This is a genomic window from Burkholderia sp. BDU5 (assembly GCF_001522845.1).
Classification (GTDB): Bacteria; Pseudomonadota; Gammaproteobacteria; order Burkholderiales; family Burkholderiaceae; genus Burkholderia; species Burkholderia mayonis.
This window is the reverse complement of sequence record NZ_LOWC01000031.1, coordinates 1-52,128: the sequence shown is the minus strand read 5'-3', so window position 1 is coordinate 52,128 and position 52,128 is coordinate 1. Positions and strand designations below refer to the sequence as shown.

Here is a 52,128-nt window from a genome sequence, read left to right as displayed (position 1 = left end):
GAATCCGTCTGCCGCATGAAACATGCAGGTCGCGCCCCCGCCCCTTGTGAACATACTCCGCTAACGTGACAGCGCCCTTTCGAACGTCGATATCGACGAAGTGGCGTAGGCAAAAAAATGGGCCTCCGATCGGAGGCCCGAATGACGCGCGTTGCATCGTGTGCTGCTGTTTCGCGGTTTCCGCCGCCGCGCGATGCACGGCGACGGATGACGCAGGCAACGACGTTCGAGAACGGCTTATTGCGTCCGTTGTTCGCGCGGCGTGAACTTGCCTTGGTAACGCAGCGCCGGACGTTCCTTCACCGTCTCGAAGATCGACGGCACTTGACGCAGCTTCATCGCGGCCGGCGAGTTGATCGACGAGATGCTCGTCTCGCGCGAAGGCGGCGCGAGGTTCGAGCTGACGAGCAGCGAAGCCTCGTTCTTCAGGTTCGAGAGCAGTACCGGGTCGGTCGACGCGTTGACCTGCGTGAGGAGCGCGCTCCATGCGGCATCGCCGTAGTTCGTCACGTAGTAGTCGAACCCGCTCGGATTGGCGACGACGGCCGAGCAGCCGTCGAGGCGGATCTGCGTCTGCGTATCCTTCAGCGCGAGCGTCTTGCGGTTGACGAGGCCGTCGCCGTAAGCAAGCGTCACCGGAATCGTCCATTGCGAGCCCGGATACTTGTTCTTGTTCGGGAACGGCGACTGCTTGAGCGTGACGACGTTCTGGTTCTTCGTCAGGTCGCACTGCGTGTCGAGCGACAGGAGCGGTACGCCCGTCTGGCGCACGAAGCTGTCGCCGATCGGCCCGATCTGCTGGCCGCTCGCGGCGGAGAGCGCATCCCACAGACGCTTCGGCGTGCCGTTGCCGAACGCGTAGTCGGTCAGGTACTGCCGCAGGCCCTTGCGCAGCGTCTCTTCGCCAAGATAGCCCTCGAGCATCTTCAGTACGTGTCCGCCCTTGTTATAGGTGAATGCGCTCGCGCTCAGCACGAAGTCGTTCGACGCCCAGCCGTTGAAGTTCGGCTGCACCGGGAACGCATCCGGGCCGATGTCCTTGTTGATCACGCGATACTTGGACTTGATGTGGTCGAGCCAGTTGAATTCGTCCGGGAAGAACAGGATCGTCGTCTTCGTCTCGAAGAACCGCGCGAACGATTCGTTCAGCCAAACGTCGTCCCACCAGTCGGTCGTCACGAGATCGCCGAACCATTGATGCGCGACTTCGTGCGTGAGCACCTGGTTGCCGTAGCGCGACATCGGCTGGCCCGGTTCGGGCAGGATGTCGTCGGCAAACTCGAGAATCGAGCCCCAGTTCTCCATGCCGCCGAAGTTCAGGCCTTTCTGATCCTTGAACGCATCGTTCGCGGCAACCGTGTCGAACTTGGTGAGCGGCAGCGTGATGCCGGTGTAGCGATAGTAGTAATCGAGCGCCTGCTTCGTGCGCTGCATGGCGGGCTTCGCCCAGTCGCGCATGCCGGGCGGCGTGAACACGCGCAGATGCAGGCCGCGACCGTCGGGCAGCGGGCTCGTGAAATCGTCTTCGAGCACGTCGAACAGGCCGCCGCCGAAGAAGAGCAGATACGACGGCATCGGCGGCGTCTTGTCGAACGACACCAGCTTGTAGCCGCCGCCGACGTTTACGGCAGGCTTCTCGGCCGCGTTCGACACGACGCGCCATGCCTGCGGCACTTCGGCCGTCACTTCATAGGTCGGGCGGAACGCGGGCTCGTCCCAGCCCGGGAACCACTGGCGCGACAGGTTCGTTTCGCCCTGCGTGAGGATCGCGCCGCTCGTCGTGCCGTCGGTGCTCTTCAGGTCCACGCGGAAGATCCCTTCGGCCGCCGAGCAGCCCGGATATGGATCATTGCCGCAACTGCCGCCCGTGCGATTGACGGGATCGTCGTACGACTTGAAGTTGATGATCCCTTGCCACTCCATGTGCAGCGAGTAGCTGCCCGGGGCGATCTGGCCGCTTGCGGGGCGCAGCTGATAGAAGTCGCCCTTGTCCTGCGGCGTGGCGATCAGTTGCACGTTGCCCGGCTGCAGCGTGATCTTGCCGTTCGCGAACTGGATCCGGTGGCCCGCGACGACGATCGCGTTGACGGGCTCGAGCACTTTGATCTCGACGTCCGCGCGGCCGTTGAACTGGTTGAGGGCCGCGTTCGGGCGGAACCAGAGCTTATAGTTGACGGGGACGACGGTGTCGGGCATTTCGACGGGCTTCGTGCTTTTGTCGACGGCGGCTGCGGGCGCGGTCGCATTGCCGTTTGCGCTGTTGGCGCCGTTCGACGGGCTATGTGCGGCGCCGAGCGATACGGCCGAGCTGTTGCCGCCGTCGTCGCCGCCGCAGGCGGCGAGCGTGAGCGCGCCTAGGAGGGACAGATATCGCAATCTACGATTGTTTATCCACATACTGAACCTCGAATTGATAAGAAAATTGTCCGGTCCTGCATGAATTCGACGGGCGATAGTTCACCTTCACTGTCAATCGACAGTGAAATGAATTACCCGGTTATATTCGAAGGGATTGCTGGCTGCTTACGTGAAGATAATCATGGTTGGGTGCCCCCTTTTGATTCTGGTTTGTGGATGATGGCCGGGGCGCGGTGCGAAGCGCGCGCCGGCGGCTTTCGTTGCCCGTACGCTCTGGTGCGGCCCGGCGAAGCCCTTCCGTTCGCCTCCAGGGAAAACGTCAGATTCGTCAAGCAGCGTTAAGGAATGTCAGGTAATTCGAAAGATGACTCAATATACTTGATGGATTAACGTAAAGGAATCAAAAAAAATTTGATGAGATATCACTTCCCGATTCCTTCTTATAATTTCATTTCCGGAATGATTAATCCGGGAATGGTGCTAATTTAATATTCGTAGTGAGTGGCCGTAGAGAGCGGGAAGTCGACTTGCGAACTACGAAAGGCGGGCGTTGTGCGACAGACGCGGCGCGGGCGGTCCGATTCGGCGGCCGTCGCATTGGTGCTGGTTACAATGGCCGCTTCCATGTCTCGCTCGTGAGGGTCGTCGCCGATGCATGCCATGCACCATTCCCGTTTCTTCGTTGGTCAATTGCTCGTCGCGCTCGCCGTGCTGCTCGCGCTCGGCGGGTGCGCGGCGTTGACGGCGCGCGATCCGGTGCGCGTGAGTGTCGTCGGCATCGAGCCGCTCGTCGGGCAGGGGCTCGAAATGCGCTTCGACGTGAAACTGCGGCTGCAGAATCCGAACGACGCGCCGATCGACTACGATGGCGTCGCGCTCGATCTCGAACTGAACGGCAGGCCGTTCGCGAGCGGCGTGAGCGACGCGCGGGGCACGGTGCCGCGCTTCGGCGAACAGGTGCTGAGCGTGCCCGTCACGGTGTCCGCGTTCTCGGCTGCGCGGCAGGCGTTCGGACTCGCGGACGTGACGGAATCGGGCAAGCTGCCTTACGTGCTGCGCGGCAAGCTTGCCGGCGGGATGTTCGGCAGCGTGCGCTTCACCGATTCCGGCACGCTCAGCTTGCCGGCGTCGCCGGGCGGTTATGGCGGCGGTTATTGAGTATGGGATGGGCGATTCGCGGGTGATCGGGCGCCCGTTATGCGCCGGGCGGGCGTGACGCCTTCTGTCGCTTGACGTCGCCATGTCGCCGATGTCGCGGCAGGCGGCGCTCGCGCATCGTCCCGACGGCGTTGCCCCGATTGATCGGCGTACGCTGCGCACCCGCGCGCGCCCTTTCGCGCAGGGCGCTTGCGTCTTCGGCCGCGCACCGCGCACCGTGCCGCTCGCAGATCGATCGCACCGGCCGGGCCGCTGCGTGCGGTGCCGCACGGAAAGCGCGCGCGCGGCGCGCTACGGTAGCGTGACGAGGCGGCGATGCCGCTCGACGCGCTTGCGCGTCGAGTTCGCGCGCGTCGCCGTTTCGCGCGCAGCGCCAGCCGTACGATCGATTCAGCCATGTCCGATTCCACCAGCCCGAGCCGTTTCGCGCACGTCGATGCGATGCGCGCCGTTGCCGTGCTGTTCGTCATGTGGACTCACTACGCGGAGTTGTTCGACAATCTCGCGGGCTCGCAGCATGTGCTCGATGCGCTGCAGCGCTCGGTGAATTTCGGTCGCATCGGCGTCGTCATTTTCTTTTGCATCAGCGGAATGCTGATTCCGACGAGCCTGCGCGGCGCGCCGTCGGAGGGCACGCGCCGCTTCGTCGTGCGTCGTTTTTTTCGGCTCTACCCGGCGTTCTGGCTGTCGCTGCCGCTCGGTTATCTCGTGTATTGGCTGTTGTTCGGGCTGCGAATGGATGCGACCGGCCTGCTCTCGAACCTGACGATGATCCCGACTGTGTTCGGTCGAGATCCGGTGATGGGGCACTATTGGACGCTCGAAACCGAGCTGTACTTCTACGTGCTGTGCGTACTGCTGTTCAACATCGACGCGCTGCATCGGATGCGCGCTCTGTGCGCGGTCTGCGCGGGACTGTGCGTGCTCTTCGTCGTGACGTCGGCGTTGCGGATCGTTCCGGCGGACGCGCTCGGCCAGTACAAGGGGATGCTCTATCACCTCGCGATCATGTTCTGGGGCGCGTGCTTCCGGCAGGCATACGAGGCGCCGCTGAAGACGTTCGCGACGATGCGCGGCCGCATTCCGCTCACGTATCGCGCGGCGACGATCGCGCTCGGCGTGCTCATCGTCGCGATCTCGCTGCTGATGGCGGCCGCAAACTGGCGGCATCGCGATTTCGTGCATGTTTCCGCGTCGCTCGGCTACGTATTCGGCGTCGCGATTTTCGTTGCGCTCGCAACGGTATTGAAGATTCGTCTGCGGCTCTTCGCGTGGCTCGGCGAGATCAGTTACTCGATCTATCTGCTGCACGGCATTCCGCTGTATCTGTTGCTGTGGATGTGCGAGCGACACGGAATCACGGATCTGCCGCTCGGCGTCTACATGGCTCTGCCGGTTCTGCCGGCGATCGCGCTGTCGTGGGTGAGCTATCGGTTCTGCGAGGCGCCGTTCGTGCGCTTCGCGCACGCGTTGACGCCGAAGCGTCGCGTCGACGCAGCGACGGCGAAAGTCTGAAGCGCGGGGGGCGCTTGCGGCGGCGCACGGCGAGCGCTGAGCCTTGCGCGCCGGTCGTCGAGTGCCGCGTCGATCGGTTGGGGCGCGATGATGTTCCGCATTCTGCGTACGACAGCCGACGTCCGATGTTCGACGGCAGCGTGTCGCACATGTGGCGCATGTAGCGCATGTGGCACATGACGCACCGTGCGAGATTCGACTTACGGCGCGTGACCTTCGACGATCGACATTCGATACGCGCCGCCGCACGCGCAGCGCTGCTGCAGACCACATCGACCATCGGCACACAAAACCGCATGCGCCATCGTCGTGCGCCAAGCGCTTTTTTGCCGGCCGAGTGCAAAGCGCGGTACTGTGTCGTCCGCGGCGCGTCGCGCCGCCTGTCGACTCAACGATTCCCGATTCCTTGTGACTGCCTTTCCCGAATTCCATTGGACCGACGCCGACGGCGTCGAGCACGCCGTTCGCTGGCGCTCCGAAGCCGGCTCGCCGCCGCCGCGCCGCGCGGTCGTGGCCGACGACCGCACGACGGCCGACGCTGCGTACCGCCTCGCCTGCGAAGGGACAGCGCTCGTCTGGCAGGGCGACTTCCAGAATGCGCGCCAGCTGCTGCAGGCGCTCGCGCGCCGGATCGAGCGCAAGCCGAAGAAGACGAAGCCGGCCGCGACGCCCGTCGACGCGTTCAATCTCCACCGGATGGCGCAGGCGCAACGCGCACGCACGCTCGGGATGCTGCTGATTCCGCTCGAAGCCGACTATTCGATCGCGCTGCGCCGCGCGCCGGATCTGCGGGCTGCATGCGAAGAGGCGTACGGCGCGGGCGGCGAGCGTTCGATCGCGTCGCTGCGCGAGCTGCTCGGCATCGTCGGCGCGCACGAATGGCGCAAGAAGGGCGTGCCGCTCGCCGCGCTCGGCGGCGAGCGGATTCATCCGCACTACGGCGTGTTCTCGCCTGTGCGCGGCGAGTACGTGGATCTCGTCGCGCGTGCGCCGCTGCCGTCGACGTCGCTCGCGTTCGACATCGGCGTCGGCACCGGCGTGCTCGCCGTGGTGCTCGCGTCGCGCGGCGTCGAACGCATCGTCGCGACCGATCAGGACCCGCGTGCGCTCGCGTGCGCGGCGGAGAACGTCGCGCGGCTCGGCTACGCGTCGCAGGTCGAGATCGTCGAAGCCGATCTGTTTCCCGAAGGGCGCGCGCCGCTCATCGTCTGCAATCCGCCTTGGGTGCCCGCGCGGCCGAGCTCGCCGCTCGAATACGCGGTCTACGATCCGGACAGCCGGATGCTGAAGGGCTTTCTCGCGGGGCTCGCCGCGCATCTCGCGCCGGGCGGCGAGGGCTGGCTGATCCTGTCGGACTTCGCGGAGCATCTCGGCCTGCGCACGCGCGACGAATTGCGCGGCTGGATCGATGCGGCGGGCTTGACTGTCGTTGGCCGCGACGACGTGAAGCCCGTTCATCCGAAGGCGTCGGACCCCGCCGATCCGCTGCATCGCGCGCGGGCGGCCGAGACGACGTCGCTCTGGCGTCTCGCCGTACGCCGCTGAGCCGGCTCGCGTGACGCGGACCGGGGCGGCGCGCGCCGTTTTAGGTAAACTGTGACGCTTCCACGCACGCTTTGATGCCGCCCACCGCCGCCCGACGCTTGCTTCGAGCGGCCGCCGGCCTGCCTCCTCCCGATGTCGACCAAGACTTACGAAATCCGCCCGAACCAGTCGATCGAACTGCTGAAGGAACTGCACATCCTGACGCGCGACGGCAAGCTGAACCAGGACAGCCGCCGCAAGCTGAAGCAGGTGTATCACCTGTTCCAGTTCATCGAGCCGCTGCTCGCCGACGTCGCGGGGGACAAGGGGGGCGTGACGCTCGTCGATCACGGCGCGGGCAAGTCGTATCTCGGCTTCATTCTGTACGACCTGTTCTTCAAGGCGCGCCCGCTCGCCGGTTCGCACATCTACGGCATCGAAACGCGCGAGGAGCTCGTCGCGCGCTCGACCGGGCTTGCCGAGCGGCTCGGCTTCGGCGGGATGTCGTTCCTGAATCTGTCGGTTGCCGATTCGATCGCGTCGCCGCGACTGCCGGATACGGTCGACGTCGTCACCGCGCTGCACGCGTGCGACACCGCGACCGACGACGCGATCCGCTTCGCGCTCGCGAAGCGCGCGCGGTACATCGTGCTCGTGCCATGCTGCCAGGCGGAGGTCGCGGGCGTGCTGCGCAAGAACAAGGGGAAGTCGCTCGCGAATGCGCTGACCGAAGTGTGGCGGCATCCGCTGCACACGCGTGAGTTCGGCAGTCAGATCACCAACGTGCTGCGCTGCCTGCAGCTCGAGGCGCACGGCTATCAGGTGAACGTGACGGAGCTCGTCGGATGGGAGCATTCGATGAAGAACGAGCTCATCATCGCCCAATACAAGAACCTGCCGCGGCGCAAGCCGAGCGAGCGGCTCAACGAGATCCTCGACATGTTCGGGCTCGCGGAGCTGCACGAACGCTTCTTCGCGCCTGCCGCGCAACCGGCCGATGCCGCGCAGGCCGAATCGGCCGCCGCCGAGTTTGAGCCGCGGGCATGACTTGCGGCGCGCGACGCGCCGCATGCGGTGTTCGGTGCGAAATCGCTTCGCGCGTCGCGCCGCTTCGCGCTATTTCGCGTCTTCTTCGTCCTCGCCGCGCTGCGCGATCCAGTCGCGCCAGCCCGCATGGCCGAGGCGCCGCAGCGTCGCTTGATTGCGTTCGTAGATGTCGGCCGCGTCCGGGAACGCGTCGACGGCCCGCTCGATGCTCGCTTCGCGCAGCAAGTGCAGGATCGGATACGGCGCGCGGTTCGTGTAGTTTTCGATGTCGTCGGGCTCGGTGCCGTCGAACTGATAGTGCGGATGGAAGCTCGCGATCTGCAACGTGCCTTCGAGCCCCAGTTGCTGCAAGAGGCGATCGGCGAACCAGAGCGCGTCGTTGTAGTCGAGGAAATCGCCGAACGTGTTCGGGAAGATCAGCAGCGTCGTGTCGATTTCGTCCGGATCGGCGGCTTCGAGGCGCCGCAGCTCGCGCTCGAGATCGGTCAGCGCCGCTTCCAGCGACGTCGCGCGGCTGATCGCGTAGCGGATCTGACGCTTCACGTGGACGCTCTTCGCGAACGGGCACAGGTTGAGCCCGATCACCGCACGCGTCAGCCAGTGGCGCGTGGCGGCGAGGATCTCTGCATCGGACGGAAAGACTTCGGTCATGGCGGCAACGGCGTGGCGGTCAAGCCGCGATTGTAGCGGGCGGGGGCGGGGCGGCATGCGTCGGCGCGTCGCGCTTCGGATGCGGCGCTTGGTCGGCGTGGTCACGGCTGGCTTGCGCCGATGTGTGCCCGACGCTGGCGAGCGCGCGGCGATATGGCGGGGCAATGTTGCGGCGTGCGGCTTTTTTGCGACCCCGGCGGCAAGCGCATGACGCGGCGATTTCCGCCGTTACGGCGGTCGGCCAATCAGCTGATCCGGGAATCCGGGAATCGGCAATTCGACCAATCAGCGTATCGACCATTCGGCAATTCGACCAATCGACCAATCGACCAATCGGCGAATCGGCGAATCGGCGAATCGGCGAATCGGCGAATCGGCGAATCCACCGTCACACCTCGCGCCGCTTTGGCAGTCGCGCATTTGCCGGCATCGCATCACGCGCACGCCGCGTCGATCAATTGCCGCGCGACGCGCGGCGCGCAGCCGATCGGGGACGCGCCCGGCCGATATGTCTGACTCGCCGCGTAAATTCCTTCGATCAGCAGGGCGAGCGCGTCGGCGAGCGCCTGCGGCTCGCGCGCGCCCGCCGCTTCCGATAGCGCGACGAGCCGCGTCATCAGCCGATCCTTGTTGTCGGCGACCGCGAGCCGCACCGGATGGTCGAGTTCCGAAAACTCGGTCGCGACGTTGACGAACGGACAGCCGCGATAGCCGGGTTGCGTCGCGCGCTGCGCGAGGTCGTCGAAATACTGGACGAGTTGCGCCTTCGGATCGCCCGGATGCTTGGCGGCGCTCGTGTCGAAGCGCTCGAAGAAGCACGCGTCCATTCGGTCGAGGTACGCGAGCACGAGCTCGTCCTTCGACGCGAACTGCCGGTACAGGCTCATCTTGTTGACGCCCGCGCGTTCGACGACCGCGTCGACGCCCACCGCGCGAATCCCCTCCTGATAGAAGAGCTCTTCCGCCGCGCGCAGCAGATGCTGCTGCGCTTCAGCGCCCGCGATCTGAGTGCTGCGCGGCCGGCGGCCGGCCGGCTTGGCGGCTTTGGCGACGGTGGTGACCATGCTCGATCCCGACTACGAAAAATTGACTGCTTGACATGTTACCGATCGGTCACTAGGATCGCAAGCAAATTGTGACTGATCGGTAACAAAGGTCGGCGCATCTTCCCTCAAGCTCCGGTGTGTCGACGCGATCGGCGCGGCCGGTGTCAGGAGTGATCCGAATGAATTGGGCGGCAAAGAGGATAGGCGGGCGTTTCCATTACGGCTGGCTCGCGGCGGCGGTGGTGTTTCTGATTCTTCTCGCGGCGGCGGGCACGCGCGCGACGCCGAGCGTGCTGATGGTGCCGCTCGAGCACGAATTCGGCTGGAGCCGCGCGGCGATCTCGCTCGCGATTTCGGTGAACATCGCTTTGTACGGGCTCACCGGGCCGTTCGCGGCGGCGGCCATGCAGCGCTTCGGCGTACGTCCGACGATCCTCGCCGCGCTCGGCGTGATGGGCGCGGGCGTCGCGCTGTCGTCGATGATGACGGCGACGTGGCAGATGGTGCTGATCTGGGGCGTGATGGTCGGCGGCGCGACGGGCGTCGCGGCGCTCACGCTGTCGGCGACGTTCGTGACCCGCTGGTTCGTCGCGCGGCGCGGCCTCGTGATGGGGCTCTTGACGGCGAGCTCCGCGACGGGCCAGCTCGTGTTCCTGCCGATGCTCGCGGCGATCGCACAGCGCCACGGCTGGCGGCCCGTCGTGCTGACGGTCGCGGTGGCGGTGGCGATCGCCGTGCCGCTCGTCGCGCTACTGCTGCCGGAGCGGCCGTCCGACGTCGGGCTGCGCCCGTACGGCGAGCCCGCCGACGCGCCGCGCACGGACGATGGCGCGAGGCGCAACCCGATCGCGGTCGCGTTCGGTACGCTCGCGATGGCGTCGAAGACGCGCGATTTCTGGCTATTGTTCATGAGCTTCTTCATCTGCGGCGCGAGCACGAACGGCTACGTCGGCACGCACCTGATTGCGATGTGCAGCGATTACGGGATGACGGAAGTGCAGGGTGCGTCGCTGCTCGCCGCGATGGGCGTGTTCGACCTGATCGGCACGACGATGTCCGGCTGGCTGTCCGACCGCTACGACAGCCGCGTGCTGCTGTTTTGGTATTACGGGCTGCGCGGGTTGTCGCTGATCTATCTGCCGCATGCATTCGGCATCGACTTCTTCGGGCTGCCGCTCTTCGCGGTGTTCTACGGGCTCGACTGGATCGCGACCGTGCCGCCCACCGTGCGCCTCGCGACCGACGCGTATGGCAAGGACGCGGCGCCCGTGGTGTTCGGCTGGATCGTCGCGGGCCACCAGCTCGGCGCGGCGTTCGCGGCGCTCGGCGCCGGCATGTTGCGCGCGAGCCTCGGCACGTACACGGTCGCGTCGATGATCTCTGGCGGGCTGTGCATTGTCGGCGCGCTGATCGTGCTGCGGATCAATCGCGGGACGGCGAGGGTGTCGGCGAGCGCGGCCTGAGCGGATCGAGCGGATCGAGCGGATCGAGCGCGCCGCGCTCGGGAGACGCGCGGCGCAACCGCAGGCGGCCGGTGAAGGGCGGGCCGTGGGCGACGGGTGATGAAAAGCAAAGGGGCGGCGGAGAGTGGGGAGCCATAGTCGGAAAGCCGTAGGCGAAGGGCAAAGGCTCGGCGCTCGATTGTGCCGCCTGCCTCGGCTTCGACCGACCGGTCCGCCTTGAAAGCGCGGCGATTGCCCGCAGCGTGCGACCAGATCGCCGATCGCCGGTGATCTGGCGACCCGGCGACCCGGCGACCCGGCGACCCGGCGACCCGGCGACCCGGCCACCCGCCACCCGCCATCCGCCATCCGCCATCCGCCATCCGCCATCCGCCATCCCTTTGCGCCGCCGCCAATTTGCATTCGCGAGCGCAGTCCGGCAAGTTCCGCGACAAGCGGTTATGCTGGCGTTTCTTTTCCGGGCAACCGAGCCCTTTTTTCAAATTGGTGAGGAAACGCATGTCCGTCAAACCCGCTCCCACTTCCATCTCGATTCACGAGCTGATCGCCGGCCGCTGGAGTCCGCGCGCGTATTCGAGCGAGCCAGTCGGTGCCGATCATCTGCATGCGGTGCTCGAAGCGGCGCGCTGGGCGCCGTCCGCGTACAACGCGCAGCCGTGGCGCTTCATCGTGTTCGACCGCAGCAAGGACGAGGTCGCGTTCAAGCGCGCATTCTCGACGCTCGTGCCGTTCAACCAGGGCTGGAACGCGCCCGCGCCGGTGCTGATCGCGGTGACCGCGCACACGCTGACGTCGAAGGGCGAGCCGAGCACGACGGCGTTCTACGACGCCGGCGCGGCCGCGATGTCGCTCGTGCTGCAGGCGCACGCGCTCGGCCTCGCCGCGCACCAGATGAGCGGCTTCGACGCGAAGGCGTTCCGCGACGCGTTCGCGATCCCGGCCGACGTCGAGCCGCTCGCGATCATCTCGATCGGCCACTACGGCGACGCCGACAAGCTCGATCCGGTGCTGCGCGAGCGCGAGCGCGCGCCGCGCACGCGTCATCCGCTCGGCGAGGTCGTCTACGCGGACGCATGGCAAAAGCCGTTCTCGTCGGCGGCGTGACGCAACGCAGCGCGCATGCGGCGCGCGCGGCGAGTCGATCGGTCGGGCCGCCCGCGCGCAGGTGTCGCCGATGCGGATTCGCCGCGCCGGCGCCGGCCGGATCGGCGGCGAGCGCGCGGCCGCCGATGCCGAATCGATGGGCCCGGTGACGCCGCCATCGGTCGAGGCGGTGACATAGCGCGTGCCGCCGCCGCTCGACGATATCGGCGGAACATCATCAAGCAAAAGCCTGGTCGACCGCGACGGTCGGCTATCGCGCCCGGCATGCCGGGCCGGCGCGGAGTGTCCACGCTCGGAGCTCCCCGGCCCGCGTCGTCCGCGTCGGACGCTTCCGTCCGCATCCGTCCGCGCCCCGGTTGTGACGCCGGGCGGTTTCGTGATAAAAAGCCGGTCCTTCCGTTTTCGCGCCGCCATCCGGCGCCCGCCCCATGACCTACTGCGCGATCGACTTCGGCACGTCCAATTCCGCAGTCGCGTTGCCGCGCGGCGGCGGCGCGCCCGGCATGCGGCTCGCTCCCGTCGAGCGCGAGCACCTGACGCTGCCCACCGCCATCTTCTTCAACACCGACGAGGGCGCCCGCGAATACGGCCGCTCGGCGCTCGCGTCGTACATCGACGGCTTCGACGGCCGCCTGATGCGCTCGATGAAGAGTATTCTCGGCTCGCCGCTCGCGGAAACCACGACCGATCTTGGCGACGGCTCCGCGATCGCGTACACCGACATCATCGCGCTCTTCCTGATGCATCTGAAGCAGAAGGCCGAGGCGTGCGCGGGCGGCGCGATCGGCCGCGCGGTGCTCGGCCGCCCGGTGTTCTTCGTCGATGACGATCCGCGCGCCGACCGCCTCGCGCAGCAGCAGCTCGAAGCGGCCGCGCACGCGGTAGGGCTGACCGAAGTGCAATTCCAGTACGAGCCGATCGCCGCCGCGTTCGACTACGAGTCGCGGCAGGACGCCGAACGGCTCGTGCTCGTCGCGGACATCGGCGGTGGCACGTCGGACTTCTCGCTCGTGCGGGTCGGCCCCGACCGGATGCGCCGGCTCGAGCGCAAGGACGACGTGCTCGCGCACCACGGCGTACACGTCGCGGGCACCGATTATGACCGGCGCGTCGAGCTGTCGGCGGTGCTGTCCGCGTTCGGCTACCGTGCGTTCGATCCGGAGGGCCGCGAACTGCCGAATCGGATCTATTTCGATCTCGCGACCTGGCACCTGATCAATACCGTCTACACGCCGAAGCGGATCGGCGAGCTCAAGCTGATGAAGCACTTGTATACGGATGTCCGCCATTTCGAGCGACTGCTGCGCGTCGTCGAGCAACGGCTCGGCCACGCGCTCGCCGCGCGGGCGGAAGAGGCGAAGATCGGCGTGTCGGCGGGGGGCGAGACGATGATCGATTTGAACGACGTCGAGGAGGATCTGCAGATCGCGTTCGACGCGCACCAACTGATCGACGCGAGCCGCGACGAGACTGCGCGGATCGTCGACGCCGCCCGCGAGACGGTGCGACTCGCGGGGATCGCGCCGCACGACGTCGGCGCGCTGTATTTCACGGGCGGCTCGACGGGACTCGCGTTCCTGTCGGGCGCGCTCGCGGCGGCGTTCCAGGATGCGCAGCCGGTGTACGGCGATCGCCTTGCGAGCGTCGCGACGGGCCTCGGCATCCATGCGCAGCGCGTGTACGGCTGACGGACGGCGCGCGGGCGGCCCGCCAGCACCCATGCTGGGGATCGCCCGATTCACCGAAAACAAAAAACCCCGCCGAAGCGGGGCTTTTTACTGTGCTGCGAAATCTCGCGCTGCGCTTACAGCGGCTTGATGTTCGCTGCTTGCAGACCCTTCGGGCCGGTCTTCACTTCGAACTCGACCTTCTGGTTCTCTTGCAGCGTCTTGAAGCCTTCGCTGCGGATTTCCGAGAAATGCGCGAAGAGGTCTTCACCGCCGCCTTCCGGGGTGATGAAACCAAAACCCTTAGCGTCGTTGAACCACTTGACGGTGCCGGTTGCCATAACTTGTTCCTAAAAATGTAAAACAGGGCCAAAGCCCGGGGAGCGCATGAAAATCAAGGAAGGGGGTAATGGGACCAACCGGAGTACCGTTGATGGGCGAACTACGAAAGTACCTATTCACTCGCCGCTTGAAATCCTGCTCGACCGTTTATACGACTATTCGATTCGACGGTCAATCGTATTCGAACAAATCTCAGGGTTAATGCTGAGGCAACCAATTATTAGAGCTTACAAAGCTTGCTATTGTCATCAAATTTTTGTAGGGGTCGATCGATTTTTGCGTTCATTCCGTGGTGCAACCGTTAAACTACGCGCCGCGCGGATGGGTTGCTCCCGATCGGACAACCTGTCCCCCAAGAATGCATGTGCGGTGCCGTCCGGCTCGATCCTCGACGGCGTGCCGACCTTGCTTTTTGAGACATAGGAGAGGTTGTGAAGAGTTCTATTCAACGGAACATCGGTCCGTTCGCCTTGATGCTGACCGGGCTGGGTTCGATCATCGGGTCGGGCTGGCTGTTCGGCGCATGGAAAGCCGCCAAGATCGCCGGACCCGCCGCCATCTGCGCGTGGATCATCGGCGCGGTCGTGATTCTCGCCATTGCGCTGACGTATGCCGAACTCGGCGCGATGTTCCCCGAATCGGGCGGCATGGTCCGCTATGCGCGCTACTCGCACGGCTCGCTCGTCGGCTTCATCAGCGCGTGGGCGAACTGGATCGCGATCGTCTCGGTGATTCCGATCGAGGCGGAGGCGTCGATCCAGTACATGAGCACCTGGCCCTACGCGTGGGCGCACGCGCTCTTCGTCAGCGGCGAGCTCACGACACCCGGTCTTCTGCTGTCGGCGGTCCTCGTCGTCATCTACTTTCTGCTCAATTATTGGGGTGTGAAGCTCTTCGCGCGCGCAAACACCACCATCACCATCTTCAAGTTCCTGATTCCCGGCCTCACGATCGCAGGCCTGATGCTGTCGAGCTTCCATAGCGAAAACCTCGGCACCGCGTCGAACGCGAGCTTTGCGCCGTATGGCTGGTCGGCCGTGCTGACCGCGGTCGCGACGAGCGGCATCGTGTTCGCGTTCAACGGTTTCCAGAGCCCCGTGAACCTCGCCGGCGAAGCGCGCAATCCGTCGCGCAGCGTGCCGTTCGCGGTGATTTCGTCGATCCTGATCGCGCTCGTGATCTACGTGTTGCTGCAAGTCGCCTACATCGGCGCGGTGAATCCGGCCGACGTCGCGAAGGGCTGGGTGCACTTCAACTTCGCTTCGCCGTTCGCGGAACTCGCGATCGCACTGAACCTGAACTGGCTCGCGATCCTGCTGTACGTTGACGCGTTCGTGAGCCCGAGCGGCACCGGCACGACCTACATGGCGACGACGACCCGCATGATCTACGCGATGGAGCGCAACAACACGATGCCGAAGATGTTCGGCAATGTGCACCCGCTCTACGGCGTGCCGCGCCAGGCGATGTGGTTCAACCTGCTGGTTTCGTTCGTCTTCCTGTTCTTCTTCCGCGGCTGGAGCTCGCTCGCGGCGGTGATCTCGGTCGCGACCGTGATCTCGTACCTGACGGGCCCGATCAGCCTGATGGCGCTGCGCCGCGCGGCGACGGACCTCGAGCGTCCGCTGTCGATTCCGGGCATGAAGCTGATCGCGCCGTTCGCGTTCGTGTGCGCGTCGCTGATCCTGTACTGGGCGAAGTGGCCGCTGACGGGCGAGATCATCCTGCTGATGGTCGTCGCGCTGCCTGTCTACTTCTACTTCCAGGCGAAGTCCGGCTGGGGCGGCTGGGGGTGCGACCTGAAGGCCGCGTGGTGGCTCGTCGCGTACCTGCCGACGATGGCCGTGCTGTCGCTCATCGGCAGCAAGGAGTTCGGCGGCCGCAACCTGCTGCCGTACGGCTGGGACATGCTGGTCGTCGCGGTGATCTCGCTCGTGTTCTATTACTGGGGCGTGAATACCGGTTATCGCACCGAATATCTCGACGAGCGCGAGTCGCGCGACGAGATCCTCGAAGGGATCGGCGCGTAATCGCACGGCCCGTCGCCGACGATCGGCGGCGACGGGCGTCGAAGCTCGAAGACAAAGCCCGCCTGGGAAATCCCGGGCGGGCTTTGTCGTTTTGGGGCGGTCGGAGCGTGGCGTGTCGGCCTGCGGGCTCGGACGGGTGGCCGGGGCCGCGTGCGGCCGCTCGGGTCAAGCGCGTCGTCCGCGTCGGCATGCTGTTGCTTGCGGTGCTGGGGCTGGATGCCCTGAGTGCGTGCCCATGGCGCTCCCGATGATCAGCAGTGGCGGCGAGGGCTGCTGCTGCCAGAGCGAAGCCTGCGCAGTGCGTCGAGGCCGGATGCCGAAGCCCAGGAAGCGCCGGAATGCCGAAGCCGCGGCTCAGCGCGCGTCAGGCCGCCGAGTCGAATACATAGTTCGTCATCGCGAGCACGCGCTGGTACGTGCCGAGCGACTGGATGCGCAGCCGGTAGTCGTCGTCGGCCGCGCCGAGCGCCGCGAAGATGGGCAACAGGTGCTCGTCGGTCGGATGCATCAGCACCGCGTGCGGCGCTTGGCGGCGATAGTCGAGCAGCGCATCGACGTCGCGCGCGGCGAGCTTTTCCTCGAACCAGCCGGTGAATTCGGCGACGCGCGGGTCCGCGTCCTCGGGCGCGGCCGAGAAGTCCGCCGCGCGCAGGTTGTGCGTGATCTGACCCGAGCCGATCACCATCACGCCTTCGTCGCGCAGCGACCGCAGCGCACGACCGACGCGGAAATGGTGCGTCGCGTCGGCGCGCGGCTGGATCGACAACTGCGCGACCGGCACGTCGGCGTCCGGGAACATCAGCAGCATCGGCACCCACGCGCCGTGATCGAGCCCGTGCGGCGTGGCTGCCATCTCGATGCCCGCATCGCCGAGCAGCGCGGCCGCGCGGGCCGCGACGTCGGGCGCGCCGGGCGCCGGATAGCGGATCTCATAGAGCGCGCGCGGAAAGCCGTAGAAATCGTGGATCGTGTCGGGCCGTTCGGCGGTGCTGACGACGGGCTGATGCGTGAGCCAATGCGCGGACAGCATCAGCACCGCGCGCGGGCGGGGCAGCTCGCCGCCGAGCACGGTGAACGCGCCGGACGGCAGCGTCGGATCGATCGGCAGCGTCGGCGCGCCGTGCGACAGATAGAGGGACGGAAGGCGGTTCATGATGATCGGGACTTCTGGGAAGTGACATTGCCTACGACTATAGGCTCGTACCGATCATTGATAAATGCGAAGAACGGATTTGATTGTGTCGACGATGTTATTAATCGCGTGGGTGCGACGACGCGGCAACAATGGGCGGCTGGTCGCGATTACGCGGGGCGACGCGCGACTCGCGCGCGATCGACTGCCGACGGAGAAACGGCCGCCATGCCGGTTTCGCCGTCGGCGTCAGCCATGCTCGCGCAGCCCTTGCCACGGGGTGGTGCGTGGCGCGCCGAGCGCGAACATGTCGAGCGCGCGTGCGACCGTATGGTCGACCATCTCGTCGATCGATTTCGGCATGGCGTAGAACGCGGGCATCGGCGGAAAGATCACGCCGCCCATCTCGGTGACGGCCGTCATGTTGCGCAGATGCGCGAGGTTGAACGGCGTTTCGCGCACGAGCAGCACGAGCCGGCGGCGCTCCTTCAGCGTGACGTCCGCAGCGCGGGTGATCAGGTTGTCGGATAGGCCGTGCGCGATGCTCGCGAGCGTTTTCATCGAGCATGGCGCGACGATCATGCCGTCCGTCGCGAACGAGCCGGACGCGATGCTCGCGCCGACGTCGCGCACCGAATGGACGACGTCGGCGCGCGCCAGCATGTCGTCCTTCGACAGTTGCAGTTCGTGCTGGAGGTTGAGCCAGCCGGCGCTCGAGATCAGCAGGTGCGTCTCGACGCCGCCCGACGCGCGCAGCATGTCGAGCATGCGCACCCCGTAGATCGCGCCGGTGGCGCCCGTGATCGCGACGATCAGGCGCCGCGGCGGCGCCGGACGAGGCTCCATCGGGATGGGCGGATCAGGCGGTGAAGAGCTGCTGCAATTCGCCCGACTGGTACATCTCCATCATGATGTCCGAGCCGCCGACGAATTCGCCCTTCACATAGAGCTGCGGGATCGTCGGCCAGTTCGAGAATTCCTTGATGCCCTGGCGGATTTCTTCGTCCTCGAGCACGTTGACCGTCTTGAACTGGTCGACGCCGCACGCCTTCAGCACCTGCACGGCGCGGCCCGAAAAGCCGCACATCGGGAATTGCGCCGTGCCTTTCATGAAGAGCACGACCTGGTTTTCGTCGACGATTTGCTTGATGCGTTGTTGGGTATCCATGACTGACCTTGCTGTAGCTGGGCGTTAGAAAAGAAATGATACTGGATTTCACCTGGGCCGGCGGGCGCCGCCCGCGGCGTCAGCCGGGCAGGCGGCCGCCCGTCGCGCGCTCGATCGATGCGAGATCCGTGAGCGACTCGACGCCGGCGAAGCCCGCTGCCTCGAGGAGCGCGCGGACGCCGGCCGCCTGATCGTAGCCGTGTTCGATCCACAGCGCGCCGTCCGGCGCGAGGAACGCATGCGCGCCCGCAACGATCGCGCGGATCGCGGCGAGCCCGTCGTCCTCGTCGGTGAGCGCGCCGCGCGGCTCGAAGCGCAGATCGCCTTCGGCGAGGTGCGGATCGTGCCGCGCAATGTACGGCGGGTTGCTGACGATCGCATGAAAGCGCAGGCCGGCATCGAGCGCCGCGTACCAGTCGCTTTCGAGAAACCGCAGCGGGCCGCCCGGGCGCGCCGGAGCGAGCAGCTTGCGCGCGTTGCGGCGCGCGACGTCGAGTGCGGCCGGCGACCGGTCGAGCGCCCACACGCGCGCGTCGGGCCGTTCGGACGCGATCGACACCGCGATCGCGCCGCTGCCCGTGCCGAGATCGAGCACGCACGGCGAGGCGATTCCGTCGACCGCGTCGAGCACCGTCTCGACGAGCAGCTCCGTCTCCGGCCGCGGGATCAGCACGTCCGGCGTGATCTCGAATTCGAGGCCGAAGAACTCGCGCGCGCCCGTGAGCTGCGCGACCGGCTCGCCCGCCGCGCGGCGCGCCTCGAGCGCGAGGTAGCGCTCGACCGCGGTGGCGTCGAGCGGCTCGTCGGCGCGCGTGATCAGTTGCGTGCGAGTCCAGCCGAGCGCGTGCGCGAGCAGGATCCGCGCGTCGACCGCGTCGAGCGGGGACGCGCGCAGCAAGTCGGCGGCGGTGGCGGGCGTGGGCCTCGTCGTGCTCATCGTGCGCGATTTCCGGACGACGTCACTCGGCGTCGCCGAGCGACGCGAGCAGTTCGGCCTGATGCTCGCTGACGAGCGCGGCGATCAGTTCGTCGAGATCGCCGTCCATGATCTGCTCGAGCTTGTACAGCGTCAGGTTGATCCGGTGATCGGTCATCCGGCCCTGCGGGAAGTTGTACGTGCGGATCCGCTCGGAGCGGTCGCCCGAGCCGATCAGGCTCTTGCGGGTCGCCGCTTCCTTCGCGTGCTGCTCGTGATACTGCTTGTCCTTGATCCGCGCGGCGAGCACCTTCAGCGCGCGGTCCTTGTTCTTGTGCTGCGAGCGGTCGTCCTGGCATTCGACGACGATTCCCGTCGGGATGTGCGTGACGCGCACCGCCGAATCGGTCTTGTTGATGTGCTGGCCGCCCGCGCCGGATGCGCGGAACGTGTCGATCCGCAAGTCGGCCGGGTTGATCTCGATTTCGCCGATCTCGTCGGCTTCCGGCATCACCGCGACCGTGCACGCGGACGTGTGGATGCGGCCCTGCGTCTCGGTCGCGGGCACGCGCTGCACGCGGTGCCCGCCCGATTCGAACTTCAGGCGCGAGTACGCGCCATAGCCCGCGATCCGCACGATCACTTCCTTGTAGCCGCCGAGATCCGACGGGCTCTCCGACATCATCTCGACCTGCCAGCGCTGCCGCTCCGCATAGCGCAGGTACATCCGGAGGAGATCGCCCGCGAAGAGCGCCGATTCGTCGCCGCCCGTGCCCGCGCGGATTTCGACGAAGATGTTGCGGTCGTCGTTCGGGTCCTTCGGCAGCAGCATCGTCTGCAGCTCGGCCGCGAGGCGGCCCATTCGCTCGCGCGCGCCGCGCAGCTCGTCTTCAGCGAAGTCGCGCATCGACGCGTCGCCGAGCAGCTCCTGCGCGGCGAGCTCGTCGGCGCGCGCCTGGCGCCACTGCGCGTAGTGCTCGACGACGGGGCCGATTTCCGCGTGTTCGCGCGTCAGCTTGCGGTACTGGTCGAGATCCGCGGTGACGTTCTCGCGGCTCAACAGGTCGTTCAGTTCGGCCAGCCGGGTTGTGAGCTGGTCGAGCTTGCTTTGCATGCTCGTCTTCATGGTGCGGAGCGACGCTCCCAGGGAAGAAATCGAAAAGGGAAGGGGGGGACGGACAGGCAGGCGCCGCTAACGGCCCGACGAGTCCGACGAGCGCGGCGCGTGCTGATAGAAGCCGCGCATCAGTTCGATCAACGAATCGCGGTCGGCGCCGTTCGCGCGGTTGAGCGCGCTCGTCGGGCCGTGGATCAGCTTGTTGGTGAGCGCCTGCGACAGCGCGTCGAGCACGGCGGCCGGATCGTCGCCGCGCGCGAGCATCTTTTGGGCGCGCTCGACTTCCGCTCGGCGCAGCGCGTCGGCCTGCGTGTGCATGTGACGGATCACGGGCACGATGCTGCGCGCGTCGAGCCACTGCATGAAGTTCTGCACGCGCGTCTCGATGATCGCCTCGGCTTGCGCGACGGCTGCCTGCCGCGACGCATTGCCTTCGCGGACGATCGCGCCGAGATCGTCGACCGTGTAGAGGAACACGTCCTTCAACTCGCCGACTTCGGGCTCGATGTCGCGCGGCACGGCCAGGTCGACCATGAAGATCGGGCGATGGCGGCGCGCCTTCACCGCGCGCTCGACGGCGCCCAGGCCGATGATCGGCAGCGTCGACGCGGTGCACGACACGATGATGTCGAACTCGTGCATCCGCGCGGGCAAGTCGGAGAGCGGCATCGCGCGGCCGCCGAAGCGCTCGGCGAGCTTCGCGCCGCGCTCGGCGGTGCGGTTCGCGACGACGAGCTCGCGCGGACCTTGCGCGGCGAAGTGCGTCGCGCAGAGTTCGATCATCTCGCCCGCGCCGATGAACAGCACGCGCTGCTGCGCGACCTGTTCGAAGATCCGTTGCGCGAGCCGCACGGCCGCGGCCGCCATCGACACGGACTGCGCGCCGATCTCGGTCGTTCCGCGCACTTCCTTCGCGACCGCGAACGTGCGCTGGAACAGCTGGTTCAGATAGGTGCCGAGCGAGCCCGCCTCGGACGCGGTGCGCACCGCGTGCTTCATCTGGCCGAGGATCTGCGTTTCGCCGAGCACCATCGAATCGAGTCCCGACGCGACGCGGAATGCGTGGCGCACCGCCTCGGACTGCGGCAGCGCGTAGACGTGCGGCGCGAGCTCGTCGGCGGGAATGCGGTGATAGTCGGACATCCAGCGGATCGCGGCGTCGCGGGCCGCGCGATCGTCGGTCGCGCAGTACAGCTCGGTGCGGTTGCAGGTCGACAGGATCGCCGCTTCGGGCGAGTTCGGCGCCGGATGGCCGAGGAGGACGCTCTTGAACGTCGCGAGTGCAGGCTTGATCTGTTCGAGCGGAAACGCCACGCGTTCGCGCAAGGCGACAGGCGCAGTGTGGTGATTGATTCCGATCGTGAGGAGCTGCATGTCGAGGGGCTATCGTTTAGTCCCATATTATAGCGTTTTGACGACGAAGCCATGGCCGATGCGCACGGCGGCCCGTGTTCGCGGCTGGCGCCGCCGCGCGCCGTCGTCGCGCATGCCCGCATGCCCGCATGCCCGGCGAACCGTGCCGGACGCGCTTTGCCGGGGCGGCGGCTGCGCCGCGCGCATTCGAAACCGTGCGCCGTTGCGACGAACCGTCTGCCGGGCGCGACGGCATGCCGCGCCTTTTTGAGAAGCAATGTCAAAACGGTGCGAAAATGCTCAGTTGTGAGACGGGGGCGCGCCGGCGGCGACGGCGCGCGGCGGGGGAGCGAGCGGCTCGGCGCGTCGACGCCGCTGCAACGAGCGGTGCCGCGGCTATGCCTGATCGCATCGGACGTTGCTTCGTCGTCGTGCCGGGCGGTCGTCCGCGCGGCGGGAGGCCGGCTCGTGAACCGCCGCACCGGTCATGAATTGTGTGATGAATGGCGCTCGCTGCGCGCCGTTCGTGCCGACAGGACGAGTCCGACAGTAGAAGAGGCGTTGAATGAACTGGTTTGGAATCGTCGTGCTGGGCTTTGCCGTCGGCTTGCTCGGCTGGGCGCTCAATCCGCTGCGCAGCCTGAGCCGCGCGTCGCTGTGGCTCGCCGTCGCGGCGGGCGTGCTCGGCGCGGCGGCCGCGAAGATGGCCGGCAATGTCACTGGTCTCTTTTACGATGGCGAGACGCTCGAATGGCCGGTTTGTACGGCCGCCGCGCTTCTGGCCGTTGCCGTGACGGTGGGCCTGTCGGCCCGCCGCTGAACGTTTGCAGGTGAAATCATGAATGCCCGACTCCCCGATCCGTCGCCCGTGCCGGCGCGTCTTGCCCTGCTGCGCGGCGCGATGGCGCGCGAGGATCTGGCCGCCTACGTGGTGCCGTCCGCCGATCCCCACTTGTCCGAATATTTGCCCGAGCGCTGGCAGGCGCGGCAATGGCTGTCGGGCTTCACCGGCTCGGTCGGCACGCTCGTCGTGAGCGCCGATTTCGCGGGCCTCTGGGTCGACAGCCGCTATTGGGTGCAGGCCGAAGCGCAGCTCGCGGGCACCGGCGTCGAGCTGATGAAGATGATGGGCGGCCAGCAGACGCAGCCGCACGTCGAATGGCTCGCCCGGCACGTGCCTCCGGGCACGACGGTCGGCGTCGACGGCGCGGTGCTTGGCGTCGCGGCGGCGCGCGCGCTGACGGCGGCGCTCACGGCGCGCGGCATCGTGCTGCGCACCGATCTCGATCTGCTCGACGCGATCTGGCCGCAGCGTCCGTCGCTGCCCGCCGACGCGGTCTTCGAGCACGCGGCGCCGCAGGCCGATACAGCGCGCGAGGGCAAGCTCGAGCAGGTGCGCCGCGCGATGCAGGAGCAGGGCGCGCAGTGGCACTTCGTGTCGACGCTCGACGATCTCGCGTGGCTCTTCAATCTGCGCGGCGCCGACGTCAACTACAACCCGGTGTTCGTCGCGCATGCGCTCGTCGGCCTCGAGCGCGCGACGCTCTTCACCGCCGACGGCAAGGTGTCGACCGAGCTCGCGACGTCGCTCGCGCGAGACGGCGTCGACGTGAAGCCATACGACGCCGCGGCTGCGGCGCTCGCCGCGCTGCCGGAAGGCGCGGGGCTGCTGATCGATCCGCGCCGTGTCACGTACGGGCTGCTGCAGGCGGTGCCGCAGCAGGTGCGCGTGATCGAGGCGGTGAATCCGTCGACGTTCGCGAAGTCGCGCAAGACGCCCGCCGAGATCGAGCACGTGCGCGCGACGATGGAGCTCGACGGCGCGGCGCTCGCCGAGTTTTTCGCGTGGTTCGAAGGCGCGCTCGGCCACGAGACGATCACCGAACTGACGATCGACGAAAAGCTGACCGCCGTGCGCGCGCGCCGGCCGGGCTACGTATCGCCGAGCTTCGCGACGATCGCGGGTTTCAACGCGAACGGCGCGATGCCGCACTACCGTGCGACGCGCGCCGCGCACGCGACGATCGAAGGCGACGGCCTGTTGCTGATCGATTCGGGCGGCCAGTATCTGAGCGGGACGACCGACATCACGCGGGTCGTGCCGGTCGGCGCGATCGACGATGCGCACCGGCGCGACTTCACGATCGTGCTGAAGGCGATGATGGCGCTGTCGCGCGCGCGCTTTCCGCGCGGCATTCGCTCGCCGATGCTCGACGCGATCGCGCGCGCGCCGATGTGGCGGGCCGGGCTCGACTACGGACACGGGACGGGGCACGGCGTCGGCTATTTCCTGAACGTCCATGAAGGGCCGCAGGTGATCTCGCACTACGCGCCCGCCGAGCCGTACACGGCGATGGAAGAGGGGATGATCACGTCGATCGAGCCGGGCGTGTACCGGCCGGGCAAGTGGGGCGTGCGAATCGAGAACCTCGTCGTGAACCGCGCGGCGGGACAGACCGAGTTCGGCGACTTCCTCGAATTCGAGACGCTGACGCTTTGCCCGATCGACACGCGTTGCGTGCTGCCCGCGCTCCTCGACGACGAAGAACGCGCGTGGCTCGATGCGTATCATGCGACGGTGCGCGAGCGGGTCGGCAAGCATCTGTCGGGCGATGCGAAAGCATGGCTCGACGCGCGCACGCAGCCGATCTGACACGCGGCTCCGGTCGCCGGCCGGCGAATCGGCAACAGGCAAGCGGCAACCGGCACGAACGATCGAACGATAAGAACGGAGGGCGACGGATGGCGAACGTAGCGGTGATCGTGGTCGACATGCAGCGCGGGCTGCTGCAGCGGGCGACGCCCGCGCATCGGCTGGACGAGGTCGTCGCGGGCATCAACCGATTGACGGCGGCGGCGCGCGCGGCCGGCGCGCCCGTGTGCTTCGTGCAGCACGACGGCGACGCGGAGGACGACGTCGTGCCCAACACGCCCGGTTGGCACCTGCATGCGGACCTCGTCTGCGCCGACGCCGACTGGCGGATCCGCAAGCGCGAAAGCGATTCGTTCCACGACACGCCGCTCGCCGCGCAACTCGACGCGCACGGAATCGACGCCGTGGTGATCTGCGGCTATGCGTCGGAATTTTGCGTCGATTCGGCGGCGCGCCGCGCGGCGCTCCTCGGCTATCGGACGACGGTCGTCTCCGATCTGCATACGACGAACGACCGCCCGCACCTGAGCGCGGCGCAAGTCGTCGCGCATCACAATTTCATTTGGACCCACTGCACGCTCTCGGGCAACGGCGTCGCACCGCGGCCGCTCGAAGACGTGCTCGCGACGGAGTTCGCATGACCATCAAGGCAGTCGTGTTCGATTTCGGCGGGGTGCTGATCGACTGGAGCCCCGAGTATCTGTACAAGCGGCTGATTCCGGACGAGATCGGGCGGCGCTGGTTTCTCACGCACGTGTGCGGGATGGACTGGGTGGCGAAGCAGGACGGCGGACAGACGATCGAAGAGGCGACCGCGGAGCGCATCGCGGCGTTTCCTGAGCACGAGGCGCTGATCCGCGCGTTCTACGCGCACTGGCACGAGATGGTCGGCGGCGAGATCGAAGGCGGCGCGGCGCTCGTCGACAAGCTCGACGCGCACGGCGTGCCGCTCTTCGGCCTCACGAACTGGTCCGCCCAGACGTTTCCGTACGCGTGGGAGAATTTTCCGGTGCTGCGCCGCTTCAAGGACATCGTCGTGTCGGGGCGCGTGAAGCTCGTGAAGCCCGATCCGGCGATCTACCGAGAGATGCGCGCGCGGATCGATCCGCATCTGCCAGGCGTCGCGCCGCACGAGCTCGTCTTCATCGACGACAACGCGAAGAACGCCGCGGCCGCGGCCGCACTCGGCTGGCACGGGATTCATCACACGAGCGCCGATGCGACCGAGACGCGGTTGCGCGAGCTGGGCGTGTTCGGTTGACGATGCGGTGTGGTGCTGCATCGCCGCCGTCTTCGCGCGAACGCGTTGGTGGCGCGTCGGCGAAGTTCATGAAAAAAGCGGGCATGTCGCCCGCTTTTTGTTTCGCGCCGCGCACGGCGCAGGTCATGCATCGTGCGCGGCAGCCGTCGCCGCGGCCGATCGCCGATCGCCGATCGCCGATCGTAGATCGCGCGTACCGCCGCCGCTCGCGCGACGCCGATTCCGGCGAACGGCGAACGACGAACGGCGAACGGCGAACGACGAACGACGAACGACGAACGACGAACGACGAACGACGAACGACGAACGAATCCGCGGCCGGCCGTTACCGGCTGATCGGCTTGTAGCGCAGACGCTTCGGCTTCGCCGCTTCCTCGCCGAGGCGCGCGCGTTTGTCGGCTTCGTACTCCTGGTAGTTGCCGTCGAAGAACACGGCCTGCGAATCGCCTTCGAACGCGAGGATGTGCGTCGCGATCCGGTCGAGGAACCAGCGGTCGTGCGAGATCACCATCACCGAGCCCGCGAATTCGAGCAGCGCGTCTTCGAGCGCACGCAGCGTTTCGACGTCGAGATCGTTCGACGGCTCGTCGAGCAGCAGCACGTTGCCGCCCGCGATCAGCGTCTTCGCGAGATGCAGGCGGCCGCGCTCGCCGCCCGACAGGTTGCCGACGTTCTTCTGCTGGTCGCCGCCCTTGAAATTGAAGCGGCCGATGTACGCGCGCGACGGCGTCTCGTACTTGCCGACCGTCAGCACGTCCGCGCCGCCCGAGATCTCTTCGAACACGGTCTTGCTGCCGTCGAGCGCGTCGCGGCTCTGGTCGACGTACGCGAGCTTCACCGTCGGACCCTGCACGATCTCGCCCGAGTCCGGCTGCTCCTTGCCCGTCAGCATCCGGAACAGCGTCGACTTGCCCGCGCCGTTCGGCCCGATGATGCCGACGATCGCGCCCGCCGGAATCTTGAAGTTCAGGTTGTCGATCAGCAGGCGATCGCCGTACGCCTTGCTGACGTTCTTGAACTCGATCACTTCATTGCCGAGGCGGTCGCCGACCGGGATGAAGATTTCCTGCGTCTCGTTGCGCTTCTGGTATTCCTGGCTGTTCAGTTCCTCGAAGCGCGCGATACGCGCCTTCGACTTCGCCTGGCGGCCCTTCGGGTTCTGGCGCACCCACTCCAGTTCCTTCTTGATCGCCTTCTGGCGCGCCGATTCCGACGCTTCTTCCTGCTTCAGGCGCTCTTCCTTCTGGTCGAGCCAGCTGCTGTAGTTGCCCTTCCACGGAATGCCGTGGCCGCGGTCGAGTTCGAGAATCCACTCGGCCGCGTTGTCGAGGAAGTAGCGATCGTGCGTGACCGCGACGACGGTGCCCGGGAAGCGCACCAGGAACTGCTCGAGCCAGTCGACCGATTCGGCGTCGAGGTGGTTGGTCGGCTCGTCGAGCAGCAGCATGTCGGGCTTCTCGAGCAGCAGCTTGCACAGCGCGACGCGGCGCTTTTCGCCGCCGGACAGGTGCTCGATCTTCGCGTCCCACGACGGCAGGCGCAGCGCGTCGGCGGCCACTTCGAGCTGTTGCTCGGGGCTGCCGCCGTCACTCGAAGCGAGGATCGCTTCGTACTTCGCCTGCTCGGCGGCGAGGGCGTCGAAGTCGGCGTCCGGCTCGGCATACGCCGCGTAGATTTCTTCAAGCTTCTTGTTGGCCTGGAACAGGTCGCCGAGACCTTCCTCGACGGCTTCGCGCACCGTTTTCTGCGGATCGAGCTGCGGCTCCTGCGGCAGGTAGCCGATGTTCAGGTTCGGCATCGGCGTCGCTTCGCCTTCGATGTCCTTGTCGACGCCCGCCATGATGCGGATCAGCGTCGACTTGCCCGAGCCGTTCAGACCGAGCACGCCGATCTTCGCGCCGGGAAAAAACGACAGCGAGATGTCCTTCAGGATCTGGCGCTTGGGCGGCACGATCTTGCCGACCCGGTTCATCGTGAAAACGTATTGGGCCATCTGCGTGAATGAAAGAGTGAAAGTTCACGCAGCCGCGCGCCGGCTGGCGGCCGACGGCGGCGACGTGTGCGATTCGGTTCGTGGAAGCGGCCGCGGCGCGTGCCGGTGGCGGCGCCGCGGCTGCGCGGCGCGAACCGCCATTGTACTTCGGCGTGGTGCGGGAGCGCGCCGGACAGGCGGCGAATGCGTTTCGGGCGTGCGGCGACATTGTCCGACCGCCTGACTGCCGCGCCGGTTCGCCGTCGCTCGAAACGAAACGCCGCAACTGCAACGTTGCTTCGGCGCCCGTGCCGTTCCGACGGCGCGTCACAGCCAGGCGGCGACGCCGCCGTGCCCCGAGCACGTGCCGCGTCGATGTCGGCTGAAGCTGTACGCGCCGTCGCGGCAGCGGGCCGTCGCGCCTTCGGGGACGCGGCCCGATTTCGAATGCGCGGGCGCGTGCACGCTTTCTCCGTCGCGGTTCCGGTATGTGTCGTGGCGGTCGAGGTCGGCTTCGCCGCCGATGGCGGGCGGGGTCGGCGCGTAGGCGAATGCGGGCGCGAGCGGGAGCGTCGCGAGGGCGAGCGTGACGGCGATGCGCCGCGCCGCGCGGGACAGCGGAAGTAGCATGGTCTCTCTCGATTGTCGTTGTCGGTTTGGCCTGGCGGCAGGATGGCATCTTAACTGCAGCGAAGCGCTGAAGAAAATCCGCTGCGCATCGTCAAATCAAGAGATGAGACATGTTTCGATGGAGGAAGCGGACCCATGAATCGACAGATTGACCGGACGCGACTGCGGGCGGCGCTTGCCGGCGCCGCGCTCGGCCTGGCCGCGTGCGCGGGCGGCGGGCCGGTCGGCGAAGCGCCCGTGACGCTGCCGCTCGTCGTCGCGCACCGCGGCGGAACGGGCGACGCGCCGGAGAACACGCTCGAGGCGATTCGCGAGGCGGTCGCGAATCGTGCTGACGCGATCTGGCTGACCGTCCAGTTGAGCCGCGACGGCGTGCCGGTGTTGTACCGGCCCGCCGATCTGTCGGCGCTGACGCAGTCGAGCGGCCCGGTCGCCCGGTATGCAGCGGCGCAGCTCGCGCAGATGAACGCGGGCTGGAATTTTCGGGACGCGAGCGGACAGTATCCGTATCGCGTCCGCCCGGTCGGCATTCCGACGCTGCGCGACGCGTTGCGTGCGATTCCGCCCGCGATGCCGGTCGTGCTCGACATGAAGGCGCTGCCGGCCGGGCCGCAGGCGAAGGCGGTCGCGGATGTGCTGGCGAGCGAGTCCGCGTGGCCGCGCGTGACGATTTATTCGACCGACGCGGCGTATCAGGCCGCGTTTGCGCCGTACCCGCAGGCGCGGCTCTTCGAGTCGCGCGATGCGACGCGAGGGCGGCTCGTGAACGTGCTGCTCGGCGGTGCGTGCGAACGCGCGCCCGATGCGCCCGTGTGGGCTGGCTTCGAGATGCGTCGGAATTTGACGGTGAGCGAGCGCTTCACGCTCGGCGAGGGCGTGTCGAAGGTCGAGGCAACATTGTGGACGCCTGCGACCGTCGCGTGCTTCAAGCAGCGCGCGAACGCCCGCATTCTCGCGATCGCGGTGAACGACGCGGACGATTACCGCGTGGCCGCGTGTCTCGGGGTCGACGCGGTGCTCGCGGATTCGCCGCGCGGGATGGCCGCGATCAAGGCGGCGCTGCAGGCGCGGCCGTTGCGGTGCGGAAAGGAGACGCGATAGACGGAAAGCGCGACGGCCGTGCGCCGAGCGTATAGGCGGTCGGCGCGATTTCGGATAGGGTGGCCGAACAATGAATCCAGGGTGGACGTCCGGGGAGGCGCCGTGAATTTCGACGAAGTCAGGCAGATCGCGCTCGCGTGGCGCGGCGTCGAGGACGGCACGTCGTACGGCACGCCGGCGCTCAAGGTGAAGGGCAAGCTGCTCGCGCGATTGCGCGAGGACGGCGATACGCTCGTCGTCAAGGGCGTCGGCCCGGACGAGCGCGCATGGCTGATCGAATCGGCTCCCGACGTGTTCTACGTGACCGATCACTACGTCGGGTGGCCGATCGTGCTGGTGCGCCTGTCGGCCGCGCATCCGGACACTGTGAGGGCGCTGCTCCTGCGCGAATGGCAGGCGATCGTGCCCGCGAAATGGCGCGACGAGACGATGGGCGGCACGCCGTGATTTGTCTGTCGACGCGCGTTTTTCGTCGCTACGCTTGCTTCACGAAGCGCCGTGCGTGGGCCTCCGGCCGTTTTTTTCGAGCGGCTTCGCGGGCCCGTGCGACAGCGTCGGCCGGACCGTGCATCGCTCGCGTCTTCATCGATACGGCAATTGGTTCTATCGAAATTCACCGATTGGTTCTTAGTCGCGAACCGTTTGATGCTTACACTGCTTCGCTTCGGAGGCGGCCGACCATGATGCCGACGGCAGGGGCGCCGCGATGCGCCGCCGCATGCGCGGCGCATCGCAAACGCAGTTGCGCGGATCTGCGCGGCGCATCCGCCCGGGCGACCGCAGGCGCGATGTCCGGCCGACGCGCGACGCACGTCGCGACGAGCACGGTTCGATAACAAAAAAGCCCCGCGCCGCCTTCACACGATGCCCGGTCATACCGGAACCGTTTACTTGGAGGGAGACATGAAAGGAAGTCAGACAGGCCTGGGAACCGGCCTGAAGCAGCGTCACGTCACGATGCTGTCGATTGCAGGCGTGATCGGCGCCGGGCTGTTCGTCGGCTCGGGGCACGCGATTGCGGAAGCCGGGCCGGCCGCGCTGATCGCATACGCGATTGCCGGCCTGCTCGTCGTGCTCGTGATGCGGATGCTCGGCGAGATGGCGGTCGCGCAGCCGGACAGCGGTTCGTTCTCGACCTATGCCGATCGCGCGATCGGCCATTGGGCGGGCTTCACGATCGGCTGGCTCTACTGGTGGTTCTGGGTGCTCGTGATTCCGATCGAGGCGACGGCAGCGGCGACGATCCTCAACGCATGGTTCCCCGGCGTCGCGACATGGATCTTCGCGCTCGGCATCACGTCGGTGCTCACCGTGACGAACCTCTTCTCGGTCAAGAACTATGGCGAGTTCGAATTCTGGTTCGCGCTCATCAAGGTGGTCGCGATCGTCGTGTTCCTCGCGCTCGGCGGCGCGGCGATCGTCGGCCTGCTGCCTGGTTCGAGCGTGTCGGGCGCCGCGCGGCTCGTGAACGCGGGCGGCTTCATGCCGAACGGGATCGGTGCGGTGCTCGCCGCGATGCTGACGACGATGTTCTCGTTTGTCGGCACCGAGATCGTTACGATTGCCGCCGCCGAGTCCGAGCAGCCGGAGCGCCAGATCGTTCGCGCGACGAACTCGGTGATCTGGCGGATCTCGCTGTTCTATCTCGGTTCGATCTTCGTCGTCGCGGCGCTGGTGCCGTGGAACGACGCGCTCTTGCCCGCGCACGGCTCGTATCAGCGCGCGATGGAGCTGATCGGCGTGCCGCACGCGAAGGCGATCATCGACGTGATCGTGCTCGTATCGGTCGCGAGCTGCCTGAATTCGGCGCTCTATACGGCGTCGCGGATGATCTTCTCGCTGTCGACGCGCGGCGACGCGCCCGCGTTCCTGCGTCGCACCGACGCGAGCGGCACGCCGCGCGCGGCCGTGCTTGCGTCGACCGCATTCGGCTTCCTGACCGTGATCGCGAACTACGTGATGCCGGAGCAGGTGTTCGGCTTCCTGCTCGCGACGTCGGGCGCGATCGCGCTGCTCGTCTATCTCGTGATCGCGATTTCGCAACTGCGAATGCGCTCGACGCTCGACGCGACCGGCGAGCGCCTGCCGCTGCGGATGTGGTGCTTCCCATGGCTCACGTGGGCGGTGATTCTGTTCATTTGCGGCGTGCTCGTCGTGATGCTGCTGCGTGAGGATCACCGGATGGAAATCGCCGCGACCGCGGTGCTTGCGCTCGGCATCGTCGCGGCGTCGTGGATGAATCGGCGCGCGCGCGGCGCCGGGGCGTCGGCGTCCACGCAGCCTCGGGTGTCCGCGAACCTGCGGTGACGGGACATCGGCCCGGCGGCGGCGCGTTGCCGCCGGGCCGATCGCATTCGGTTCGATACGCGGAGTCTGGCGAAGTGCGGCGAGACACGCCGCGCCGAATGCAAGTCGAGCGTTCATTGGATTGACGTCTTCGACCGCGGGACGCCAGAAGGCTTGCTTCGGCTGCAGCGCGTATGGATTCGACATGCTCGCTGAAAAGAGGAGATTGATCGGAGCCGGGGGCGCGTTGCCGCGAGCGGCGTGCGGCCGAGCCAGGCCGGCATGACATGTCATGAGCCGGCGGTTTTTGAAGCGCGGAGAAGAGGGGACGCCCGAGGGGGCTCTGAAGGAGGCTTCGGGGAGAGGACGGGCGGGATCGCCAGGGCCAGCGAGCGTCTCTTCGATCGAATCGGAAAGCGGTGGCGACGCGCGAGGATTTCGCGTTCGGCGTGACTCGCGCGAAATCGAAACGACCCGGCGGTCGCGAGCGGCGAGCGATCCGCCGCCGCTTGCGACCGCCGAGCCTGCGGTACGGCTAGACGTTGAACAGGAAGTTCATCACGTCGCCGTCATGCACGATGTACTCCTTGCCTTCCGCGCGCATCTTGCCAGCTTCCTTCGCGCCTTGCTCGCCCTTGTACGCGATGAAGTCGTGGTAGGCGATCGTCTGCGCGCGGATGAAGCCGCGCTCGAAATCCGTATGGATCACGCCCGCCGCCTGCGGTGCGGTATCGCCGATGTGGATCGTCCACGCGCGCACTTCCTTCACACCCGCGGTGAAGTACGTCTGCAGGCCGAGCAGCTTGAAGCCCGCGCGGATTACGCGGTCGAGGCCCGGCTCTTCCATGCCCATGTCGGCGAGGAACGCTTCCTTGTCGGCGTCGTCGAGATCGGCGATCTCCGCCTCGATCGCCGCGCATACTGCGACGACCGGCGACTTCTCGGCGTCCGCGTACTGGCGGACCGCGTCGAGGTGTGGGTTGTTCGCGAAGCCGTCGTCCTTCACGTTCGCCACGTACATTGCCGGCTTCGCGGTGATCAGGCAGAACGGCTTGATGAGCGCCTTCTCGTCGTCGGACAGATCGAGGCCGCGCACGGCCTTGCCCTGGTCGAGATGCGCGCGCGCCTTCTCGAGCACCGCGACGAGCTTCGCCGCTTCCTTGTCGTTGCCCGATTTCGCCGCCTTCGAATAGCGGGCGAGCGCCTTCTCGACAGTGCCGAGGTCGGCGAGCGCGAGTTCGGTGTTGATGACTTCGATGTCGTCGAGCGGGCTCACCTTGCCGGCGACGTGGATGACGTTTTCGTCCTCGAAGCAGCGCACGACGTGGGTGATCGCGTCGGTTTCGCGGATGTTCGCGAGGAACTGGTTGCCGAGGCCCTCGCCCTTGCTCGCGCCGGCGACGAGGCCCGCGATGTCGACGAACTCGACGACGGCGGGCACGACGCGCTCGGGCTTGATGATGTCGGCGAGCGCTTTCAGGCGCGCGTCAGGCACTTCGACGACGCCGACGTTCGGCTCGATGGTGCAGAACGGGTAGTTCTCGGCGGCGATGCCGGCCTTCGTCAGCGCGTTGAACAGGGTGGACTTGCCGACGTTGGGCAAGCCGACGATGCCGCATTTGAGGCTCATGGATTCCTTCGGGATTCAATGGGTTGTGCGTGATGTGGAGCGCATCGTGCACGGCGCGGGGCGTTCGTCCGCGCGCCTTTTGGGCCACATCGGGGCCGGGCAGGAGCGTCCGTTCGGACGCTCGAGCGCAAGCGGGACGTGCGCTGCCACCAAAAGAGGCAATTGTAACTCGTTCGACGGCGCGCCAAGGCAACCGGCGGCTCGAGCGGCGTCGCCGCGCGCGGGCCGCCGGCCGATGTCCGGGCAGCGCGGGCTCGCAGCCGACTCGATGTGAGCGATGTCGCTGCGCACGGCGAAGCGCGTATCACGTGACAAGCGCGGGCGGAATCGCATTCCGCGGGAAGACGGCCGGCGCCTTCAGGCGGCGGTGCGGTGCGCGCCGGCGTCGATCGTCCTTCGTCCGCGCCGCCCCGCGAGGGCAGCGGGCGAATCAGTCGGCGGTCCGCCGATCGACGAGCGCCGTGCGGCAGTCGTTCAGCACGAGCTGCGCGAGGCGCGCATCGTAGTTCAGATCGTCGGTATCGATGATTTCCTCAACTGCGTCGCGCGCCCACTGCGCGTTGACGAAATCCGCGTGCTTCTTCGCGATGTCGAGCGCGATGAGCGACAGCTTCGCGAGCGTCAGCCAATCGGCCTCGCGCGCATGCCGGTCGAGCCATTTGTGCGCGGACTGGACCTGAAAGGCTGCACCTGGCCAGCTCTCGTTCAGGTAAAAGGCGCCGAGATTTCCGACGGCGAGCCAGCAGAGCAGCTCCACTCGGTCCTGTTGATTGAGATGGTGGCGCAGGTCGCTCATGGCCGTGCTCGCGATGGTGGTTGAGACCTGTTTTTCCGACGCCTGCAGATTGGTCGCGTCGTCATTGAAACGATAGCACGCGATGAGCGGAATCAGACAACCGTTCGGTGGGGTGGAACGCACTTTGCGGCGAGTGCCCGGGGCTTGCGCGCGGGCGCAGCGACGGCTGCGGGGCGTGGCGACCGTCCGTGCGGTCGGATGGCGAGTGAGGGAAGGCTGAAGGAAGTCGCTCGATCGAGCCGCCGTTTTCGTCGACGGGTGCGCGTTTGCGATCGTGCATCGGCTCGGCTTGGCTCGGCTCGGCTCGGCCCGGTCGGGCCCGGCGTCGGCGCTCGCGCCGCGTGTCGCGTGTCGCACGCGGCGAGACGCCGATCCGCACATCAATACCGATAGTAATAGTCGCGATGGTGATAGTAGCCGCCGCCTTCCGGCACCACGATGCATCCTGCGAGCACGCTGCCCAGCACGACCGCGAGGGCGGCGAGAGCCGCGATCCGTTTCATCGACATCTCCTGTTCCTGTTGTTGCGTCGGCTCACTGTAGCGGCCGTGCGCATGACAAGCGGTGTGCGTTTGTAAGGAAACGTGTGGCGCGTAACGGGCGGTCCCGGTCGCGTGCGGCGGCGGGCGAGCGCCGGTTACATCGCCGCTGGCGGGCGATGCGATCGCGTCGGCGCGCGGGATGCGCGGTTACGTGGAAACCCGCGTTCGACTAGCGCGGCGAAACCGGTCCGATGCGTGCGTTGCCGTGTCGCGTGCCCTGATTTACCGCAAATTCCCTGAGCGAAGCGACCTGCTTCGCCCGGCTATAATGCCCGCCATGACTGCCTACCATCAGACCTTCGACGTCGCCGTCGTCGGCGGCGGCCTCGTCGGCAAGACGGCCGCACTCGCGCTGACGCAGGCGGGCCACAAGACCGCGCTGCTCGCGCAGCCGGCCGCCCCGCGTCCCGCCGATCTCGCATTCGATTCGCGCATCTACGCGCTGTCGGCGAGCTCGCAGGCGCTCCTCGAGCGGCTGCGCGTGTGGCAGGCGCTCGACCACAGCCGGCTCGCGCCCGTCTACGACATGCGCGTGTACGGCGACGCGCACGCCGAGCTTCACTTCTCCGCGTTCCAGTCGGCGGTGCCGCAGCTCGCATGGATCGGCGAATCGTCGCTGATCGAATGCGCGCTCGACGCCGCGTTGCGCTTCCAGCCGAATCTCACATGGTTCGACGCGCGCGCGCAGGGCTTCGACGTGAAGCCTGACGCCGCGACGCTCGCGCTCGCGAACGGCGACGTGATCGAATGCGATCTCGTCGTCGGCGCGGACGGCGCGCATTCGTGGGTGCGCTCGCAGATCGGCTCGAAGGTCGAGCGGCGCGATTATCGGCAGACGGGCGTGGTCGCGAATTTCAAGGCGTCGCTGCCGCATCGCGAGACCGCGTATCAGTGGTTCCGCGATGGCGAGATCGTCGCGCTGCTGCCGCTGCCGGACGGCCACGTGTCGCTCGTCTGGTCCGCGCACACCGCGCACGCCGACGCGCTGCTCGCGCTCGATCCCGCGCAGCTCGCGGCCGAGGTCGAGCGCGTGACGATGAGCCGCCTCGGCGCGCTCGAGTGCGTGACGCCCGCGAAGGGCTTCCCGCTCGCGCTGCAGACGGTCGACCGGCTGATCGCGCCGCGCGTCGCGCTCGTCGGCGACGCCGCACACCTGATTCACCCGCTCGCGGGCCAGGGGATGAACCTCGGGCTGCGCGACGTCGCCGCGCTCGCGGACACGATTGCGCACCGCGAAGCGTTCCGCGATCTCGGCGACACCGTGCTGCTGCGCCGTTACGAGCGCGCGCGGCGCGAGGACATCCGCTCACTGATGATCGCGACCGACGGCCTGCAGCGGGTCTTTTCGCTGCCGGGCACGGCCGCACGCATCGTGCGCAATACGGGGATGGCGCTCGTCGGCGGCCAGCCGCTCGTCAAGCGCTGGCTGGTCGCGTCGGCGCTCGGCTGACCGCGGCCGGCGAACCTTCGCGCGGCACGGCGGTCCGACACTGCTCCGCCACAGTCGTACACTGTGGCGATGCACGCACGCTTTGAAGGAAGATTTGCATGAAAAAAACGATTCGTATCGCCACGCTCGCGCTGGCCGCCGCGACGGCGACGCTCGGCTGCACCGCGCAGGCCGATCAGACCACCGACAAGCTGAAGGTCGCACTGCAGTCTCGCCTCGGCGCCGACGCTCCGATCAAGAGCGTGACGAAGTCGCCGATCGCGGGTTTGTACGAGGTCAACCTCGGCTCGCAGATCGTCTATAGCGATGCGTCGGGCGACTACGTGCTGCTCGGCGAGCTCGTCAACACGAAGACGCACAAGAACCTCACGGCCGAGCGTCTCGCCGAGATCAACAAGATCGATTTCGCGAGCCTGCCGCTTTCTAACGCGATCAAGGTCGTGAAGGGCAACGGCGCGCGCAAGATCGCGGTGTTCTCCGATCCGAACTGCCCGTACTGCAAGAAGCTCGAGACGACGCTGCAGTCGGTCGACAACGTGACCGTCTATACGTTCCTGTATCCGGTGCTGTCGCCCGATTCGACGGTGAAGTCGAAGTCGATCTGGTGCGCGGGCGACCGCGTGAAGACCTGGCAGGCATGGATGCTCGAGCATCGCGCGCCTGCGAGCGCGGCGAGCTGCGACACGACCGCGCTCGACAAGAATCTCGCGCTCGGCCGCGGGATGAACGTGACGGGCACGCCGACCGTGTTCCTCGCCGACGGCACCCGCTTGCCGGGCGCCGTGTCCGCCGATGAACTGAATCAGGCGCTCGCCGGCGTCAAGTGACGCGGCGTTTCTTGCATCGCGAAGGAGGCGCCGGCGCTTGGCCGGCGCCTCTTTTCGTATTCGTTTCCGTTTCCGCTAGCCCCGACCGATTCCGACGATGAAGCCGATTCGCTACACGATCGTTCCGAAAGACCCCGCCGCCCACCTGTTCGACGTGACGCTCACGCTCGCCGATCCTGATCCGGCGGGCCAGCGCTTCACGCTGCCCGTCTGGATACCGGGCAGCTACATGGTGCGCGAGTTCGCGCGCAACATCGTGACGCTGCGCGCGTTCAACGACGTGGGCCGCAAGCTGCGGATCGACAAGACCGACAAGCAGACCTGGCAGGCCGCGCCGACGTCCGGATTGATCACGCTGCGCTACGACGTCTACGCGTGGGATCTGTCGGTGCGTGCCGCGAATCTCGATGACATGGGCGGCTTCTTCAACGGCACGAGCGTATTTCTTTCGCCGGTCGGCTGCGAAGACGCGCCGTGCGAGGTGACGATCGAGCGCCCGGCGGGCGATGCATATCGGCGCTGGCGCGTCGCGACCGCGCTGCCGGAGGCGCGCGGCACGAAGCGTTACGGCTTCGGCGCGTACCGCGCGGAGAATTACGACGAGCTGATCGATCATCCGGTCACGCTGGGCGAATTCGCGCTGACGACGTTCGAGGCGCACGGCGTGCCGCACGACGTCGCGATCGCGGGCCGCGTGGTCGGGCTCGATCTCGAGCGGCTCGCGGCCGATCTGAAGCGCGTGTGCGAAGCGCAGATCGCGCTCTTCGAGCCGAAGACGAAGCGCGCGCCGATGTCGCGCTACGTGTTCATGACGCAGGCGGTCAGCGACGGCTACGGCGGGCTCGAGCACCGCGCGTCGACCGCGCTCATCTGCAATCGCAGCGATCTGCCGGTGAAGGGGCGACCGGAGACGACGGAAGGCTATCGCACGTATCTCGGCCTGTGCAGTCACGAGTACTTCCACACGTGGAACGTGAAGCGGATCAAGCCGGCCGCGTTCGCGCCGTACGACCTGTCGCGCGAGCGCTATACGTCGCTGCTGTGGCTCTTCGAGGGCGTCACGTCGTACTACGATGACCTGATGCTCGCGCGCAGCGGCCTCATTTCGCAGGACGACTATTTCGCGATGCTCGGCCGCACGATCGGCGGCGTGCAGCGCGGCGCCGGCCGGCTCAGGCAGAGCGTCGCCGAAAGCTCGTTCGATGCGTGGATCAAGTACTACCGGCAGGACGAGAACGCGACGAACGCGATCGTCAGTTACTACACGAAGGGCTCGCTCGTCGCGCTCGCGTTCGATCTGGCGATCCGCGCGCAGACCCGCCATCGCAAGTCGCTCGACGACGTGATGCGACTCCTGTGGCAGCGCTTCGGGCGCGACTTCTATCACGGCAAGCCGCACGGCGTCGGCGAGGACGACGTGAAGGCGCTGATCGCCGAAGCGACGGGCGTCGACCTCGGCCGGCTGTTCGACGATGCGGTGTCCGGCACGCGCGATCTGCCGCTCGCCGCGCTTTTCGAGCCGTTCGGCGTGACGCTCGCGCCCGACACGGGCGCGAACGGTTCGGCCGGCGCGCCGCCGAAGCCGACGCTCGGCGCACGCACGCGAGGCGGCGCGGAATGCACGCTCGCGGCCGTCTACGAAGGCGGCGCCGCGCATCGCGCGGGGCTGTCGGCGGGCGATGCGCTCGTCGCGCTCGACGGACTGCGCGTGACGGGCTCGAATCTCGATGCGCTGCTCGCGCGTTATCGGGCCGGCGACAAGGTCGAGATTCACGCGTTCCGGCGCGACGAACTGCGCGTCGCGCGGCTCAAGCTCGACGGCCCGGAAGTCGCGCGCTACAAGCTGACCGCGCAGCCGAAGCCCGCCGCGGCACATGCGCACCGCGACGCGTGGCTCGGGCTGCCGGCGGCGCGTGGCAGGAAATAGCCGCGCCGAACCGGGCGTCGATTGTTTCGCTGTTGCAACAATCCGTCATCCGGCCGCCGCTTTTTCGCGGCGGCAACGATCCGCACAATGGCGTCACTCGCGCTGCACTTGGCGCAAACCAACCCCCGGAGCCCGACATGACGACCATTCTTCAGATCAATTCCGCCGCCCGCTCGCAAGGCGCCCAGTCGACGATGCTTGCCGACGAACTGACGGCGAAGCTGCAACAAAGCCACCCCGGCGCGACCGTCAAGGTCCGCAGCCTGCTCGCCGACGCGCTGCCGCACCTCGACGACGCGGTCCTCGGCGCATTCTTCACGCCGGCCGACCAGCGTACCGCCGAGCAGAACGCGATCGTCGCGAAGAGCGACGCGCTGATCGACGAACTGCGCTCGGCCGACGTGATCGTGATCGGCGCGCCGATGTACAACTTCGGCGTGTCGTCGCAGCTCAAGACGTACTTCGACTGGATCGCTCGCGCAGGCGTTACGTTCCGCTACACGGCGGAAGGCCCCGAAGGGCTGATCAAGGGCAAGAAGGTCTATGTGGTGTCGGCGCGCGGCGGCAAGCACGTCGGCATGCCGACCGACAGCCAGACGCCGTTCCTGCAGACGTTCCTCGCCTTCATCGGCATGACCGACGTGACGTTCATCTACGCGGAAGGTTTCGCGCTCGGGCCGGATGCGGCGAACGCTGCACTCGCGAACGCCCGCGAGACGATCGCCGCAGTTTGAGCGTCTTCGCCGGATAGCTGAAAAAAACGCCGCGGGCCGGAAGGTTCGCGGCGTTCTTGCTTGTGTCGACGATGCGCCGAATGTCGACGCGCCAACGCGGCCCGGCGTGCGCCCGCAAGTGAACGGGATGGTGCGCCGTTGCGGCATGCGGCGAAGCCGTCGAGCGCCGTCGGCGTGGCGCGCGGCCCGGCATGGGCCGTGGGAGGCACGACGACGCAACACGCCTCGGCGGCACACGAAAAAGCGATCGCGTCACGTCGCCGGCGAGCCGGGCTTCGATCGCCGTACATACGGCTCGCGCGCCGGCGAGCGTGTCGGCTCGTGCTCAAGCGAGCGTCTCGGCCTTTTCGGGCAGCCGCCAATCGATCGGCGCGCGCCCATGCTGCTTCAGATAGTCGTTGGCGAGTGCGAAATGGCGGCAGCCGAGAAAACCGCGATGCGCGGACAGCGGCGACGGATGCGGCGCTTCGAGCACGCAATGCTCGCTCGCATCGAAGAGCGCGCGCTTCGCCTGCGCATGCGCGCCCCACAGCATGAACACGAGGTGGTGATGGCGCGTCGCGAGCTCGTGGATCAGCGTGTCGGTGCATTTCTCCCAGCCGCGCTTCGCGTGGCTCGCGGCCGACGAGCGCTCGACCGTCAACACCGTGTTGAGCAGCAGCACGCCTTGCCGCGCCCACGTGTCGAGGCAGCCGTGGCGGGGCGTCTCGTAGCCGAAGTCGGCCGAGATTTCCTTGAAGATGTTGCGCAGCGACGGCGGCGGCTTCACGCCGGGCGGCACCGAGAACGCGAGGCCGTGCGCTTGCGGAATCCCGTGATCCTCGCCGTGATACGGGTCCTGGCCGAGGATCACGACCTTCACGTCGTCCGGATGCGTGAGCCGCAGCGCGCGGAACACGTCGGCCGGATAGACGGCCTTGCCCGCCGCGCGTTCGCCGTCGACGAAGCGGCAGAGCGGCGCATACGCGTCGCTCGCGATGAACGGTTCGAGAATCGCGCGCCAGTCGGGCGGCAGCGCATCGAATTGCGACGCGACGGACGGCGCGAAGGCGCCGTCTTTCGTTGCGGGCGGAGCGGGCGGGACAGGATCGTCGAACAGCGAAGGTTGTTGCATCGGGCGGGGCGGTGAGGGCTTGGTCATGCGGGGAAAAGGGCGGTCAGTCGGCGCGCAGCTCGCCGCCTCGCAACCGATAGCCGCGCTGCGCCTTGCTCAGGTTGTCCGGCGCGGCGCCGGGCAGCGCGGCGGCGACCGCTTCGGCGAGCGACGAGAGGGCTGCCGCGTCGCCGTCGACGAGCTCGAGTTCGATCTCGCAGATCGGCTCGCGGCGCACGTCGCCGTTGACTTGCGCGACGATCTCGCCGCGATCGAGCGCGGCCTCGATCGTTGCGCCCGCGTGCTCGATTCGCCACAGCGTGCGCGAGAAATCGGTGCGAAAGAGTGCGATGAGGCCGGGCGCGGCGGCGCGCAGCGCGTCGGCGGCTTGCTCGACGTCGCACGCGGCGCAGAGCGCGTCGATCTCGAGCGCCTCGCCCGCGACGGGCATCTCCCACTCATGGCGGCGATGCAGCCCGCCAACGGCTGCGCCGGCCGTCTTGAACGTCTGCAGCCAGCCTTGCGGCGCGAGCCGCAGCCGCAGTGCGCTTTTCGCACGTGCGAGCGCGAGCGTCGACGTGTCGAAGTAGACGTTCACGAGCGCGATCTCGCGGCCGGGCACGCCGGCGCGCGCGTCGAAGAAACGCCGCGCCGCGTCGATCTGCGCGGCGGGCAGCGCGAGCTTGATTTCCTGTTCGATCGCCATCGTGCGTCGCGCTCAGAAGAACATCCGCGCGAGCTCCGCGCCCGGATTCTCGGCGCGCATGAACGCCTCGCCGACGAGAAACGTGTGCACGCCCGCCGCTTCCATCCGTTCGACGTCCGCGCGCGCGAGGATGCCGGATTCGGTGACGACGATCCGGTCGTCCGGAATCGCGTCGAGCATGCCGAGCGTCGTGTCGATCGTCGTCTCGAACGTGCGCAGGTTGCGGTTGTTGACGCCGACGAGCGGCGTCTTCAGCGTGAGCGCTTCGTTCAGCTCGTCGCGATTGTGCACTTCGACGAGCACCGCGAGGCCGAGCGAATGCGCGTACGCCTCGAGATCCTGCATCAGCGGCGTGTCGAGCGCGGCGGCGATGAGGAGGATCGCATCCGCGCCCATCGCGCGCGCTTCGAGCACCTGATATGAATCAACGATGAAGTCCTTGCGCAGCACGGGCAGGCTGCACGCGGCGCGCGCTTCTTCGAGATAGCGCGCGCTGCCCTGGAAGAACCGCTCGTCGGTCAGCACGGACAGGCACGCGGCGCCGTGCCCGGCGTACGAGCGCGCGATGTCGGCCGGCACGAAGTGCTCGCGCAGCACGCCTTTCGACGGGCTCGCCTTCTTCACCTCGGCGATGACGGCGGCGCGACCCGCTGCATGCTGCTTCCGCAGCGCGCCGACGAAGTCGCGCGAATCGCGCGCCGACGCCTGCAGTTTCAGTTCTTCGAGCGGCGCGCTCTCGAGCGCGGCGGCGATCTCTTCGCGCTTGACGGCGATGATTTTGTCGAGGATGTCGCTCATGGGTTGTCCTGCGTGCTTGAATCGGGTTCGGTTGAGACTGAAGCTGAAGCCGAAGCGGTGCGTCAGTGCTTGAATTGCTGCGTGAAGCGCACCAGTTCGTCGACTTTCTCGCGGGCCTTGCCGCTCGCGATCGCTTCGCGCGCGAGCTGGATGCCGTCGGCGATCGAGCCCGCGACGTTCGCCGAATAGAGCGCGGTGCCGGCGTTCAGCGTGACGATCTCGCGCGCGACGCCGGGCTTGTTGCCGAGCGCTTCGAGCAGCATCGTGCGCGATTCCTCGGCGTTCTCGACCTTCAGCGTGCGGTTCGACACCATCTGCATGCCGAAGTCTTCCGGATGGATCTCGTACTCGCGCACTTCGCCGTCGCGCAGCTCGCCGACGAGCGTCGCCGCGCCGAGCGACACCTCATCCATCCCATCCTTGCCGTAGACGACGAGCACGTGCTGCGCGCCGAGCCGCTGCATCACGCGCACCTGGATGCCGACGAGATCCGGATGGAACACGCCCATCAGCTGGTTCGGCGCGCCGGCCGGGTTCGTCAGCGGGCCGAGGATGTTGAAGATCGTCCGCACGCCGAGCTCGCGGCGTACGGGCGCGATGTTGCGCATCGCCGGATGATGGTTCGGCGCGAACATGAAGCCCATCCCGGTCTCGTCGATCGACGCGGCCACTTGGTCGGGCTGCAGGTCGATGTTCACGCCGAGCGCCTCGAGCACGTCGGCGCTGCCGGACTTGCTCGACACGCCGCGATTGCCGTGTTTCGCGACCTTCGCGCCCGCCGCCGCCGCGACGAACATCGTCGCGGTCGAGATGTTGAACGTGTGCGAGCCGTCGCCGCCCGTGCCGACGATGTCGACGAAGTTCGCATTGTCCGCGACCTCGACGTGGCGCGCGAACTCGCGCATCACGGTCGCGGCGGCGGTGATCTCGCCGATCGTCTCTTTCTTCACGCGCAGGCCGGTGATGATCGCGGCCGACATCACGGGCGACATGTCGCCACGCATGATGAGCCGCATCAGGTGCAGCATTTCGTCGTGGAAGATCTCGCGATGCTCGATCGTGCGCTGCAGCGCTTCCTGTGGAGTGATGGTCATGATTCGGGCCGCCGTCGTTAAGCTGAATGAGCGGCTGCTTGCCGCGCTTCCTTCAGAAAATTCTCGAGGAGCGCGTGGCCGTGCTCCGACAGGATCGATTCCGGATGGAACTGGACGCCTTCGATGGGCAGCGTCTTGTGACGCACGCCCATGATCTCGCCGTCGTCGGTCCACGCCGTGATCTCCAGGCAGTCGGGCAGCGATTCGCGCTCGATCGCAAGCGAATGATAGCGGGTCACGTCGAAGTGCTTCGGCAGATCGGCGAACACGCCGCGGCCGTCGGTCTCGATCCGGCTCACCTTGCCGTGCATGATCGTCTTCGCGCGCACGACGCGGCCGCCGAACGCCTCGCCGATCGCCTGATGGCCGAGGCACACGCCGAGAATCGGCTTCCTGCCGGCGAATTCGCGCAGCACGTCGAGCGTGATCCCCGCGTGCTGCGGATTGCTCGGGCCGGGCGACAGGCAGATCGCGTCCGGATCGAGCTTCGCGATCTCGCCGAGCGTGATTTCGTCGTTGCGATAGGTGCGCACGTCTTCGCCGAGCTCGCCGAAGTACTGGACCAGGTTGTAGGTGAACGAATCGTAGTTGTCGATCATGAGCAGCATGGTCAGTCTCCGGTCAGAAATCGCTGTCGAGGCCGTCTTGCACCTGTTCGGCCGCGCGCAGCACTGCGCGCGCCTTGTTCTCGGTTTCCTGCCATTCGGATTCGGGCACCGAGTCGGCGACGATGCCCGCCGCCGCCTGCACGTACAGATTGCCGTTGTGGATGAGGCCCGTGCGGATTGCGATCGCGAGATCCATCTCGCCCGAGAACGACAGATAGCCGACCGCGCCGCCGTACAGGCCGCGCTTGACGGGCTCGAGCTCGTCGATCAGCTCCATCGCGCGGACCTTCGGCGCGCCGGACAGCGTGCCGGCCGGGAACGTCGCCCGCAGCACGTCGAAGTTCGTCATGCCGGGCTTCAATTTGCCTTCGACCGAGCTCACGATGTGCTGCACGTGCGAGTACTTCTCGATCACCATCTTGTCGGTCACGTGGACCGAGCCGATTTGCGCGATGCGGCCGACGTCGTTGCGCGCGAGGTCGATCAGCATCACGTGCTCGGCGATCTCCTTCGGATCGTTGAGGAGCTCGGTCGCGAGCTCTGCGTCGCGCTCGGGCGTGTTGCCGCGCGGCCGGGTGCCGGCGAGCGGGCGGATCGTGACGATCTGGTCGTCGCCGCGCTTTTCCCGGCGCACGAGAATCTCGGGCGACGCGCCGACGACATGGAATTCGCCGAAGTTGTAGTAATACATATAGGGCGACGGATTCAGCGAGCGCAGCGCGCGGTACAGCGACAGCGGATTGTCACGGTATGGCTTCGTCAGGCGCTGGCCGACCTGGATCTGCATCAGCTCGCCCGCCGCGATGTATTCCTTCGCCTGGCGCACGGCGGTCAGATAGTCTTCCTTCTTGAACTCGCGATAGATTTCGGTGCGCACGCTCGCCGACGTGACGGGCGGCACGACGCTCGCGCGCAGCCGCTGCTTCAGCTCGCGCAGCCGCTGTTTCGCCTTCGTGTACGCCTCGGGCTTCGCCGGATCGGCATAGACGATCAGGTAGAGCTTGCCGGCGAGGTTGTCGATGACGGCGACTTCCTCGGTCATCAGCAACTGGATGTCGGGCAGGCCGAGATCGTCGCGCGGCGCGGTGTGCGCGAGCTTCTTCTCGATGTAGCGCACCGCGTCGTAGCCGAAGTAGCCGGCGAGGCCGCCGCAGAAGCGCGGCAGGCCGGGGCGCTGCGCGACCTTGAAGCGATCCTGGAACTTCGCGATGAATGCGAAAGGATCGCCGTCGTCCGTCTCGACGACTTGTCCGTCCGTCACGACTTCCGACACGCCGTTCTTCGTGCGCACGAGCGTGTGCGCGGGCAGGCCGATGAACGAGTAGCGCCCGAAGCGCTCGCCGCCCACGACCGATTCGAGCAGGAACGAGTTGGCGCCGCCGCGTTCGGGCTGCGCGAGCTTCAGGTACAGCGAGAGCGGCGTTTCGAGGTCGGCCAGCGCTTCGGCGATGAGCGGAATGCGGTTGTAACCTTCGTTGGCGAGCGATTGGAATTCGAGTTCAGTCATGTTCCGGTCCTGTCGTCGGGACGATCGGCGCGGTGCGCCGGGGATCGCGTGGCGCTGCGCTGCGCCCGGAGCACGGCCCCTCGCGGGGCGGGTCGGACGAACCGGCGGATGCTGTGCCTGGCGATCGTGCGCCGCGCGCCGACAGGCAGCCCGAACGCGAAGCGTTCGACAGCGGCGAAGCTGGCAAGTTGGACGACGATCGGGGGCGCGGACGCGCAGCGAAACAAAAAACGGGGCTGAAGACGAGCTTCAGCGTACCTCATCGAGGTTAGCGCGACCAGCGACGCCAGGGCCAGGCTCCCCGGTCGATGCTGCTCAGACTCCGTTTTTTGTTCAGAAACATGCGGATGGAAGAAAAAAGTCAGATGGCTGATCTTGCCGAATTGTGCGCGGCAATGGCTTGCGCGGCGGCGAGAAGCGAATCGACTATACCATCCGAATTTATCGTTTGTATAGCCTTGCCGTGGTTGTAGCCGTACGGCACCGTGAGCGTCGCCGTCCCGGCCGCGCGGCCCGCGAGCGCGTCGTTCTCCGAATCGCCGATCGCGACCGTCGCGCGTGGCGCGACGCCGAGCGCGTCGCATGCGGCGAGCATCGGCGCCGGATCGGGCTTCTTGCGCGGCACGCTGTCGCCGCCGAACACCGCGGAGAAGTAGCCGGAGAGCCTGTATTGCGCGAGCAGCTCGACCGCGAACCGGTATGGCTTGTTCGTCACGCATGCGAGCTTCAGGCCCGCATCGTGCATCGCTTGCAAGCCCGCCTCGACGTCCGGGTAGAGCCGCGTGTGGCGGCCGTTGATCTTCGCGTATTCGGCCTGGTAGAGCGCGAGCGCTTCGTCGAAGCGCGCTTTCGCTTCGTCTTCCGAAAAGCGCGGCGCCAGCACGCACTGGATCAGGTTCTCCGAGCCCTTGCCGACGTAGTGCATCACTTCCTCGCGCGTCGTCTCCTCCGCGTCGAGCTGCGCGAGCATCGCGTTCAGGCCGGCCGTGAAATCGTCTGCGGTATCGACCATCGTGCCGTCGAGGTCGATGAGCGCCGCGTCGATGCGCGGCGTGTCGAGGGCGAGCATCGTCATCGCGGTCACGCGCGCTTGACGGTCGCGAGCGCGTCGCGCATCTCGCCGATCACCTGACGATAGTCGGGCTTGCCGAAGATCGCCGAGCCCGCGACGAACGTGTCGGCGCCCGCCGCGGCGATTTCGGCGATGTTGTCGGCCTTCACGCCGCCGTCGATTTCCAGATGGATCTCGCGGCCGGTACGCGCGGTGTGCGCATCGATCCGGGCGCGGGCTTCGCGCAGCTTGTTGAGCGCCTCGGGAATGAACGACTGGCCGCCGAAGCCCGGATTCACCGACATGATGAGCACGAGATCGACGCGGTCCATCACGTGGTCGAGGTAATTGAGCGGCGTCGCCGGATTGAACACGAGGCCCGCTTTGCAGCCGTGGTCGCGGATGAGGCCCAGCGTGCGGTCGATGTGGTCCGACGCTTCCGGGTGGAAGCTGATCAGGTTCGCGCCCGCCTTCGCGAAATCCGGCACGATCCGGTCGACGGGGCGCACCATCAGGTGCACGTCGATCGGCACCTGCACGTGCGGGCGGATCGCCTCGCAGACGAGCGGGCCGATCGTCAGGTTCGGCACGTAGTGGTTGTCCATCACATCGAAGTGGATCCAGTCGGCGCCGGCGGCGACCACGTTGCGGACCTCTTCGCCGAGCCGCGCGAAGTCGGCCGACAGGATGCTGGGGGCGATGCGGAATTGCGTCATGAGCGGAAAGAGCGTGGGGAGCGTTGCGATGCGAAAGGTGTCATTCTACCGCTGCGGCGCGCGCTGCCCGGTTGCGGGCCGGAGCCTCATCAAGCAGAATGCCGAACCAAAGCGGCGCGTCGGCCGCGCGGGGCGGGCGCCCCGGCGTCGGCTGCGCCGGGCGACCTCGACGAGACCACCATGAGCCAGTATCGATTCAGCGTGTCGGTGAAGACCAGCTATCTGCCGGAACAATCCGACCCCGAACGCCGTCAATATGCATTCGCGTACACGCTGACGATCCGGAACACGGGCCAGGTCGCGGCGCAGTTGATCGCACGGCACTGGATCATCACGGACAGCGAAAGCCAGGTGCAGGAGGTGAAGGGGCTCGGCGTCGTTGGCCACCAGCCGCTCCTGCAGCCGGGCGAGCAGTTCGAGTACACGAGTTGGGCCGTGATCGCGACGCCCGTCGGCACGATGCGGGGCGCGTATTTCTGTGTCGCGGAGGACGGCGAGCGCTTCGAGGCGCCCGTTGACGAATTCGCGCTGCACATGCCGCGCACGTTGCATTGAGTGTGCCGCGTCGCCGGGTCACGGGAGATTCAAGGGCGCTGTCAGCGCTGGGGCTTGTCGTGCCGGCTGGGTTGCTTCTTCTTGCCTGAAGTCGTCCAGACGACGATGAAGACGAGCAGGGCGAGCGCCAGCAACGATTCCAGCGCGAAAATGAGCATTGGGTATTGGTCGAGCAGATCGGACATGGCGGTTTCCATCAACAACGGATATTGTATGGGTTTTAGCCGGCGGTTTGCCGGGTGGGCGGCAGCCATGGCGGCTGCGGCGCTCCTCGCCGCTTGCGGCGGCACGCCCGTGCGGCAGGGTTCGCGGCCGACGGGCGTCGCGATGGTACCAGGGCAGGTCGCGGCTGCGCGACTCACGCCCGTCGCATGGCAGCAGGTGCCGGGCTGGCAGGACGACAGCCTGATCGGCGCGACGATCGCGCTGCGGCAGAACTGCGCGCGCCTCGCGCGGCAGGCGACCTGGCAGCGCGCATGTGCGGCGGCCGCTCGGATCGACGATCTCGACGTCGGCAGCGCCCGCACCTTCTTCGAGACATATTTCACGCCATTTCAGTTCGCGAACAACGACGGCACGCTCGACGGCCTCGTGACCGGCTACTACGAGCCGCTGCTGCACGGCTCACGGGTGCGGCGCGGCCAGTATCAGTACGCGCTCTATCGCTGGCCTGCGGGCTACCGCACAGGCGCTTCGATGCCGGCGCGGTCGCAGCTCATGCGCTCGGGCGCGCTGAACGGCAACGAGCTCGTGTGGGTCGACGATCCGATCGAGGCGTTCTTCCTGCAAGTGCAGGGTTCGGGCCGGGTCGTCCTCGATGACGGCGCGGTGATGCGAGTCGGCTACGGCGGCACCAACAACCAGCCATACCGCTCGATCGGCAAGTGGCTGCTCGATCACGGCGAACTCGGCGCCGGACAGGCGACGATGCAGGGGATCAAGGCGTGGGCGCGCGCGAATCCGTCGCGGGTCGACGCGCTGCTCGACACGAATCCGCGCTTCGTATTTTTCCGCGAGATGCCGTCGCAGGAGGACGTGCCGCATGGCGGCGCGGACGGTCCCGTCGGCGCGCTCGGCGTGCCGCTCACACCGGAGCGCTCGATCGCGGTCGACCCGTCGTCGATTCCGCTCGGCACGCCAGTGTTCCTGCAGACGACGCGTCCGATGACGAATTCGCCGCTCAATCGCCTCGTGTTCGCGCAGGATGTCGGGACTGCGATCAAGGGCGGCGTGCGCGCCGACTACTTCTGGGGGCTCGGCGACGACGCGGGCGATCAGGCCGGCCGGATGAAGCAGACCGGGCGGATGTGGTTGCTCTTTCCCAATTCGTGAACCGTTCGTGAGCATTCGGGGGCGAGTGACGATTGCTCGATCGCGTGAGCTTTGCGTTCGGTCGGCGGCAGATCGCGCGCCGCGTTTGCCCGTTTATCGGGAGCGCGGCGCGTCTTGTTTTTTGGGCTGTCGGTGGTGCGGCGGCGGCACGAGGTGGCGCCTATCGCGGGGGCCGCAATCGAAGCGTTTTGCGGAATCGGGGCATTCGTGTGCCAGGAAGTTCGGCGCATGGGAACGCGGGGCGCGAAGGGCTATGGCGTTCCGGCGGGCGAGTTTCCAAGGCTCCATTGTTCTTGGGACGGTTGCGCGACCCGGTGCCGGGGCGCCAGGGCTTGGGACCAGGCCCTCAGTGCAGAGGCTCCAACGCAGCGGGCCGAGGCTCAGACGGCTGAGCCTCGGCGCAGGGCTCAGATGGCGAAAGCGATCAAGGCCGCGATAGCGGCTCGAACGACCACCCTCGAACTGCGCGAGACACAGCCAGGCGGCGGCGGGACGCGCGTGCCAATTCCGTCCCGCCGCCCGCGCGCAATCGTCACGACCGCCGCTTGTCGACGATCCGCCGAGCCTTGCCGACCGAGCGCTCGATGCCGTTGACGGGCAGCACGTTGATGATCGCCGTCACGCCGATCAGCGACTTGATGTCGTGTGCGAGCGCCTTGCGCGCGGCGTCGATGGTGGCGGCGTCCGGCGCCGTCTCAGGGCAGGGCTCGACGTTGAGCGTCAACACGTCGAGCGGCCCGTCCTTCGTCAACACGACCTGATAGTGCGGCGCGAGCGCGCGCTGCTTCAGCAGTTGTTCCTCGAGCTGGGTCGGAAACACGTTTACGCCGCGCACGATCATCATGTCGTCCGAACGGCCGGTGATCTTTTCCATCCGCCGCATCGTGCGTGCGGTGCCGGGCTGCAGGCGCGTGAGATCGCGGGTCCGATAACGGACGATCGGCATGGCTTCCTTCGTGAGCGACGTGAACACGAGCTCGCCGAACTCGCCGTCCGGCAGCACGTCGCCGGTGTCGGGATCGATGATCTCCGGGTAGAAGTGATCTTCCCAGATCGTGGGGCCGTCCTTCGTTTCGACGCATTCCGACGCGACCCCCGGACCGATCACTTCGGAGAGCCCGTAGATGTCTACGGCGTCGATGCCCATGCGTTTCTCGATCGCGCCGCGCATGTCGTTGGTCCACGGTTCCGCGCCGAAGATGCCGATGCGCAGCGAGCACTGCGCGGGATCGAGGTGCTGACGCTCCATCTCGTCGGCGATCGACAGCATGTAGCTCGGCGTCACCATGATGATGTCGGGCCGGAAGTCCTGAATCAGTTGCACTTGCTTTTCCGTCTGCCCGCCGCCGAACGGAATGACCGTGAGCCCGGCACGTTCCGCGCCGTAATGGGCGCCGAGCCCGCCCGTGAAGAGGCCGTAGCCGTAGCTCACGTGGACCTTGTCGCCCAGTCGCGCGCCCGCTGCGCGGATCGAGCGGGCGACGAGATTGGCCCACGTGTCGATGTCGTGAGCCGTGTAGCCGACCACGGTCGGCTTGCCGGTCGTGCCCGACGACGCGTGAATGCGCGAAATGCGCTCCCGCGGCACGGCGAACATGCCGAACGGGTAATTGTCGCGGAGGTCGTTCTTCGTCGTGAACGGGAAGCGGCCCAGGTCGGCGAGCGTTTTCAGATCGCTTGGATGAACACCCGCCGCATCGAACTTGCGCCGATACACAGGCGAATTTTCATACGCGTGTGCGAGTGACCATTTCAGGCGTTTGAGCTGAAGCGCGAGCAGTTCGTCGCGGCTCGCCCGTTCGATCGGTTCGAGCGGAAGCGAGGTTGCCATGATGTCTCCAATCTATTTATGGATGCGTGCGTGGACGCTATCGGTCTACAGGGATCACGGTCCCTTCGATTTGGGTCGATTTGCCGCGGAACATCGCGACGGCTTTTCCTGCCTGGTTCGTCACGCGGATATCGTAGATGCCGTGCCGGCCGTTCAGCGTCTGTTCGGTCGCTTCCGCAGTGAGCACGTCGCCGACCGTGACCGGCCGCAAGAATTCGATCGAGCAGCCGGCCGCGACGGTGTTGATGTTGTACGAGTTGCACGCGAACGCGAATGTCGAGTCCGCGAGCGCGAAGATGAGCCCCCCATGACAGATCTGGTGGCCGTTCAGGAAATCCGGGCGCACCGGCATGCGCATGCGCGCGTAACCCGGCCGCACCTCGAGAAGCTCCATGCCGAGCCCGCGGCTGCAGGCGTCCGCTTCGTACATCGCTTGGGCGGTCGCACGGGCGAGCGCTTCGGCGGACAGTTCGGCGGCGATCGATGCGGCGTGGTCGGCCATCTCAGCGTCCCTCAAAGTGGGGAGCGCGTTTCTCGATGAACGCGCGTGCCCCTTCCGCGTAGTCATACGATTGCCCGAGTTCGCGCTGAAGGTCGCGTTCGAGATCGAGCTGCTGGTCGAGCGTGTTGGTGATGCCCACACGCATCGCTTGCTTGATCGCGGCGATTGCGCGCGTCGGCTGCTGCGCGAGTTGTCGGGCGAGCTGTGCGGCGGTACCGGCCAGTTCAGCATCGTCGACGACTCGCCAGACGAGCCCCCAGCGCTCTGCCTGCTCCGCACCGAGCTTGTCGCCCATCAGCGCGAGGCCGAGCGCGCGGGCGAAGCCGACGCGCTGCGGCAGGAACCACGTGCCGCCCGAATCGGGAACAAGGCCGATCTTCACGAACGACTGAATGAAGCTGCTCGATTTCGCCGCGATGACGAGATCGCACGCGAACGCGAGATTGGCGCCCGCGCCCGCCGCAGTGCCGTTTACGGTGGCGATGACGGGCAGCGGCAGTGCCTGCAGGCGGCGAATGAGCGGGTTGAAGTGCTCTTCGATCATGGCGCCGAGGTCGGTCATCGCACCCGGCGTGAAATCGAGATCGGCGAGATCCTGGCCCGCGCAGAAGCCACGTCCCGCGCCGGTGAGAATCAGTGCGCGCGCGTTGGCGGCCTGCACGTCGTCGAGCGCCGACTGCAACTCACGGTGCATCTCGCGCGTAAAGCTGTTGAGCTTGTCGGGGCGATCGAGCGTGATTGTCGCAACGTGTGTCGCCTGATCGATTTCGACGCGAATCGCTTGGTAGGACATCGATTGCCTCCTTATATCTTCGAAATGAAACGGGATGCGCCCTTCGTCTGCTTGCCGTGCCTTACACGCGTTCGATCGCGATCGCGATGCCCTGACCGACGCCGATGCACATCGTGCACAGCGCATAGCGGCCGTTCGTGCG

General features: G+C 67.0%; 50 protein-coding genes. 22 read left to right on the top strand and 28 right to left on the bottom strand.

Annotated elements, in window-relative coordinates:
• Positions 1-237: 237 nt before the first annotated feature.
• Complete coding sequence (locus tag WS69_RS06660) at positions 238-2,397, bottom strand: M1 family metallopeptidase (protein WP_059470013.1); 2,160 nt, start codon at positions 2,395-2,397, stop codon at positions 238-240.
• Positions 2,398-3,018: 621 nt separating this feature from the next.
• On the opposite strand from WS69_RS06660, the gene WS69_RS06655 reads away from it, so the two are divergent.
• The 4 genes from WS69_RS06655 (at position 3,019) to WS69_RS06640 (ending at position 7,602) form a co-directional block, all read left to right on the top strand.
• The gene (locus WS69_RS06655; RefSeq protein ID WP_231747082.1) at positions 3,019-3,516 is read left to right on the top strand and encodes an LEA type 2 family protein; all 498 of its coding nucleotides are present in this window, start codon (positions 3,019-3,021) and stop codon (positions 3,514-3,516) included.
• 396 nt (positions 3,517-3,912) lie between these two features.
• Positions 3,913-5,031, top strand: coding sequence for an acyltransferase family protein (locus tag WS69_RS06650; RefSeq protein ID WP_059470011.1), 1,119 nt, complete (start codon positions 3,913-3,915; stop codon positions 5,029-5,031).
• Positions 5,032-5,439: 408 nt separating this feature from the next.
• Positions 5,440-6,576, top strand: coding sequence for a methyltransferase (locus WS69_RS06645; RefSeq protein WP_059470010.1), 1,137 nt, complete (start codon positions 5,440-5,442; stop codon positions 6,574-6,576).
• Positions 6,577-6,708: 132 nt separating this feature from the next.
• Positions 6,709-7,602: a class I SAM-dependent methyltransferase gene (locus tag WS69_RS06640; RefSeq protein ID WP_059470009.1), complete on the top strand. Its 894-nt coding sequence runs from the start codon at positions 6,709-6,711 to the stop codon at positions 7,600-7,602.
• 69 nt (positions 7,603-7,671) lie between these two features.
• Here the strand turns inward: WS69_RS06640 and WS69_RS06635 are convergent, their stop codons facing one another.
• The gene (locus WS69_RS06635; protein ID WP_059470008.1) at positions 7,672-8,253 is read right to left on the bottom strand and encodes a DUF1415 domain-containing protein; all 582 of its coding nucleotides are present in this window, start codon (positions 8,251-8,253) and stop codon (positions 7,672-7,674) included.
• A gap of 434 nt (positions 8,254-8,687) precedes the next feature.
• Complete coding sequence (locus WS69_RS06630; protein WP_059470007.1) at positions 8,688-9,317, bottom strand: TetR/AcrR family transcriptional regulator; 630 nt, start codon at positions 9,315-9,317, stop codon at positions 8,688-8,690.
• Positions 9,318-9,478: 161 nt separating this feature from the next.
• Here WS69_RS06630 and WS69_RS06625 point away from each other — a divergent pair, with 161 nt between their 5' ends.
• From WS69_RS06625 to WS69_RS06615, 3 genes are all read left to right on the top strand, one after another.
• Positions 9,479-10,762 (top strand): MFS transporter, encoded by a 1,284-nt coding sequence (locus WS69_RS06625; RefSeq protein ID WP_059470006.1) that lies wholly within the window; start codon positions 9,479-9,481, stop codon positions 10,760-10,762.
• A gap of 498 nt (positions 10,763-11,260) precedes the next feature.
• Positions 11,261-11,866: a nitroreductase family protein gene (locus WS69_RS06620; protein WP_059470005.1), complete on the top strand. Its 606-nt coding sequence runs from the start codon at positions 11,261-11,263 to the stop codon at positions 11,864-11,866.
• Between the two features lie 428 nt (positions 11,867-12,294).
• Positions 12,295-13,554 carry an Hsp70 family protein gene (locus tag WS69_RS06615; protein WP_059470004.1) on the top strand — a complete coding sequence of 420 codons (1,260 nt, stop codon included), beginning with the start codon at positions 12,295-12,297 and terminating at the stop codon, positions 13,552-13,554.
• A 116-nt stretch (positions 13,555-13,670) separates the two neighbouring features.
• On the opposite strand, the gene WS69_RS06610 is transcribed toward WS69_RS06615, so the two are convergent.
• Positions 13,671-13,874, bottom strand: a complete 204-nt coding sequence (locus WS69_RS06610; protein ID WP_010106722.1) for a cold-shock protein — start codon at positions 13,872-13,874, stop codon at positions 13,671-13,673.
• Positions 13,875-13,920: 46 nt separating this feature from the next.
• Between WS69_RS06610 and WS69_RS34545 the strand changes: the two genes are divergently transcribed.
• Together WS69_RS34545 and WS69_RS06605 are read left to right on the top strand one after the other, a co-directional pair.
• Positions 13,921-14,298 carry a hypothetical protein gene (locus tag WS69_RS34545; protein ID WP_231747083.1) on the top strand — a complete coding sequence of 126 codons (378 nt, stop codon included), beginning with the start codon at positions 13,921-13,923 and terminating at the stop codon, positions 14,296-14,298.
• Between the two features lie 8 nt (positions 14,299-14,306).
• A complete protein-coding gene (locus WS69_RS06605; protein WP_059470003.1) occupies positions 14,307-15,905 on the top strand; it encodes an APC family permease in 1,599 nt (532 codons plus the stop codon).
• A gap of 364 nt (positions 15,906-16,269) precedes the next feature.
• On the opposite strand, the gene WS69_RS06600 is transcribed toward WS69_RS06605, so the two are convergent.
• The 6 genes from WS69_RS06600 to hemA all read right to left on the bottom strand — a co-directional run bounded on the left by WS69_RS06600 (position 16,270) and on the right by hemA (position 21,612).
• Complete coding sequence (locus WS69_RS06600) at positions 16,270-17,058, bottom strand: DODA-type extradiol aromatic ring-opening family dioxygenase (RefSeq protein ID WP_059470002.1); 789 nt, start codon at positions 17,056-17,058, stop codon at positions 16,270-16,272.
• A 228-nt stretch (positions 17,059-17,286) separates the two neighbouring features.
• Positions 17,287-17,883 carry a UbiX family flavin prenyltransferase gene (locus tag WS69_RS06595; RefSeq protein ID WP_059470001.1) on the bottom strand — a complete coding sequence of 199 codons (597 nt, stop codon included), beginning with the start codon at positions 17,881-17,883 and terminating at the stop codon, positions 17,287-17,289.
• 13 nt (positions 17,884-17,896) lie between these two features.
• A complete protein-coding gene (gene grxD, locus WS69_RS06590; RefSeq protein WP_010106712.1) occupies positions 17,897-18,205 on the bottom strand; it encodes a Grx4 family monothiol glutaredoxin in 309 nt (102 codons plus the stop codon).
• Between the two features lie 79 nt (positions 18,206-18,284).
• Positions 18,285-19,142, bottom strand: a complete 858-nt coding sequence (gene prmC, locus WS69_RS06585; protein WP_059470000.1) for a peptide chain release factor N(5)-glutamine methyltransferase — start codon at positions 19,140-19,142, stop codon at positions 18,285-18,287.
• A 22-nt stretch (positions 19,143-19,164) separates the two neighbouring features.
• On the bottom strand, positions 19,165-20,247 hold the full coding sequence (gene prfA / locus WS69_RS06580) for a peptide chain release factor 1 (protein ID WP_059469999.1): 1,083 nt from the start codon (positions 20,245-20,247) through the stop codon (positions 19,165-19,167).
• Positions 20,248-20,313: 66 nt separating this feature from the next.
• Complete coding sequence (gene hemA / locus WS69_RS06575) at positions 20,314-21,612, bottom strand: glutamyl-tRNA reductase (protein WP_059469998.1); 1,299 nt, start codon at positions 21,610-21,612, stop codon at positions 20,314-20,316.
• A gap of 544 nt (positions 21,613-22,156) precedes the next feature.
• Between hemA and WS69_RS06565 the strand changes: the two genes are divergently transcribed.
• From WS69_RS06565 to WS69_RS06550, 4 genes are all read left to right on the top strand, one after another.
• Entirely contained in the window at positions 22,157-22,411 is a 255-nt protein-coding gene (locus WS69_RS06565; protein WP_059469997.1) for a hypothetical protein, read from the top strand.
• A gap of 18 nt (positions 22,412-22,429) precedes the next feature.
• A complete protein-coding gene (locus WS69_RS06560) occupies positions 22,430-24,244 on the top strand; it encodes an aminopeptidase P family protein (RefSeq protein WP_059469996.1) in 1,815 nt (604 codons plus the stop codon).
• An 89-nt stretch (positions 24,245-24,333) separates the two neighbouring features.
• The gene (locus WS69_RS06555; protein WP_059469995.1) at positions 24,334-24,885 is read left to right on the top strand and encodes an isochorismatase family protein; all 552 of its coding nucleotides are present in this window, start codon (positions 24,334-24,336) and stop codon (positions 24,883-24,885) included.
• A complete protein-coding gene (locus WS69_RS06550; RefSeq protein WP_059469994.1) occupies positions 24,882-25,505 on the top strand; it encodes an HAD family hydrolase in 624 nt (207 codons plus the stop codon). Before WS69_RS06555 ends, WS69_RS06550 begins: the two co-directional genes overlap by 4 nt.
• A gap of 325 nt (positions 25,506-25,830) precedes the next feature.
• Here the strand turns inward: WS69_RS06550 and ettA are convergent, their stop codons facing one another.
• Together ettA and WS69_RS06535 are read right to left on the bottom strand one after the other, a co-directional pair.
• Positions 25,831-27,498 (bottom strand): energy-dependent translational throttle protein EttA, encoded by a 1,668-nt coding sequence (ettA, locus tag WS69_RS06540; RefSeq protein WP_059469992.1) that lies wholly within the window; start codon positions 27,496-27,498, stop codon positions 25,831-25,833.
• 306 nt (positions 27,499-27,804) lie between these two features.
• The gene (locus tag WS69_RS06535) at positions 27,805-28,107 is read right to left on the bottom strand and encodes a DUF3761 domain-containing protein (protein WP_059469991.1); all 303 of its coding nucleotides are present in this window, start codon (positions 28,105-28,107) and stop codon (positions 27,805-27,807) included.
• 135 nt (positions 28,108-28,242) lie between these two features.
• On the opposite strand from WS69_RS06535, the gene WS69_RS06530 reads away from it, so the two are divergent.
• The 3 genes from WS69_RS06530 to gabP all read left to right on the top strand — a co-directional run bounded on the left by WS69_RS06530 (position 28,243) and on the right by gabP (position 31,515).
• Complete coding sequence (locus WS69_RS06530) at positions 28,243-29,208, top strand: glycerophosphodiester phosphodiesterase family protein (protein WP_059469990.1); 966 nt, start codon at positions 28,243-28,245, stop codon at positions 29,206-29,208.
• A gap of 102 nt (positions 29,209-29,310) precedes the next feature.
• Positions 29,311-29,655, top strand: coding sequence for an MmcQ/YjbR family DNA-binding protein (locus WS69_RS06525; protein ID WP_059469989.1), 345 nt, complete (start codon positions 29,311-29,313; stop codon positions 29,653-29,655).
• Positions 29,656-30,111: 456 nt separating this feature from the next.
• Entirely contained in the window at positions 30,112-31,515 is a 1,404-nt protein-coding gene (gene gabP, locus WS69_RS06520; RefSeq protein WP_059469988.1) for a GABA permease, read from the top strand.
• 514 nt (positions 31,516-32,029) lie between these two features.
• Here the strand turns inward: gabP and ychF are convergent.
• The 3 genes from ychF to WS69_RS35250 all read right to left on the bottom strand — a co-directional run bounded on the left by ychF (position 32,030) and on the right by WS69_RS35250 (position 34,423).
• Positions 32,030-33,124, bottom strand: coding sequence for a redox-regulated ATPase YchF (gene ychF / locus WS69_RS06515; protein ID WP_059469987.1), 1,095 nt, complete (start codon positions 33,122-33,124; stop codon positions 32,030-32,032).
• 430 nt (positions 33,125-33,554) lie between these two features.
• Positions 33,555-33,920, bottom strand: coding sequence for a hypothetical protein (locus tag WS69_RS06510; RefSeq protein WP_059469986.1), 366 nt, complete (start codon positions 33,918-33,920; stop codon positions 33,555-33,557).
• Positions 33,921-34,300: 380 nt separating this feature from the next.
• Positions 34,301-34,423: a hypothetical protein gene (locus WS69_RS35250; RefSeq protein WP_081464153.1), complete on the bottom strand. Its 123-nt coding sequence runs from the start codon at positions 34,421-34,423 to the stop codon at positions 34,301-34,303.
• Between the two features lie 307 nt (positions 34,424-34,730).
• Here WS69_RS35250 and WS69_RS06505 point away from each other — a divergent pair, with 307 nt between their 5' ends.
• From WS69_RS06505 to WS69_RS06490, 4 genes are all read left to right on the top strand, one after another.
• Complete coding sequence (locus WS69_RS06505; RefSeq protein WP_059469985.1) at positions 34,731-35,912, top strand: UbiH/UbiF family hydroxylase; 1,182 nt, start codon at positions 34,731-34,733, stop codon at positions 35,910-35,912.
• Between the two features lie 98 nt (positions 35,913-36,010).
• On the top strand, positions 36,011-36,739 hold the full coding sequence (locus tag WS69_RS06500) for a DsbC family protein (protein ID WP_059469984.1): 729 nt from the start codon (positions 36,011-36,013) through the stop codon (positions 36,737-36,739).
• Between the two features lie 97 nt (positions 36,740-36,836).
• A complete protein-coding gene (locus WS69_RS06495) occupies positions 36,837-38,666 on the top strand; it encodes a M61 family metallopeptidase (RefSeq protein WP_059469983.1) in 1,830 nt (609 codons plus the stop codon).
• Between the two features lie 137 nt (positions 38,667-38,803).
• A complete protein-coding gene (locus tag WS69_RS06490; protein WP_059469982.1) occupies positions 38,804-39,400 on the top strand; it encodes an FMN-dependent NADH-azoreductase in 597 nt (198 codons plus the stop codon).
• Positions 39,401-39,725: 325 nt separating this feature from the next.
• Here WS69_RS06490 and WS69_RS06485 read toward each other — a convergent pair whose 3' ends face one another.
• From WS69_RS06485 to WS69_RS34540, 9 genes are all read right to left on the bottom strand, one after another.
• Positions 39,726-40,514 (bottom strand): uracil-DNA glycosylase, encoded by a 789-nt coding sequence (locus WS69_RS06485; protein ID WP_059469981.1) that lies wholly within the window; start codon positions 40,512-40,514, stop codon positions 39,726-39,728.
• 43 nt (positions 40,515-40,557) lie between these two features.
• The gene (locus tag WS69_RS06480; protein ID WP_059469980.1) at positions 40,558-41,199 is read right to left on the bottom strand and encodes a CYTH domain-containing protein; all 642 of its coding nucleotides are present in this window, start codon (positions 41,197-41,199) and stop codon (positions 40,558-40,560) included.
• Positions 41,200-41,211: 12 nt separating this feature from the next.
• Positions 41,212-41,997, bottom strand: a complete 786-nt coding sequence (trpC, locus tag WS69_RS06475; protein ID WP_059469979.1) for an indole-3-glycerol phosphate synthase TrpC — start codon at positions 41,995-41,997, stop codon at positions 41,212-41,214.
• 62 nt (positions 41,998-42,059) lie between these two features.
• Positions 42,060-43,091 (bottom strand): anthranilate phosphoribosyltransferase, encoded by a 1,032-nt coding sequence (gene trpD / locus WS69_RS06470; RefSeq protein ID WP_059469978.1) that lies wholly within the window; start codon positions 43,089-43,091, stop codon positions 42,060-42,062.
• A gap of 17 nt (positions 43,092-43,108) precedes the next feature.
• A complete protein-coding gene (locus tag WS69_RS06465) occupies positions 43,109-43,699 on the bottom strand; it encodes an aminodeoxychorismate/anthranilate synthase component II (RefSeq protein WP_059469977.1) in 591 nt (196 codons plus the stop codon).
• 13 nt (positions 43,700-43,712) lie between these two features.
• Positions 43,713-45,206 (bottom strand): anthranilate synthase component I, encoded by a 1,494-nt coding sequence (trpE, locus tag WS69_RS06460; RefSeq protein WP_059469976.1) that lies wholly within the window; start codon positions 45,204-45,206, stop codon positions 43,713-43,715.
• A 361-nt stretch (positions 45,207-45,567) separates the two neighbouring features.
• Complete coding sequence (locus WS69_RS06450; RefSeq protein ID WP_059470014.1) at positions 45,568-46,281, bottom strand: phosphoglycolate phosphatase; 714 nt, start codon at positions 46,279-46,281, stop codon at positions 45,568-45,570.
• Between the two features lie 5 nt (positions 46,282-46,286).
• A complete protein-coding gene (rpe, locus tag WS69_RS06445) occupies positions 46,287-46,973 on the bottom strand; it encodes a ribulose-phosphate 3-epimerase (RefSeq protein WP_059469974.1) in 687 nt (228 codons plus the stop codon).
• A gap of 45 nt (positions 46,974-47,018) precedes the next feature.
• Entirely contained in the window at positions 47,019-47,228 is a 210-nt protein-coding gene (locus WS69_RS34540; protein WP_082716003.1) for a hypothetical protein, read from the bottom strand.
• On the opposite strand from WS69_RS34540, the gene apaG reads away from it, so the two are divergent.
• Positions 47,154-47,528: a Co2+/Mg2+ efflux protein ApaG gene (apaG, locus tag WS69_RS06440; RefSeq protein WP_006029800.1), complete on the top strand. Its 375-nt coding sequence runs from the start codon at positions 47,154-47,156 to the stop codon at positions 47,526-47,528. The two genes, WS69_RS34540 and apaG, sit on opposite strands and share 75 nt — an antisense overlap.
• 41 nt (positions 47,529-47,569) lie before the next feature.
• Here the strand turns inward: apaG and WS69_RS34535 are convergent, their stop codons facing one another.
• Positions 47,570-47,713: a hypothetical protein gene (locus tag WS69_RS34535; RefSeq protein ID WP_226382804.1), complete on the bottom strand. Its 144-nt coding sequence runs from the start codon at positions 47,711-47,713 to the stop codon at positions 47,570-47,572.
• Between the two features lie 28 nt (positions 47,714-47,741).
• Between WS69_RS34535 and mltA the strand changes: the two genes are divergently transcribed.
• Positions 47,742-48,860: a murein transglycosylase A gene (mltA, locus tag WS69_RS06435; RefSeq protein ID WP_059469973.1), complete on the top strand. Its 1,119-nt coding sequence runs from the start codon at positions 47,742-47,744 to the stop codon at positions 48,858-48,860.
• Between the two features lie 532 nt (positions 48,861-49,392).
• On the opposite strand, the gene paaK is transcribed toward mltA, so the two are convergent.
• From paaK to paaG, 3 genes are all read right to left on the bottom strand, one after another.
• On the bottom strand, positions 49,393-50,691 hold the full coding sequence (gene paaK / locus WS69_RS06430) for a phenylacetate--CoA ligase PaaK (protein ID WP_059469972.1): 1,299 nt from the start codon (positions 50,689-50,691) through the stop codon (positions 49,393-49,395).
• 37 nt (positions 50,692-50,728) lie between these two features.
• Positions 50,729-51,121: a hydroxyphenylacetyl-CoA thioesterase PaaI gene (paaI, locus tag WS69_RS06425; RefSeq protein WP_082716002.1), complete on the bottom strand. Its 393-nt coding sequence runs from the start codon at positions 51,119-51,121 to the stop codon at positions 50,729-50,731.
• A gap of 73 nt (positions 51,122-51,194) precedes the next feature.
• Complete coding sequence (gene paaG / locus WS69_RS06420; protein WP_059469970.1) at positions 51,195-51,986, bottom strand: 2-(1,2-epoxy-1,2-dihydrophenyl)acetyl-CoA isomerase PaaG; 792 nt, start codon at positions 51,984-51,986, stop codon at positions 51,195-51,197.
• Positions 51,987-52,128 lie beyond the last annotated feature (142 nt).

Bases quoted from the DNA above. Each gene is read 5' to 3' on its own strand.
- WS69_RS06660 (WP_059470013.1), bottom strand. From the start codon at position 2,397: ATGTGGATAAACAATCGTAGATTGCGATATCTGTCCCTCCTAGGCGCG.
- WS69_RS06655 (WP_231747082.1), top strand. From the start codon at position 3,019: ATGCACCATTCCCGTTTCTTCGTTGGTCAATTGCTCGTCGCGCTCGCC.
- WS69_RS06650 (WP_059470011.1), top strand. From the start codon at position 3,913: ATGTCCGATTCCACCAGCCCGAGCCGTTTCGCGCACGTCGATGCGATG.
- WS69_RS06640 (WP_059470009.1), top strand. From the start codon at position 6,709: ATGTCGACCAAGACTTACGAAATCCGCCCGAACCAGTCGATCGAACTG.
- WS69_RS06635 (WP_059470008.1), bottom strand. From the start codon at position 8,253: ATGACCGAAGTCTTTCCGTCCGATGCAGAGATCCTCGCCGCCACGCGC.
- WS69_RS06630 (WP_059470007.1), bottom strand. From the start codon at position 9,317: ATGGTCACCACCGTCGCCAAAGCCGCCAAGCCGGCCGGCCGCCGGCCG.
- WS69_RS06625 (WP_059470006.1), top strand. From the start codon at position 9,479: ATGAATTGGGCGGCAAAGAGGATAGGCGGGCGTTTCCATTACGGCTGG.
- WS69_RS06620 (WP_059470005.1), top strand. From the start codon at position 11,261: ATGTCCGTCAAACCCGCTCCCACTTCCATCTCGATTCACGAGCTGATC.
- WS69_RS06615 (WP_059470004.1), top strand. From the start codon at position 12,295: ATGACCTACTGCGCGATCGACTTCGGCACGTCCAATTCCGCAGTCGCG.
- WS69_RS06610 (WP_010106722.1), bottom strand. From the start codon at position 13,874: ATGGCAACCGGCACCGTCAAGTGGTTCAACGACGCTAAGGGTTTTGGT.
- WS69_RS34545 (WP_231747083.1), top strand. From the start codon at position 13,921: ATGAAAATCAAGGAAGGGGGTAATGGGACCAACCGGAGTACCGTTGAT.
- WS69_RS06600 (WP_059470002.1), bottom strand. From the start codon at position 17,058: ATGAACCGCCTTCCGTCCCTCTATCTGTCGCACGGCGCGCCGACGCTG.
- WS69_RS06595 (WP_059470001.1), bottom strand. From the start codon at position 17,883: ATGGAGCCTCGTCCGGCGCCGCCGCGGCGCCTGATCGTCGCGATCACG.
- grxD (WP_010106712.1), bottom strand. From the start codon at position 18,205: ATGGATACCCAACAACGCATCAAGCAAATCGTCGACGAAAACCAGGTC.
- prmC (WP_059470000.1), bottom strand. From the start codon at position 19,142: ATGAGCACGACGAGGCCCACGCCCGCCACCGCCGCCGACTTGCTGCGC.
- prfA (WP_059469999.1), bottom strand. From the start codon at position 20,247: ATGAAGACGAGCATGCAAAGCAAGCTCGACCAGCTCACAACCCGGCTG.
- hemA (WP_059469998.1), bottom strand. From the start codon at position 21,612: ATGCAGCTCCTCACGATCGGAATCAATCACCACACTGCGCCTGTCGCC.
- WS69_RS06565 (WP_059469997.1), top strand. From the start codon at position 22,157: ATGAACTGGTTTGGAATCGTCGTGCTGGGCTTTGCCGTCGGCTTGCTC.
- WS69_RS06560 (WP_059469996.1), top strand. From the start codon at position 22,430: ATGAATGCCCGACTCCCCGATCCGTCGCCCGTGCCGGCGCGTCTTGCC.
- WS69_RS06555 (WP_059469995.1), top strand. From the start codon at position 24,334: ATGGCGAACGTAGCGGTGATCGTGGTCGACATGCAGCGCGGGCTGCTG.
- WS69_RS06550 (WP_059469994.1), top strand. From the start codon at position 24,882: ATGACCATCAAGGCAGTCGTGTTCGATTTCGGCGGGGTGCTGATCGAC.
- ettA (WP_059469992.1), bottom strand. From the start codon at position 27,498: ATGGCCCAATACGTTTTCACGATGAACCGGGTCGGCAAGATCGTGCCG.
- WS69_RS06535 (WP_059469991.1), bottom strand. From the start codon at position 28,107: ATGCTACTTCCGCTGTCCCGCGCGGCGCGGCGCATCGCCGTCACGCTC.
- WS69_RS06530 (WP_059469990.1), top strand. From the start codon at position 28,243: ATGAATCGACAGATTGACCGGACGCGACTGCGGGCGGCGCTTGCCGGC.
- gabP (WP_059469988.1), top strand. From the start codon at position 30,112: ATGAAAGGAAGTCAGACAGGCCTGGGAACCGGCCTGAAGCAGCGTCAC.
- ychF (WP_059469987.1), bottom strand. From the start codon at position 33,124: ATGAGCCTCAAATGCGGCATCGTCGGCTTGCCCAACGTCGGCAAGTCC.
- WS69_RS06510 (WP_059469986.1), bottom strand. From the start codon at position 33,920: ATGAGCGACCTGCGCCACCATCTCAATCAACAGGACCGAGTGGAGCTG.
- WS69_RS35250 (WP_081464153.1), bottom strand. From the start codon at position 34,423: ATGAAACGGATCGCGGCTCTCGCCGCCCTCGCGGTCGTGCTGGGCAGC.
- WS69_RS06505 (WP_059469985.1), top strand. From the start codon at position 34,731: ATGCCCGCCATGACTGCCTACCATCAGACCTTCGACGTCGCCGTCGTC.
- WS69_RS06500 (WP_059469984.1), top strand. From the start codon at position 36,011: ATGAAAAAAACGATTCGTATCGCCACGCTCGCGCTGGCCGCCGCGACG.
- WS69_RS06495 (WP_059469983.1), top strand. From the start codon at position 36,837: ATGAAGCCGATTCGCTACACGATCGTTCCGAAAGACCCCGCCGCCCAC.
- WS69_RS06490 (WP_059469982.1), top strand. From the start codon at position 38,804: ATGACGACCATTCTTCAGATCAATTCCGCCGCCCGCTCGCAAGGCGCC.
- WS69_RS06485 (WP_059469981.1), bottom strand. From the start codon at position 40,514: ATGCAACAACCTTCGCTGTTCGACGATCCTGTCCCGCCCGCTCCGCCC.
- WS69_RS06480 (WP_059469980.1), bottom strand. From the start codon at position 41,199: ATGGCGATCGAACAGGAAATCAAGCTCGCGCTGCCCGCCGCGCAGATC.
- trpC (WP_059469979.1), bottom strand. From the start codon at position 41,997: ATGAGCGACATCCTCGACAAAATCATCGCCGTCAAGCGCGAAGAGATC.
- trpD (WP_059469978.1), bottom strand. From the start codon at position 43,091: ATGACCATCACTCCACAGGAAGCGCTGCAGCGCACGATCGAGCATCGC.
- WS69_RS06465 (WP_059469977.1), bottom strand. From the start codon at position 43,699: ATGCTGCTCATGATCGACAACTACGATTCGTTCACCTACAACCTGGTC.
- trpE (WP_059469976.1), bottom strand. From the start codon at position 45,206: ATGACTGAACTCGAATTCCAATCGCTCGCCAACGAAGGTTACAACCGC.
- WS69_RS06450 (WP_059470014.1), bottom strand. From the start codon at position 46,281: ATGACGATGCTCGCCCTCGACACGCCGCGCATCGACGCGGCGCTCATC.
- rpe (WP_059469974.1), bottom strand. From the start codon at position 46,973: ATGACGCAATTCCGCATCGCCCCCAGCATCCTGTCGGCCGACTTCGCG.
- apaG (WP_006029800.1), top strand. From the start codon at position 47,154: ATGAGCCAGTATCGATTCAGCGTGTCGGTGAAGACCAGCTATCTGCCG.
- WS69_RS34535 (WP_226382804.1), bottom strand. From the start codon at position 47,713: ATGTCCGATCTGCTCGACCAATACCCAATGCTCATTTTCGCGCTGGAA.
- mltA (WP_059469973.1), top strand. From the start codon at position 47,742: ATGGGTTTTAGCCGGCGGTTTGCCGGGTGGGCGGCAGCCATGGCGGCT.
- paaK (WP_059469972.1), bottom strand. From the start codon at position 50,691: ATGGCAACCTCGCTTCCGCTCGAACCGATCGAACGGGCGAGCCGCGAC.
- paaI (WP_082716002.1), bottom strand. From the start codon at position 51,121: ATGTACGAAGCGGACGCCTGCAGCCGCGGGCTCGGCATGGAGCTTCTC.
- paaG (WP_059469970.1), bottom strand. From the start codon at position 51,986: ATGTCCTACCAAGCGATTCGCGTCGAAATCGATCAGGCGACACACGTT.